Below are 57,671 nucleotides of genomic sequence, written 5' to 3'. Positions count from 1 at the left end.
GGGTACCCTTCAAAACAAACTTTTCCGGCATGTCCTGTAAATCCTTGGTTTCAGGATTGTCATAAACATCTACCAAATCTATCAAGTATTCCTTGCCAACTTTTTCCTCTACATACTTTCTAACCTCATATTTATCCACAAAATTCCCGTAAGATTCGTCATAGAGGTTGAACTTTAACCACTGAAGTTTCTCAACAAATTCCTTAGGATTATGCAGGTCAAGCTCCTTATTGTTTTTCAACTTATAGGAGGCTTTTGCAAAGCCAACTTCATTTCCTGTTGACTTGTGATAATTTGTTAGTAGGCGATAGTATTTTTTTCTAAAAAAGTTCATGTTTGAAATTTTAGGGCGGACAAAAATAGTAATTCAAATAGGATTATCTTTGCTTTTTAAGTTCTTATTATGAATAGTATAACAAAAGAAGCCATTGAAGCTTCCAAAATTCTTCAACAAGGCGGAACCATCCTATACCCCACCGATACGGTTTGGGGCATTGGTTGTGACGCCTCCAACCCTGAGGCCGTCCAAAAAGTGTATGAGCTAAAACAACGCAGCGATTCCAAAGCCTTAATTTGCTTGGTCGCCGATGAGCGCATGCTCAAAAAATACGTCAAAGACATCCCTGCTGCGGCCCCTGACTTCTTTGACATTCCAGGGCAGCCTATCACCATAATTTATGAAGGACCACAAAACTTGGCTCCCAATCTCGTGGGCAGTGACGATACCATTGCTATCAGGATTCCAGACAACGACTTCTGTTTTCAGTTGCTGAGAAAGTTTAACGGTGCCATTGTTTCCACCTCAGCCAATATCAGTGGGCAACCTACGCCAACTTCCTTCGAAGAAATCTCTGAGGAGATTTTAAAAGGTGTGGACTATGTTGTAAATTTGCCCAGCGAAAAATCAAAAACAAAACCGTCCTCCATTATTAAACTAGGTAAGGATGGTGAGGTTAAAATTATAAGGAAGTAATCTCCTAAATTTCAATCTATCAATTTCAAAATAAAACCTAGAAATTGAGGTTTTGAAAACTGGCATTTCATTGATGAATTACAAAGAAGCACTCAAGCACCCTCTGTTCAAAATTGTATCTCAAGCGGCACAAGAATTAAAAATTGACGCCTATGTTATTGGTGGCTTTGTGAGAGACCATATTCTGCAAAGAGACTCTAAAAAAGACATCGATATCGTAGCCGTTGGCAGCGGTATTGCATTGGCAAAACAAGTGTCCCAATTATTGTCCAACAAGCCAAAGGTACAGGTTTTTAAAACCTATGGCACAGCCATGTTGCGTTATGAGGATATTGAAGTTGAATTTGTTGGTGCCCGTAAGGAAAGCTACCAAGAGCACAGCCGCAACCCTATTGTAGAAGATGGCACTTTGGAAGACGATCAAAACCGAAGAGATTTCACCATTAATGCCTTGGCTCTAAATTTGTCTGAAGATTGTTTTGGAGATTTGTTAGACCCTTTTAATGGACTGAAGGACATGGAAGCCAAAATTATCCGCACACCTTTAGATCCAGACATCACCTATAGCGACGATCCGTTACGTATGATGCGGGCCATTAGGTTTGCAACGCAATTAGGCTTTAAAATTGAAAAAGAGTCTTTGGAAGCCATCAGCCGAAACAATGAACGGATTAACATCATAACCAAAGAGCGCATTGTAACAGAACTGAATAAAATTCTAGAAAGCGAAAAACCTTCCATTGGATTCCTTCTTTTGGAAAAAACAGGGTTGCTTCATTATATCCTTCCGGAACTCACGGCTCTAAAAGGCATTGATGAAGTGGAAGGCCAAAGACACAAGGACAACTTTTACCACACCTTGGAAGTGGTCGACAACATTTCTTTAAACACAGATAATGTTTGGTTGCGTTGGGCAGCCTTGCTGCACGATATAGGTAAGGCACCTACCAAACGCTTTAGCAAAAAGGTAGGTTGGACCTTCCATGGCCATGAATTTGAAGGCTCCAAAATGGTATTCCATTTATTCAAAAGGCTCAAAATGCCATTGAATGATAAAATGAAATTTGTTCAAAAGATGGTGCTTATGAGCTCCCGCCCTATAATTTTGGCCAGCGATATGGTAACCGATTCCGCGGTAAGACGCTTGGTGTTTGATGCAGGCGATTATGTGGAAGATTTGATGACACTTTGTGAAGCCGACATCACCACCAAAAACCCAAAGCGCTTTAAAAAATACCATAACAACTTTAAGATTGTAAGACAGAAAATGGTGGAAGTTGAAGAACGCGACCATGTAAGAAACTTCCAACCGCCCGTTTCGGGAGAAGAAATCATGGCCACCTTCAACCTAAAACCTTCTAAAGAAATTGGTATCATAAAAGAAACTATCAAAGAAGCCATTTTGGAAGGAGACATTCCAAACGAACACGAAGCAGCTTACCAATTGATGCTAAAAGAAGGGGAACGCTTGGGCCTTAAAGCAGTTGTTAGCAAAGACCAAATTTCCAAAAAACAATAAACACTCATACCGTGGCAAACGCAACTAAAGACAACAAAAAGGTCATCTATTGGTTACTCACAGGATGCTTTCTTATTTTCATCATGGTAATTGTTGGAGGTATCACCCGACTTACAGACTCTGGACTTTCAATTTCCAACTATAAATTAATCACCGGAACCATTCCTCCCATTGGCGAAGCAGAATGGCAGGAAGCTTTTGAGCTTTACCAACAGCATCCAGAATTTAAACATTACAATTCGCATTTCACTTTAGACGATTTTAAAAGTATTTACTTCTGGGAATGGCTACATCGCCTGATCGGTAGAGTGATTGGTTTGGTATTTTTCTTCCCGTTTGCGTATTTTTTAGTGACCAAACAACTTACCAAATCCACAATAAAAAAGAGTATTGTTCTTATGGGACTAGGCGCTTTTCAAGGATTTTTGGGCTGGTACATGGTAAAAAGCGGATTGGTAGATATGCCGGATGTTAGCCATTTTAGATTGGCCGCTCACCTTACAACCGCATTTTTAACTTTTGCAGCCACACTATGGGTGGCACTGGATTTAATTTACCCAGAACGCAAACCTGCCAACATTAAATTTAGAAATATCACGATTGTCGCATACATCGCTTTAATAGTTCAAATAATTTACGGGGCCTTTGTTGCTGGACTAAAAGCAGGTTTAGTACATAATCACTGGCCTTTAATGAATGAAGGCAAATTTATCCACCAGTCGGCTTATATTGTAGAACCCTTTTATAAAAACTGGACAGAAAACCCTAGCGGCATACAGTTTATACATCGCACATTTGCCTATATCGTGGTTGTTTTAATTGTGATACTTTGGAATAAAGCCAGAAAAACTACTCTAAAAGTACAACAAAAACAAGGCGTTAACTTACTTGTAATATTGGTTGGAGTGCAGTTTTTACTTGGAGTTTTAACCTTACTATTTTACGTTCCTATTTGGTTAGGTGTACTACACCAAGTAGGCGCATTTTTCCTGTTAAGCACCATGACTTTTACGCTACACAGATTCACCAAATAACCGAAAATAGATTACATTTGTAATATGATTTACAGATTTAGAATAATACTCGACAACGATACAGAAGATGATGTATTTCGCGATTTGGAGATTCGCGAAACAGATACTTTAGAAGACCTTCACAATGCCATTACCCAATCTTTTGGGTTTGATGGAAATGAAATGGCTTCCTTTTATTTAAGCGATGATACTTGGGAACAAGGAGAAGAAATTTCATTGTTCGATATGAGTGATGGGATGAACTCTGTACGGTTGATGAACGAAACCAGTATCAACGATATTGCCAATGAAAAACAAACGAAGTTGATCTACGTGTATGACTTTTTGAGCATGTGGACCTTTTTTGTGGAATTGGCCGAGATTGTTGAAGAAGCCGAAGGCATGGATTATCCTAATTTAATGTTTGTTCATGGGCAAATCCCTGACCAAGCTCCTGAAAAAGCCTTTGAAGCCGATGACATGATGGACGACTTCAATGAGTTTGATGATGATCTGGATCTAGAGGACTTTGACAGTTTGGACTTCGACGAAAACTGGAACTAAAAAACGCTAAAAGAAATTTTTCATATTCATGCCTTGGTAATTTCGCCTTACGAAATCCAAGGCATTTTTCATGATGGCCCCCATCGTTTCACTACGTCTAAATTCCACATCTAAGGTATATTTATAAATAGCTTCCCCCAACTGTTGGACGTGCGCAGGAATGGAAATGGTGTCTGCCTCCATGCACTCCAAGAGCTCCGAAATCCTATCATGATAACTAATCATACGTCGAGCCACAATTGAGCGTTCTTCAACTTTGTACTGTTCTATAGATTCGTTTTGGATTTTCTCCCGTACCAATTCCACCATTTTAAAATTCTCCTTAAAAAACTGTGGCCTGTAAACATTAAATTTCCCTTCGTAACACTGCTGGTCAAAATCTATCGCCCGAATTCTGTACACTACATGGTCAAAATCGTGGGTGGGCACAATAACATAATTATAGGAGCGCATATCTCCCAACAATCTAATCATACAGCGCTCATTGAACTTGACGAACTCTTTAGCAATCTGTGATTTCTCGGAATGGGAACACTCGGGCAGCATGTTTTTGATGAATTCGTCCCCAGGAATCCCCGCAATATGCTCTTCAATGAGGGTATTCTTATACACCAAAAAGTTCAGGCTGTAAGGCGATAGCATATGCTCAAATTCCAAACCGTACACTCTGGAAGCATCGGCCTTTTTCACATAGAAATGGGTATAATTATCATTAAGTACATTTCTAACCTTCACCCTAAATGGCTTGGAATTCCCGAACGTACAATAATCAATAGCATCTATGTTAAGGTACTTGAAGATGTTTTCATTTCCATCGGAAATAAGAATGGAATACACCCGCTTTAGACTTAAATCTATTTCTTCCCGTTCATAGTCGTTGTAGTAAACACGTACCCAAAGGGTGTCTTCGCCATGGGTATCATACACCACTATTGAACCTTGAAACCGAAGCAAATCCTCATAAAAAATAGGCAAGCGAATATTGCGGTTATACTCTTGCAAATAATTGTGTAACTTACTGCCTATTGGGAAGGAAGGCTTTTTTTTGGATATTTTTAAATCGTCCATAATGATAAAAGTAGTCTAATTTAAGGCTTTTATAAATACCTTGTAACAAAAGCCAACAATGCTCGTCATATTTTTAACCATTCAATTTCAAAAACTTTGGAACCAATCCTTACGATCACCAATCTCACCAAAAAATTTGGCTATTTAACAGCTGTACAAGATTTAAGTTTTACTATCAATAAAGGAAATGTTTATGGCATTTTGGGCCCAAACGGAAGTGGAAAATCTACTACTTTGGGCATTGTTTTAAACGTAGTCAACAAAACCTCGGGAAACTTTCATTGGTTTGACGGCAACATTAGCACACATAATGCCCTAAAAAAAGTGGGCGCCATCATTGAACGCCCAAATTTCTACCCTTATATGACTGCTTACCAAAATTTGAAATTGGTCTGTAAAATAAAAGAGGTTCCTTTTGAAAAAATTGAGGAAAAACTGGAAATTGTAGGCATGTTGGACCGAAAGGACCATAAGTTCCGGACCTATTCCTTAGGAATGAAACAGCGTTTGGCCATTGCCTCTGCATTGTTGAACGATCCTGAAATTCTCATCTTGGACGAGCCAACCAATGGTCTCGATCCACAGGGAATCCATCAAATTAGGGAAATCATCAAAAGTATTGCCGCTAATGGCACTACCATCTTATTGGCCTCCCACCTGTTGGATGAAGTTGAAAAAGTATGTTCCCATGTAGTTGTGCTTAGAAAAGGTGTCAAACTATATTCTGGGCGTGTGGATGAGATGATCAATAGTTATGGTTTCTTTCAACTAAAAGCCACAGAGCAATCACAGCTATTGAACATTTTGGAAACCAATCCCAGCTTCGGAAAAATTACCACCGAAAATGATTTGATCACGGCTTTTTTAAACGAGCCTATGGATGCCTCCGCTCTCAATAAACTCATGTTTGAAAAAGGCATCACCCTATCGCATTTGGTAAAACGTAAGGAAAGCCTAGAAGAACAGTTCCTACAACTTACCGACAACAAATAAATCAGCAACCAATACCCTCCCTATGTTACGTCTTTTAAATCTGGAACTACAAAAATTATTGTTGAACAACGTAAGTAAAGTTCTGATATTTATTTCCTTTATTTTACCCTTTACCGTATTGATTTTGTCATCGATTAAAATCAATTTTTTCAACTTGTTCACTTTAGAATTGGGAGAGCTTGGCGTTTTTAACTTCCCTATTATTTGGCATATTACCACGTTTTTTGCATCCCAATTCAAGTTTTTCTTTGCTATTGTGGTAGTTAGCATGATTGGCAACGAATACAGCAACAAAACCCTCAAACAAAACCTGATTGACGGATTGAGCAAAAAGGAGTTCATTCTATCCAAGTTTTATACCATTGTATTTTTCTCTTTGCTTGCAACTATTTTAATTGGGGTTGCAGCCTTTTGTATAGGAATGTATTACTCCAGTTACAAAGAAGCGTCCATAATTTTTAGAGAAACTAACTTTTTATTGGCCTATTTTGTAAAATTGGTTGGCTTCTTTAGTTTATGTCTCTTATTTGGAATGCTTGTAAAACGATCCGCTTTCGCCCTGGCTTTTCTATTCGTTCTATATATTCTAGAATGGATTGTGTTTGGTTTATTAGTATGGCAAACCAATATGGAACTAGCCGAAAAGATTCAAAATTTCTTTCCCTTAAAGTCCATGTACAAACTCATCGACCAGCCTTTTCAGCGCATCATGATGACCAAGTTTCCTGAGAAAATGGATTTGGCTTACGACTACGCAGTACATTGGCATGAAATTGCGATTGTATTGGGTTGGACAGCCATATTCGTCATTTTATCCTACAAATTATTAAAAAATCGAGATTTATAATATATTTGATAGCCAGCGCTATCTAAATGAAATATAAATTAATTTTTCCAATACTTTCCCTCCTCTGTATTGTTCAAGTGTTCTCGCAAAACGAAGCTTCCAATTGGTATTTTGGACAGAATGCAGGCTTGCACTTTAATGGAGCTACGGGAGCCGTCACCCCAGTAACCGATGGGCAACTGAACACTTTGGAAGGTTGCACGTCTATTTCAGATTCCGATGGCAACCTTTTGTTTTATTCAGATGGAAGAACAATTTGGAATGCCATACACCAGCCTATGGACAATGCCAATGAACTATTTGGAACAGGGCTAAAAGGGGATGATTCTAGTACTTCTTCTGGGTTGATAGTCCCCAAACCACAAGATCCCAATTACTATTATATTTTTACTGTAGATGAACCTCATCATTTCAATTCAGCAGCCTATCCAAACAATGAAGACGGGGATGGTGTAAATGACGGCCTGATGTATTCACTGGTAGACATGTCCCTAAATGGAGGGCTTGGAGATGTGGACCCTCTTGAAAAAAACATCCAATTGATTACCTATGATGTCAACGACGAAGATGAAGTTGATTTTAAATGTTCTGAAAAAATTACCGCCGTAAAAGCTGATGACTGTTCTTCCTTTTGGGTAATCACGCATTTTACAGATAGCTTTTATGCCTTTAAGGTAGATATCAATGGAGTCAATACCACACCAGTAGTGTCGGTCGTTGGTCCAGAAGTGCCTGTTGCCGGTTATCGAAGAAACGCTTTGGGTTACCTAAAAGCTTCACCTGATGGCACTAAATTGGCTGCTGCCCATCATGGTTTTGCAACAGAATTGGCTGGTGAATCTGGAGGAGGCGTTTATTTATTCGATTTCAACAACGAAACTGGTGAAGTATCTAATTCCCAAGAACTATATTCTCCAAACAACAATAATAGTCCCTACGGTTTGGAATTCTCGTCTCAAAACAAAAAGCTATACGCAACCGTAAGTCAAGGTATTGACGGAGCTGGGACAAGTCAGGTTATTCAATGGAATTTGGAAGCTACAAACATCCCAAGTTCACAAGTGGTCATTCATACTTCTAGCCAAATGGCTTCGGGCGCCTTACAATTGGGCATTGACAAAAAAATCTACAGGGCCCAAGTAAACTTTTCAAATATTAATGGCTCAGGCCAATATCTAGGAATCATCCACAACCCTGAAGCTACCGGAGCTGCTGCCAATTATGATGAGACTGGTATTTTTTTGGATATCAATGGTGGGTTTCAAAATATAAGTCGCATTGGGCTACCTCCTTTCATTCAATCATTGTTCAATACAGAAATTGATATCATCCAAAACGGAATTAGCACCACACAACTATTACTCTGCGAAGGAGACTCCTATACTCTAACGGCCGAGGATATTTCTGAAGCTACTTATAATTGGACTAAGGACGGACAAGGGCTAACAGAAAGCACCTTTCAATTGTTGGTTGAGGCTCCTGGATTCTATGAAGTATTTATAGAACCCAACAATGGCGAATGCCCTATAGTTGGTGAGGCTATTGTTAGCTATCACCCCATCCCGGAAGCTCACCAACCAGACAATATGATTGTTTGTGAACTCACAACTACCTCAAGCTTTGATTTTACGGAGCAAAACAGCCAAATTTTGGATGGTCAAAACCCTAACAATTTTGGCGTTCAATATTATACCTCCATAGAAGATGTCGAAACCGACATGGATGAAATTCAGTTTCCATTCAACAATACCACAAATCCACAGGAAATTTTCGCAAGGGTATACAATATAGCGAACCCAAACTGTTACAATATCACGTCATTTTTTGTAGAGGTTAATATTGCTCCAACCATAGAGCTTCTTGAGGACATTGTTGTTTGCGATGAGGATTTTAGTACTGACCCCTTGGACGGAATTACCTCCATAAACTTATCAAATCTATATGATGCTATTTACGGTAATCAAGACCAATCCTTATATAGCATTTCATTTCATGGATCCCAACAAGATGCTGACGGTAATACCTCTCCATTCCCTTCTACTTTTGCCAATGCAATTGCTTTTGAACAAGAAATTTTTGTCAGAATACAAAACAACCTGACTCCTGAATGTTACAGTACCGATTCTTTTCTTTTCACCGTCAATCCTGCTCCAGAGGCCAATGAAACAACTCTATTACAATGTGATGAAGATGGGATTCCGGAAGGATATACAATTTTCAACTTGACCGAAGCAGAAGAAGCCATTACAGGAAACGTCTCCAATAGAAATGTAATATATTTCCTTACTCAAGAAGATGCCGCTTCAGGAAATAGCATCCCTAATCCGGATGAATTTCACAATTTCCATAACCCCCAAAACCTTTTTGTTGAGGTCAGTAACCTGAATACGGGCTGTATCAACACTACAACCTTGACATTGGAAGTGAGTACAACCTCTGCGAATGATACTATATTAGAGGCCTGTGATGATGATGGTTTGGAAGATGGTTTTTACGACTTCACTTTAAACGAAGCCTCGGCAGCTGTTTTAAACGCATTACCTCCGAATTTGAATTTGGACTATTATCCAACTTACCAAGATGCACTTTTGGAAACGAATCCATTACCTAATAATTACACCAATACAATACCCTATTCACAAACCATTTATGCCCGTGTTGAGGACAATAACGCCTGCTATGGAATTTCAGAAGTATTATTAAAGGTTTTGGAACTTCCCAATGTAGAAACCGAATCTGAAGCTTATTACTGCACCAACCTATTTCCTGAAACTCTTACCTTAACTGGTGAAATTATTGATGATTTACCAAACAATTATTATTACAACTGGTCAACAGGTGAAACCACATCAAGCATCGAAGTAGACGCTCCCGGAACCTACACTGTAAGAGTCACTAACACTTGGGGATGTTTTAAAGATAGAAGTATAACAGTGCTCCCTTCCACGGATGCCACAATAGAATCTATTGAAGTGATGGATGCTTCAGAGAACAATCTTATCACAGTGTTTGTAAGTGGTGATGGCGATTACGAATATGCTTTGGACAATATTAATGGTCCGTACCAAGATAGTCCAACCTTTACAGATGTGGAAGCAGGTCTTCATACCGTCTATGTTAGAGATAAAAATGGTTGTGGTATTACGGAGAAAATAGTTTCAGTAATTGGATTCCCAAAATTCTTTACACCAAATGGTGACACTTATAACGATTTTTGGCAGGTCAGAGGCATTAGCAAACAGTTCCAACCCAACAGTATCATCTACATTTTTGACCGGTATGGCAAACTCATTAAAGAGCTTGATCCTCTAAGTCCAGGTTGGGATGGAACCCTGAACGGAAAACCACTACCAGCCAGTGATTATTGGTTTTCGGTAACTCTAGAAGATGGAAGAACCTTTACCAGTCATTTTTCATTAAAACGATAAATCTACTTTATGAATAACCCCGAAAAACACTTTGTGTTTAGCCTAGCCGCAATTCTAACCTTTATAAATATTTTTTCCCAAGAACCTACAGACTGCGTCAATTCGGTTACTATCTGCGGGAATTCCAATTTAAATTTCAATGTAAATGGAATTGGTACTCAAGAATTAAGTCCCTTAAATAATGGTTGTAGCGCCCAAGAAAATAATAGTATTTGGCTAAAAGTTAACGTCATTACAAGCGGCACATTAGGTTTTACTCTAACACCTAACAGCACGAGTATCTCAGAAGACTATGATTTTTTTGTGTTTGGACCAAATGTTCCATGCAACAATTTAGGGCAAGCAATTAGATGCTCTACAACCAACCCTGGACAAGCCAATTTGAGTAATAATCTAACTGGTATGAATGGTTCAGAAACAGAAACCTCTGAAGGACCTGGACCTAGCGGAAATAGCTTTGTAAAATGGCTTGATGTAACTGCGGGAGATACCTTCTTTATCGCTATTGACAGACCTGTTGGCAACAGTCCTTTTAGTCTGGAATGGACAGGGACAGCCGAATTTTCAGAACCTCCTACGAACGAAGTGGTCTCAGGAATAGCTTTAAACCTTGAAACCTGTGACACCCTATCTCCTTTTGATAATGGGCTTTCTCCTTTCGATTTGGAAATCAACTCTGCCTCAATTATTGGCAACCAAACCAATACTACGGTTACCTATTACGAAACCGAAAGCGATGCCAATATTGGGGATGACCCAATCAATGGAATGTATACAAACACTATTAACCCCCAAACCATTTATTTTAGAATTACCAACGATATTACAGGATGTTACACCATAGGTGAGTTTAATTTAAACGTTAATCTAGGGCCTGATTTCAACCCTCCTTCAGATTTGGAAATCTGTGATAATATGGAAGATGGTGACAGCATGAATGGACAAACAAGTTTTGATTTAGAAATAATTACAGAGGAAATCACAAATGGCTTTGAAAACCAAAATTTATATGTTTCCTACCATGAAACACTTTTCCAAGCTGAAAATGGTACCGATAACCTTTCAGAACAATACTATAACTTAAACCCAAACTCTCAAGAAATTTTTATAAGAATTGAAGACCCTTTTAATCCTGATTGTAGAACAATTACATCATGTAATCTTATTGTAAACCCAAGTCCTATAGCCAACCCTACTTCAATATTTCAGTGTGCCGAAAATACTATATCAGATGATTTTACCACCTTTAATTTAATGCAAGTAGAACAAACCATCACCGATGGAGCACCCAATACTTCAGTAGCCTATTTCCTTTCTGAAGATGATATCCTCTCTGGAATTAATATTCAAAATCCTGGTGAATTTCATAATTCCCAAAATCCTCAAACGATATTTGTGCAAGTGACAGATATAGTTACCGGTTGTACCAATAGCACCACATTAACTTTGGTAGTTAATACCACTTCAGGTTCTAACGTTACCCTAGAGGTATGCGATAATGATGGTACAGAAGATGGAATTTACAACTTTACACTGAGTGATGCTTCCGAAGAAATTTTAAATGGACTTCCCGAAAATTTGGATTTAGAATATTACCAATCCTATGAAGACGCTCTTTTGGAATTGAATTCTCTAGACGACAATTTTAGCAACTCATCTCCCTATTCCCAAACTATCTATGCTCGTGTTGAGGACAACAATGCCTGTTACGGCATTTCGGAAGTGGTACTGAAAGTTTTAGAACTTCCTAATATTGAAACCGAAGCAGAAGCCTATTATTGTACCCATCTGTTCCCTGAAACGCTTACGCTTTCAGGAGGTATTATCGATGACACTCCCAACAATTATTATTACAATTGGTCAACAGGTGAAACCACTACCACTATTGAAGTGAATACTCCTGGAACCTATACCGTAAGGGTCACCAATACCCTTGGCTGTTATAAAGACCGAACAATTACTGTACTACCTGCTACCGATGCAACCATAGAATCTGTTGAAGTTATGGATGCTTCAGATAACAACCTTATTACAGTTTTTGTTAGTGGTCAAGGCGAGTATGAATATGCCTTGGATAATATCGACGGCCCTTATCAGGACAGCCCAACCTTCACAAATGTTCCTGCGGGACTTTACACAGTTTACGTAAGATCGAAACATGGTTGTGATATTACAGAAAAATTGGTTTCTGTTATTGGATTTCCAAAATTCTTTACACCGAACGGGGATGGTCACAATGACTTTTGGCAAGTCCAGGGCTTAACTCAAAAAAATCAATTTAATACTACTATTTACATCTTTAACCAATATGGAAAAATTTTGAAAGAACTGAACCCTAGAAGTCCAGGATGGGATGGTACTCTAAATGGAAAATTATTACCTGCAAGTGATTATTGGTTCTCGGTAACTTTGGAAGACGGAAGAACATTTACCAACCATTTCACCTTAAAACGATAAGATTTCCATAGATAATTTCTTAAATTGCTAACATATAATTACCAGATGAAAAGCAACCAACCACTCAGTTATTTCTTATTCTTCTGCTTTACCATATATGCCTTTGGACAGGATATTTCCTTGTACCAGCAATTTAATGGACGTTATGACTATACGGCTATTGGAAATACTATGAATCTCATGGAAAATGGAGAAGACCTGCCCTGTGAAATCCTTACCGCTTCTTCTGCTACTTTAAATTTAAACTCGAATCAAAATATTGTAGCCGCATATTTGTACTGGGCAGGAAGTGGACCTGGTGATTTTGAGATAAAATTGAATGATATTGATGTTAGCTCTGAACGGGAATTTTCAGATACTTTAGATGAAAACCGAGTTTTCTTTGCGGCCTTTGCTGATGTTACTTCTGTTGTTCAAAACATTAGTTCTGGAATTTATACCATATCGGAACTTGATGTCTCAGCAGAAATCCCAACATACTGTCCTTCAAGCACAAACTTTGCCGGTTGGGCAATTACAATTATTTATCAAGATGAAAATCTACCTCTCAACCAACTCAATGTATATGATGGACTCCAAAGTGTCCCAGAAATGCTTACCATAACTTTAGACAACCTGAATGTTTTAGATAATGAAGATGCCAAAATAGGGTTTATCGCTTGGGAAGGCGATTCCTCGATAGCCGTAAATGAACAGTTAACTATCAACGGTAACGTTATTGGAAATCCACCACTCAACCCTACCAACAATGCCTTTAATGGCACCAATAGTTTTACAGGCTCTTCCACCCTTTATAACATGGACATAGATTTCTATAATATTCAGAATAACATTGCTATAGGAGATACTACCGCCACCATTCAATTGACCTCTGGACAAGATTATGTAATGATCAACAATGTTATTACAGTTTTAAACAGTCAGCTTCCCGATGCTACAATTTCTTTGGACACCTATACCTTGGAATGTAATGACAGAGCTGTTGACATAAGCTACACGGTTTTTAATACCAATAGTACCGACTTCCTCCCTGCTAATACCCCCATAGCTTTTTATGCCAATTCCGTTTTAGTTGGTCAAAGTGCAACTTTAAACGACATTCCTATCGATGGTTCAGAATCGAATACAATTACCGTAATGATTCCCGAAAGTGTTGGAGATGATTTTACCCTAACCTTATCTGTTGATGATACAGGCTCAGGCACGGGAATTGTCACGGAAATTAATGAAGACAACAACTCTGAGGATACAGCTATCGAATTACTGATTACACCTCCCATGGAAGTATTGGATGAAACCCTAGCATGCGACCAAGGCTTTGATACCGCAATGTTTGATTTGGACAATATTTTCGAAAGCTTACTTCCTAATTCTGGGGCACCTTTATTTTACATCTCTTTAGAAGATTTGGAAAATGATGAAAATGAAATTTTTAACCCAACTGACTATGCCAATACTAGCAGTCCCCAAACTATTTTTGTAAAAGTTGAATCTGATCCATGTTATGAAATCTACAGCTTTGATGTTTTGGTTGAAAACTGCCCTCCTTTTGTTCCCGATGGATTTTCTCCAAATACCGATGGCCTGAACGATTGGTTTAATATCCAAGGACTCTATGATATTTTTGAGGACCATAAACTCAAAATATTCAACAGGTATGGAGAATTAATCTTTGAAGGCGACAATGCTACACCTTGGAAAGGCAAATCTAACAGAGGGATAAATAATATAGGAAAACTCATGCCCGTTGGCACTTACTACTATATTTTGGAGTTGAAGGACCCTAATTATAAGGATATTGTTGGGTGGGTTTATGTTAATTATTGATCATTTCACCTAGCATTTAGTCGCATTTTTTTGCCGTTCATCCAATTTTACGTAATTTTGCACACTAAATAACTAGCTTGTTTTGTTATACATGCCCCAATTAGCATGCAGTAGTATGGAAAGCTATAACCTCTTGTCATGAAAGCATTCAAAATATCCTTCATCATATTAGTCTGTTTTTTATGCAATCCTATATTTTCCCAACAAATTTCAGTAGACAACTCATATTCTGCACAGGAACTCATTGAGGACATATTGGTACAGGGCTGTGTGGAGATTTCCAACGTAACTTCACAAGTAAATGGCTCCGTAAATGGTTTTGGAAGTTTTGGGTATTTTGAGAAGGCTGCCTCTAATTTTCCATTCCAAAATGGGGTTATATTATCCACCGGTAATGCAGCTTCGGCTGGAAATACTCCCAATCCAGATATCTTAAATGAAGGAGAGCCAGATTGGGGAGCAGATACCGATTTAGAAAATGCTTTAGGTATCAGCGGAACCGTCAATGCCACTTCCATTGAATTTGACATCGTATCCATTTCCAATCAAATACAGTTCAATTATATTTTGGCATCTGAAGAGTACTTCGGGAATTACCCATGTAATTATTCCGATGCATTTGCATTTCTTATTAAAGAAACTGGCAATTCTGGACCCTATTCCAATATTGCGGTAATCCCTGGAACCTCCACCCCTGTAAATACAAATACTATACACGATGAAATTGCAGGCTTTTGTCCCCCAGAGAACGAAGAGTATTTTGAAGGCTATAGCTTGGGAGATACTAATTTTAATGGTCGTACCACTGTCCTGTCTGCTACAGCTGCTATCACACCCAATGTGCAATATCACATTAAACTCGTAATTGCTGACCAAGGTGATCAAAATTATGACTCCGCTGTTTTTATTGAGGGAAACAGTTTTAACACTACCGTGGATTTAGGTGATGACCTTACCACTTGTGCCTCTTCGGTAACCTTAGATGCCGATATTCAAAATCCCATAGCCGTCTACTCTTGGTATTTAGATAATGCCCTTATTTCTGGCGAAACGCAACCCACACTTAATGTTACAGAATCTGGAACCTATAAAGTCGTTATTGAAATCCCCATTGCCAACAGCACCTGTATCATTGAGGACTCGGTAATTATCAATCTTAGTTCTACACAAACAGCAAACCCCATAGCTGATTATGAAATTTGTGACGATGCCAGTAACAATGGCACCGAAACATTTGACTTGAGCACTATGGATAGTGAGGTTTTGGCGTCAGTCCCACAATCAAACTACAACCTATCATACCATAATTCACAAGCCGATGCTAATAATAATGCCTCGCCAATTACTGCTCCAATTCAAAACACCTCAAGTCCTCAAACTATCTATGTTAGAATTGAAGATATTGATAATGGATGTTTGGCCTATAGCAGCTTTAATTTAGTTGTCAATCCATTACCGGTAATTGTAGACCCTACAGATCTTTTGGTTTGTGATGATACGAGTCCTGATGGTTTTACTAATATTGATTTGACTGAAAAAAATGACGAAATTACCTCTGGACAAAGTAATTTGATTGTTAGCTACCATTACACTCAGGCGGATGCAAATACAGGGGCCAACCCGATTCCTTCGCCATATACAAATACAAATTCCTCAGAACAACTGTTTGTAAGGGTTATCGATTCCCAAACAGGCTGTGCCAGCACTACCTCCTTGAACCTTTTGGTACAAAGTAATCCTATAATCAACTCGGAAGATTTATATATAGACGCATGCGACACCGAACACGATGGGTTTGCTACTTTCGACCTTAACACGATTATTGACGAAGTCCTAAATGGGCTTACCGGAGTTTCCACAACATTTCATGAGACTTATGAAGATGCACTTTTAGGAGATAACCCTATTCCAAACCCTTCCAATTACGCCAACGAAGAATTTGAAGTGCAAACCGTTTATATTCGGGTTGTAGACGACATCACTGGTTGTGCCTCTGTTGCCTCTTTTGAAATTCATCCAAACCTATTGTTGACCGGAACCAATATTCAAGATTTTTCGGTATGTGACATTGATAATGATGGTAATGAAAATTTTGATTTGGAGAATATGGCTGTAACCATTGCTAACGATATTCCAGATGTAACCATTGCCTTCTACCTTTCCGAAGGGGATAGAGCGAGTCAAATTAACGAACTAGACCAAAGTATCCCATTTACCCCTACAGAATACCCACAAACCCTCTATTTAATTATCAGTAGTCCTACCTGTGATGAATACGCCGAAATAGAAATCTTTCTGATTGGAATCAACAATTTTGATTCTCCAGGAAACGTAGAATATTGTGACAACGACCAAGATGGATTCACTGAAATAAACCTCACTTCTTTTGACAGTTTGGTTACTGGTGGACAAACAGGATATTCAGTAAGCTACTTTGCTTCAGAGGCTGATGCAGAATCTAATATCAACGTTCTTCCAGATCAGTATACCAATACGTCAAATCCTCAAACATTCTATACTAGAATCCGATTTGATGAAACAGGCTGTGCCTCCATCAATTCATTTCAAGTAACCATATTAACGGCGCCAACTACCAATACACCTTCACCTATCAAAATCTGTGACGATGATGACGATGGCATCTATGTTGTTGATCTGACTTCAAAAATCCCTGAAATTCTTCCTGGTACCAACAACCAGACAATTACTTTCCATAGTAGTTTTGAAGATGCTGATATGGGTGCCAATCCAATTTCAGGAACTACCAACTATTCCACGGCTACACAAACCTTATATGTAAGAGTTGAAAACGGGGGTAGCGAATGTTATTCGGTTGAACCTTTGGAAATCTTCATCAATACACTTCCGCAAGTTTCAGCTCAAATAAGCGATTACAAAATCTGCGAGCAAGATAGCGACAACATTGGTGACTTTACGTTTATTACAAGAGATGAAGAAATTTTGAATGGACAAACTGATAAGCAGGTATTGTATTTCACGTCGCAATCTGATGCCGAAAACAGGACCAACATTATCGATAAAACGGTTCCTTTTCAAAACACAGTCAACCCACAGACTATTTATATTCGAATCGAAAATATTACGGATGAAGATTGTTATATTACCTCTTCATTTTCTATAGAAATAGGGACCAACCCACAATTCAACAAACCTTTGGACTGGTTTCTATGCGACGATATTGCAAATGATGGTTATGAAGAATTTGACCTTAACATAAAGGCTCAGGAAATGACTGAAGGCATTAATGAAGACATTGATGTCACTTTCTACCTGAGTATGACTGATGCTGAAAATGAGGAAAACCCAATTCCAGCTAACTTTACCAACACAACCAATCCTCAAACCATTTTTGTAAGCCTGAGCAACGGTTCATTCTGTAATTCAACAACTAGTTTCGAAATAAATGTCATCCAAGCCCCAGAAGCCAATCCAGCTGAACCATTAATCGCATGTGATACGGACTTTGATGGCATTGTCACTTTCGATTTAACCCAAGCAGAAGTCGATATTTTAGACGTGAGGCAAGAAGATATTGTCATTTCTTATTACGAAACCCTTGACGAGTTGGAAATTCAGGTTAATGAAATACCTGATCCGACGTCTTACGACAATATCACCAATCCCCAAACGGTTTACTTTAGAATTACAAACACAACCTCGGGTTGTTACTTAGCGATTCCGATTGAATTAATAGTTAACCTTCCCCCTCCAATAAACCAAATAGGCAATATCGAAATCTGTGAAAATGAGGATAATTATTACGACCTCAATGAAGCAAGCAATTTACTCTTGGATGATTTGAATGGCGTGATCATAAATTACTTTGAAACTGCTGCAGATGCAGAAGCCAACACTAATGCAATTTCTACAGATTACACCTATCAATCGTATAACGACATCATTCATGTTCGTGCCGAATATGAAGATACTGGCTGTTTTGCCACGTACTTTTTCGTGTTGAGAGTCAAATTATTACCCAATGCACTTACACCACCCGATTTGATAGATTGCGACGATGATTATGATGGCTTTTTAATGTTTGACCTTTCACAACAGGACGCCGCCATTTTGGGCAATCAAAACACTTCGGAATTCACTGTTACTTACTATACAAATGAAGCTTCCGCAAATTCAGGTTCTGATGCCCTTCCTTTACCTTCTAATTTACAAGATCAACAGACTGTCTATGCGCGAGTAGAAAATAACGATACTGGCTGCTATAGCCTAACGCAATTTATGGTTTTCATCAATCCAAAACCTATTGTTGACATCCCCGATCAAGCCATTTGTTTGGATAACTTGCCATTAGTTGTTGACGCCAATACATTAATAGAAGGAGACACCTATCTTTGGTCTACGGGAGCAACAACACCTGAAATTGAAATAGACGAAATAGGTATTTACTCTGTTACTGTAACCACACTGGATGGATGTAGCACTACAAGTGATTTTACAATTACCGAGTCTGAACAGGCTAATATAGAATTCACAGAAGTTTTGGACTTCTCGGATCCAAATAATGTGACTGTAACCGTAAGCGGAATTGGAAATTATTTGTATCAATGGGACGATGAGGAACCTCAGGAATCCAATGTATTTGAAAATGTCACCTACGGCTACCATACCATTACTGTGATTGATTTGAATGGATGTTCAGAAGTGACCAAAGAAATTGTGGTAGTAGACGCTCCAAAGTTCATGACACCGAACAACGATGGCTTTACAGACACATGGCACATTGCTGGAGTGGAAACACTTCCAGGAACCGTTGTGTATATTTTTGACCGATTTGGAAAACTTCTCAAGCAACTCTCTTCGGACTCTGAAGGTTGGGATGGTACTTACAATGGCCATTTAATGCCCGCGTCAGATTATTGGTTTGTGGCCAATGTAAAACGCGGAGATATCGAATTTGAAGTCCGTGGGCATTTTGCGCTTCGTCGATAGGTTTTTCTGAAATCCACCCTGTTAAATTTATGCCAATCATCGCTTTATAGCCCTAATTTCTTTTTGTTCACGCAATGCAAACATGTAAATTTGCGCTATGCGTTTCAAAATAAAATCAGAATTTGGTCCAACCGGGGATCAACCTCAAGCCATTAAACAACTGGTTGCGGGTATTGAAGGAAGTGACAGATACCAAACTCTTTTGGGAGTAACGGGCTCTGGTAAAACTTTTACTGTTGCCAACGTTATTGAAGAAGTTCAACGACCTACCCTGGTGTTGGCCCATAACAAAACTTTAGCCGCTCAATTGTATTCGGAATTCAAGCAGTTTTTTCCTGACAATGCCGTAGAATATTTTGTTTCGTATTACGATTATTACCAACCCGAAGCCTATATCCCAGTAACGGGAGTTTATATAGAAAAAGATCTTTCCATTAACGAGGAAATCGAAAAAATGCGTTTGAGCGCTACCTCTTCCCTGCTTTCAGGAAGACGGGACGTATTAGTGGTTGCCTCGGTTTCGTGTTTGTATGGTATTGGAAACCCTGTGGAGTTTCAAAAGAATGTCATTTCATTGGAAAGGGACCAAATTATTTCTCGAACCAAATTACTTCATATGTTAGTTCAAAGTTTGTACTCACGTACCGAAGCTGAGTTCAACCATGGAAATTTCAGAATAAAAGGAGATACTGTTGATATCTTCCCTAGTTATGACGATCATGCTTTTAGAATCCATTTTTTTGGAGATGAAATTGAAGATATCGAAGCTTTTAATGTTCAGACGAATGAGGTAATTGAAAGATATGACCGACTCAATATTTACCCCGCCAATATGTTCGTGACATCACCCGATGTTTTGCAGGGAGCTATTAAAAATATCCAAGACGATCTGGTAAAACAGTATGATTACTTTACAGAAATTGGCAAACATTTAGAAGCTAAACGCCTTAAGGAACGTACGGAATTTGACCTTGAAATGATTAGGGAATTGGGGTATTGTTCTGGAATTGAAAACTATTCAAGGTATTTGGATGGTCGAGAGCCCGGAACACGTCCGTTCTGCCTTTTGGATTATTTCCCAGACGACTATTTGATGGTTGTGGATGAGAGTCACGTGACCATTTCCCAAGTACATGCCATGTATGGAGGTGACCGAAGCCGGAAAGAGAATTTGGTAGAATACGGATTTAGATTGCCCGCTGCCATGGACAACCGTCCTTTGAAATTTGAAGAATTTGAAGCGCTTCAAAACCAAGTCATCTATGTAAGTGCTACGCCTGCAGACTATGAATTGGAAAAATCAGGAGGTGCTTATGTAGAACAGGTAATTCGTCCAACAGGATTGTTGGATCCTATTATTGAGGTTCGTCCAAGTTTAAATCAAATTGATGATTTGATAGAGGAAATCCAACAACGGGTTGAAAAGGACGAACGTACTTTGGTAACGACCCTTACCAAACGTATGGCTGAAGAGTTGACCAAATATTTAGACCGTATCCAAATCCGTTGCCGTTATATCCATAGTGATGTGGACACCTTGGAACGCGTTGAAATCATGCAAGATTTAAGAAAGGGGTTATTTGATGTATTAGTGGGTGTCAATCTTCTTCGTGAGGGTCTTGACCTTCCAGAAGTTTCCTTGGTAGCCATTTTGGATGCGGACAAGGAAGGTTTCTTAAGATCCAACCGCTCTCTAACCCAAACCGTTGGTAGAGCGGCTAGGAATGTCAATGGTAAAGCTATTATGTACGCCGATAAAATAACGGGAAGCATGCAAAAAACCATTGACGAAACCAACTATCGTCGGGAAAAGCAAATTGACTACAACACCAAACATAATCTTACTCCAAAACCACTTAATAAAAGCTTAGACAATGTACTCACCAAAAATTCTGTGAGCACATACAGCTACGAGCTCAAAGCTGCCAAGGCTGCCGAACCTGAAAGCGAATACTTGTCCAAAGTAGAACTGGAGAAGAAAATTCGAGATAAAAGAAAGCTTATGGAAGACGCTGCAAAAGCTTTAGACTTTATGCTAGCTGCGCAGTTTAGGGATGAAATTAAGGCCTATCAAACCAAATTGGATGCCTTAAAAGTATAATACCATTAATTATACTGAATCTTAAATATATCTATTAAGAAATCTGGAGGAACAATTTTATTGGGGAAACTTTCCATCAAGTCCAACACTTTATTAATGGACTCATGGCTTAAACCCATTCGTAATCCAAAATTGTGGAGTTTTCTCAATTCTTTTCTGGATATTTCATTGTCCAAATTCATCAAAAGTACCAATCGGTGGAATTGAACAATACGTTCGCTATGCGACTTTAAATGTACATAGGTAACGGGGTGCTTAAAAAGATAATCGAAATCTTCCCTAGAAATATCCAATTGCTTGGCTACACCCAAAAGGAATTTATATTCAATAATCTTCATATTGTCATCTGCTTGAGCAAAGGCAATCATCTCCGAAAGTAAGCTCAATTTTTCAACACGGTTTATCATACCTAAGGGATCTAATATTTTACTTCATTTTAAAATTAGAAAGATATTATTTTTGATCATCGTTGATTTATAGTCTGTTATCGAAAAAAAAAATACCGTTCGTCCTCCTTTTTTTACGTTGGTATGCTATTAATCTTTTAATATGTTGGAAATCAGCAATTTACATAATTTATCCCGAAACGACGAATAATAAATTGTAAAAATCAAAGTTCGATAAACGGCACTGTAGTTATTTGCCTAAATTTGTAAAGTTCTTTTTCCAGAAGTTTCTAATGAAGGTCATTTTCGCCATCCATGTTTATATTTTAATCGCCGTTTGCTCCTCAACTGCCAAGGCTCAGAGCACTGCTTCTAAAAATGTCTCTCATTTCACAATAGAAGCTCCGCAATTGAATATGACAAAAAAAATATGGATTTACCTTCCTAGCTCCTATAACAGCTCAAAAGAAACCTATCCAGTAATTTATATGGCTGATGGCCAAAATCTGTTTGATAATGAAACGTCTTATGTTGGCGAATGGGGTGTTGATGAATTTATGGATAGCCTTAAAACCAAACAATCCATTGTTGTAGGTATTGAACATGGCAATGCCAAACGCCTCGACGAACTCACTCCTTATGCAAATTCAGAATACGGCGGAGGAAACGGAGATAACTACCTCGATTTTGTTATCAACACACTTAAACCCTATATAGACCAACATTACAAAACCAAGTCCGAAGCCCAATGTACTACCTTCTGGGGATCTTCTCTTGGAGGGCTTATGGCTTTTTACGCAGTAGTAAAGTATCCTGAGGTCTTTGGAAATGCAGGTGTTTTTTCTCCTTCATTTTGGTATAGTGAAAAGATTTACGATTTTGCAAGAGCAGTACAAATTCCAAACAGCTCAAGGTTTTACTTTTTAATAGGAACCGAAGAAAGTGACACTGGGGTAGCTGATCAAAACAAAATGGTAACTCTCCTTAAATCACAGGGTGTTACAGAAGAAAACATAGTAAATAAAATAATTGATGGTGGCCAGCATAATGAAGCTTTTTGGAAATCACAATTTGCAGAAGCCTACAATTGGCTAATTAAAAATTAAAGAATTATGACTAATAACGATATATTCAAAAAATTGAGAGTAGCCCTAAAACTAAGGGATGAAGAAATTGTAAAAATTCTGGAGTTGGTAGACTTTAGAATTTCAAAAAGCGAATTGGGCGCTTTTTTCAGAAAAGAAGACCATCCTAAATACATGGAATGCGGCGATCAAATTCTGCGCAACTTTTTAAATGGATTGATTATTCATATGCGTGGACCAATGCCTGACAAACCTAATAAGCAACAAAATAACCCTACAAAAAACTCCTAAGCAAAAGTTACTTAGGAGTTTTCAAACATTCGGTAAAATTATTTACTCTTCTACATCCAGTTTTATTGGTACTAAAAAGGTTTGTTTTTTGTTGTAGATATTAAAAGGTAACTTTTTATAATTTAAACGTTCCTTTACAAATTCTTCTACAGCCTCATTTGGGCTGTCTACAGAAAGTACAACAATTTCGTTATCATGGTTAAACGTAATTGTAGCGTAAGCCATTACATCTTCTTCCAACACAAAATTTGGTTCTACCAAAAATTGGTTAATTTCATTTGAAATTGCAGTTGCTTCAGCACTTTTCGTTGTGGCAGTTGTTTTTGGCGATGTACTTGCCATAAGTACACTACTGGAGATAATTGCTACCGCCAATAAAAGCCCTTTAATTGTTTTCATAAATGTTCGATTTTAAATGATTGATACCTAATAGACTATAAGTAAGCAAAAATGTTACACTTAAATCGAGTTATTAACGCCACCTTAACGACTTTTAACATTATTAACAAAAAAAGACTGAAACCAATAAGGCTTCAGTCTTCTTAATATATAGTTTTGTAAGTATTTTGTCTTACGCTAATACTTGCTGTACTTTATCGGCTGCTTCTTGGAATTCAGTTGCACTTAACACATCCAATCCTGAGTTGTCGATCAATTCCTTAGCGATATCTGCATTGGTTCCTTGAAGGCGTACAATAATTGGCACATTGATAGTTCCCATGTTCTTGTAAGCATCAATAACTCCTTGAGCAACTCTATCACAACGTACAATACCTCCAAAGATATTGATTAAGATAGCTTTTACATTAGGATCTTTCAAGATGATTTTAAAAGCAGCTTCAACACGAGCAGCATCAGCAGTACCACCTACGTCCAAGAAGTTTGCAGGCTCACCTCCCGCTTGCTTGATCAAATCCATAGTTGCCATGGCCAATCCAGCTCCGTTTACCATACATCCCACGTTTCCATCCAAATCAACGTAATTCAAACCAACTTCCTTAGCTTCAACTTCAATTGGATTTTCCTCACGTAAGTCTCTTAAGTTTACATAATCCTTATGTCTGTAAAGTGCATTGTCATCGATAGTCACCTTAGCATCCACAGCCATGATTTTGTCATCACTTGTTTTCAACACAGGGTTGATCTCAAATAAGGAAGCATCAGATTTCACATAAGCAGTATACAAACTTGCAACGAACTTCGTCATTTCTTTAAAAGCGTTTCCAGACAATCCCAAGTTGAAAGCAATACGTCTCGCTTGGAATGGCATAAGTCCAACGGCTGGATCTACTTCTTCAGTAAAAATTAAGTGTGGAGTTTCTTCAGCAACAGTTTCAATATCCATACCTCCTTCGGTAGAGTACATGATCATGTTACGACCAGTACCACGGTTTAACAACACAGAGATGTAGAATTCTTCCGGTTCGCTAGCTCCTGGATAGTAAACATCCTCAGCAACCAACACTTGGTGCACTTTTTTACCTTCGGCAGAAGTTTGTGGAGTGATCAAATTCATTCCAATGATTTGACCTGCCAACTGCTCAACTTCCTGAAGGTTTTTGGCCAATTTTACACCACCACCTTTTCCACGTCCACCTGCATGGATCTGTGCTTTAATCACATGCCATCCGGTTCCAGTTTCAGCGGTTAGTTGTTTTGCTGCAGCAACAGCCTCTTGAGCGTTTTGGGCTACGATACCTCTTTGGACACGCACTCCAAAACTGCTTAATATTTCTTTTCCTTGATACTCGTGTAAATTCATCTGTTATAATCTATTTGTTATCTCCTAAAAGAGAATCACTTTTTAAATTTATGGTGAACAAAAGTAAACAACCTATAACTTTTTACCAATAATTTTTAAAGGAAGTATTCCTAGGTTAAAAAAGTTGCATAAAGAAGCGTTAATACGCCTTGGTTTATGGTCTTAATAAGAAATTCTTTTGTTAGTTTTGCGGCGTCTTAAAAAATTTTAAAATGAAAACAAACACCTTACTTGAAATCGCTGAGAATTTTGGGAGTCCAGTTTATGTTTATGATGCTGAAAAAATTGCTTCCCAGTATAAACGTTTAACATCTGCGTTTAGTAAGGTGAAACAGTTGAAAATCAACTATGCTGCTAAAGCACTTTCCAACATTTCCGTTTTAAAGTTGTTGAACAGCTTAGGCTCTGGCTTGGATACTGTTTCCATTCAAGAAGTTAAATTAGGATTGGCTGCTGGATTTACTCCAGAGCGTATCATTTTCACTCCAAATGGGGTATCCTTGGAAGAAATTGAGGAAGCTGCTAAATTGGGAGTACAAATCAATATTGACAACCTTTCAATTTTGGAGCAATTTGGGACCATTCACCCAAAAACGCCAGTTTGTATCAGAATCAATCCTCATGTGATGGCCGGTGGAAACACCAACATTTCTGTAGGGCATATTGATAGTAAATTCGGAATTTCAATTCATCAAATCCCGCACATCCTACGCATTGTTGAGAACACCCAAATGACCATTAACGGTATCCACATGCACACAGGAAGTGACATTTTGGACATTGATGTGTTCCTATATGCAAGTGAAATATTATTTGATACCGCTAAGCATTTTAAAAACTTGGATTTCCTTGATTTTGGTTCAGGATTCAAGGTTCCTTATAAAGAAGGAGACATAGAAACCAATATAGAAGAGTTTGGAAAAAAATTGACCAAGCGCTTTACCGAATTCTGTAAAGACTATGGAAAAGAATTAACCTTAGCCTTCGAACCTGGGAAGTTTCTGGTGAGCGAATCTGGATTTTTCTTAACCAAAGTAAACGCTATCAAGCAAACCACCTCAACGGTATTTGCTCAAGTAGATACTGGATTCAACCACTTGATTCGTCCAATGCTTTACGGGGCACAACACGAAATTGTCAACCTTTCCAACCCTAGAGGAAAAGAACGTTTTTATTCGGTTGTAGGTTACATCTGCGAAACGGATACATTTGCCAATAACAGACGTATCAAGGAAATTACCGAAGGTGATATCTTGGCATTTAAAAATGCCGGGGCCTACTGTTATTCGATGGCCTCTAACTACAATTCACGTTTCCGTCCAGCCGAAGTCCTTTGGTACAAGGACGCCGCCCATTTAATTAGAAAAAGGGAAACCTTTGAGGACATTATCAAAAATCAAATAGAGATTGAATTATAAAATCAAAAAGCGCTAATTAACAAATTAGCGCTTTTTTTTATATATTTATTGTACTCAAACTCATCTTATTGAGGTTAGTTTTTGCTTTTAAACCATTTCTATGACGCACAAGTTTACTATCAATAAGAATATCCACGAGGCTGAAACCCTACCCGCACATTTTTACAGAAGTCAAGACGTTTTCGACAAGATTAAAGAAGACATCTTTTTAAGGTCTTGGCAATGGGTAGGTGACACGCAACTATTACCCTTTGCCGAAACGGTTTATCCGTTTTACCTTTTAGACAACTATCTTTCTGAACCGTTGGTGTTGGTAAGAACTTCCGACCAAAGCATCAAGTGCTTTAGCAATGTTTGCACCCATCGAGGAAACATTGTAGTCTTAAACCCAGGGAAACAAAAAACCTTGCAGTGCATGTACCATGGCCGAAGGTTCAATCTGGATGGAACTTTCAAATCCATGCCCGAGTTCGATACTGCCGAAAATTTTCCTAGGCCTTGCGACAACCTTCAAGAATTCCCAGTTGCCACTTTGGATCCCTTCATTTTTGTAAGTCTCGATCCTTTGTTTGACTTCAATTCCGTGTTGAATACGATGAAAGAACGCATCTGGTTTTTACCATTGCACCAATTTAAATTGAGAAACGACCTCAGCAAGGATTACCTTGTCAATTGTCATTGGGCTTTGTACTGCGACAACTATTTGGAAGGCTTTCACATTCCTTTCGTACACGATGACTTAAACAGTGTTTTGGACTATGGAGATTACACCACAATTTTATATGACCACTGCAACCTCCAAATTGGATACACCAATTCAAGTGAAGAAGTTTTTGACCTTCCTAAAGAACATATAGATTTCGGCAAAGAGGTAGCTGCTTATTATTATTGGATATTTCCAAACATGATGTTCAATTTTTATCCTTGGGGCTTATCTATCAATATCGTAAAACCATTAGGTTTAAACAAAACCAAAGTATCCTTTATCACCTATGTTTATGACGAAACTAAATTGGATAAAGGTGCAGGCGCACTTTTAGACAAAGTAGAACGTGAAGATGAATTTGTAGTAGAACTTGTCAACAAAGGTGTGCAATCTAGATTTTATAACACAGGAAGATTTTCTCCAACAAGGGAACAAGGGGTCCACCACTTCCATTCCCTACTCGCGAAATACTTAAATTAATCCAACACAATATGAAACAAATTCCGCCCTCCGTTATCCGACAGGTTTTTCTTCTTATCCTAATTACTTTTATAGCGTACCTCATTTGTTTGGAAATGCTTCCTTATTTAACAGGTGTTTTGGGAGCCATAACCATTTACTTTTTGTTTCAAAAATGGATGACCTATTTGGTAAAGGTAAAACGATGGGGCGTAAACGCGGCTGCCATATTCCTAATGTTTTTGTCATTTCTAATCATTCTGGTACCTGTAGCAGGTATTATTTGGATGCTGGGAAATAAGATAGGACATGCCGTGGACAACAGTACCGAAGTAATCAATGCGTTTAAGGAACAATTTGGCAAGGTAGAAAGCTATGTGGGCTTTGATATCAACTCCCAAATAGACACAACAAAAATAACTAGCTGGTTATCTGAAAATTTGCAGGCTTTTGCAGGAGGCACCTTTAATGCGGTCATTGCAGTTGGAATCATGTACTTCATGCTGTACTATATGCTCACCAACCGTAGAGAATTGGGAACTTCCATGAACAAATATGTCCCAATGAATAAAGAAGGTTTGGTTGAAATTGGCCATGAAATTAAAGCCATGGTACGATCTAATGCCTTGGGAATTCCTTTGGTAGCCATAGCTCAAGGTATTGTGGCCTTGATTGGCTTCCTCATTTTTGGAGTGGAATCGCCGTTTTTTTGGTTTGTCATTACCATTATAGGTTCCATGATTCCGTTTGTGGGGACTTTGGTTGGAATTCTCCCTGTATTTTTAATAACACTATCCGCAGGCCATACCGTCCAAGCTTGGGGGATTCTTATTTATGGTTTTGTGGTTGTTGGATCAACAGATAATATCATCCGTTTGTTTATTCTAAAAAAACTGGATAATGTTCACCCTTTAATAACTCTGGTCGGTGTGATTGTTGGTGTGCCTTTATTTGGATTTATTGGATTAATATTTGGACCATTGCTCATCAGTTTGTTCTTAATTCTAATAAAAACTTACAAAGCGCAATACGGCGCCAAAGACCCAATGGAATGGCATCCTTTACCCAATGATGAAAATAAATTATAAGCCTATTTCTTTAGGTTCTTAAAAACAATTCAAACAAAACACGAAGTATGTTGTAATTTTTCTTACCTTTAAAATACCCTAAAGTCTTTTTAAATAGTTAATTAAGACTTGTATGACTAAACGACCAACACTTTTTTTTTCCGCCTCAGGAGTAACCATTCCTTTTATTAATCGGCTTCTTATATTAAAAAGGCTGCTTGATTTAAAACTGAATGTGTTTTTGATACCCGCCTTCTCATTAGTTGCAACATTTAAGGGCTCCCCTTCCCTTTTTGATTTTCCCTGTCTTTTAAAACATATACCCCTTAATCTTATTAGACAAAATTAGGCTTAGGAACTTTTGCCTTAGATAACCTATAGCTCCAGCTACCCTGTTTTCAGTGCACGACAATACGTACGCTTGTTATGTAATGCTATTAATCTAAATAGACTGGAATATTACAAATCCCTAGTCCATTTTAAAACCAATGAATTATGAAAACAAAGTATCAATTCCCCAAACGTTTCCTACAGCTCCAAAATCTTGCCATTATGCTGCTTTTGGTTGCATTTTGCCTACCCCTATCGTCCCTGTCCCAATCATCTAACCGAAGAATGCTCAACATGACTGAATTTACAGTAAAAATGGGGCATAATTCACAATTTAAAGAGGGTGTTAAAATGTGGAAAAAATGCTACAATGATAACAACGGAACCTTTAAATGGAACATGTGGCAGCGGTTTCAAGGTGAAGGGAATGTATATGTGCTAACCAGCACCATGAACAATTGGGCTGAATTGGACAAAGACGACGAGGATACGGCCAGCAACAATTGCCGTTCAAAAGCGATGGATTTTATTTGGCCTCATGTTGATAAAGTGCAATACAATCTGGCAGAATCCATTCCCGAAATTAGTAGACCAAGTCCTTTGGAAGGTACCAAGGTTGTTTGGGTGTACAATGTAAAAATTGCCAATTCCTCAGACTTTAAAGAGGTCACCAAAGAAATCGCTTCTACTATGCGGACTTCTGGAGGAGGCATAAGAGGCACCTGGTACAATGTGATGGGTGGCGGCCCCGATGTAGCCGATTACTTTATCGCTATACCCTTTTTAAACTTTGCAGATTTAGACAAGGATACCGATGGTGTTTGGACGATCTACGAAAAAGCACATGGCAAAAAGAAAGCTGACGAGCTAAGAGCAAAATTCAGATCTGCTTTAATTTCCGATTGGGCCTATCTGTACTCTTATATGGAAGACCTTTCATCCAACTAAGGGTTTCCCATGTTTTCAAAAACGGAAAAAATTGCTTTGAAACCTTCTAAAAATAGATGGGTATTATCTGAAAGTGCACTGACAAGATATATCACCTTTTCTATTTTATATGCAGCTCAAGGAATTCCTGAAGGCATTACTTTTTTTGCAATACCCGCTTGGTTAGCCATGAATGGTAAATCACCAAGCTATATTGCAAGCTATGTGGCCGTAATAGGAATTCCATGGAGCTTCAAAATTCTTATTGCTCCAATTATGGATCGTTTTACATTTTTACCCATGGGAAGAAAACGTCCCTGGGTTATTCTAGGCCAAATGGGACTTATTATTAGTTTTTTATCCATCGGTTTTGTAAATAATCCTCTTAACAATCTCCAAGGACTAATGATTGCCGGATTCTGCATCAGCTTCTTTGGAGCCTTTCAAGATGTAGCTACCGACGGTATGGCTGTAGATTTAGTTCCATCCAAACAACAAGCTAGGGCCAATGGCCTCATGTGGGGAACAAAAATTATTGGCACATCTGCATCCTTAGCCATTGGCACTAGTTTGCTCAACAGTATTGGGTTCCATAAAACTATCAACTCGCTTGCTATAGTAGTGTTCTTAATCATGTTGGTTCCTATATATTGCAGAGAACGTCCTGGAGAAAAATGGATGCCATGGTCCTTAGGAGAGGCTAGTAAAGCTACTAAATCCATTCAGCTATCCAATTGGAAAACTATCTTTAAAAACCTCTCAAAAGTTGTCATACTACCCTCTAGTCTAATCTTGAGTATTTCCTCTTTTATTATTGGAATCATGTATGGCTTGATAGACACATTACTTCCCATATTTACCGTTCAGGAATTGGGCTGGACCAACACGAAATTCTCTCAAGTTTTTTCTGTCATGACCATTCTAGGAGGCTTATTGGGAATGTTTGTTGGAGGTGCTATGGTAGATTTCTTTGGAAAACTTAAAATGATGTCTTTTTATCTAATATTTCTTACAATTTTAATAATAGGTTTTGGCTTATTTCCAAGCCTATGGCATCATAAAGTAATGATTTACGGGTTTATACTGAGCTATTACACTGGATACACGTTTTTATGTATTTCCATTTTTGCCACGGCCATGCATCTCTGCTGGAAAACAGTAGCAGCTACTCAATTTACTCTTTATATGGCTCTTAGCAATATGGGCCGCGCTTCTGGATCTGGACTATTGGGGCCTTTAAAAAACAATTTGAGTTGGGAACAAGTGTTTTTTGTAACGGCACTAGCGCCTTTAATTATGCTATTCATGATTAGGTATATCAATTTTTTGAAACATAAAAAATCCATCAAAGCTTTTATAAAAATATCCCCTGTAACACTTGATTCCAATTAAACAATACTCACAAAACCATATGAAAATCAAACTAGACCTTCCTTACCAATCAATACTCATCAACAACAACTTTCAAAAAGAGTGTAATCCAATTTTAAAACTTTTATCCAAAAAATTTCTTCGAATAAACCATAACCATATTAAAATGTATATCTAAAGCCTATCAGAGTGAGAAGCAATGACTGAACCCATCAAAAATCTCTAACACAATGGAAACAACTAATCAAACAATATTACAGCCGACGAAATCCAAAGAGCGAATCAATTCTTTGGATGTCATTCGAGGGGTTGCCCTTTTGGGGATTCTCTTAATGAATATCAATGGCATGGGGCTTCCCTTTGCCTATATGGACCCTACTATATCCGGTGGAGCCGAAGGCTTAAACCTAAAAGCTTGGATCATGACCAACATGCTGTTTGAAGGGACCATGAGAGGCTTGTTCACCTTACTTTTTGGAGCAGGAGTGATTTTACTAACCTCTCGTTTGGAACGCAGCGGTGCAGGAATAAAAACTGCCGACATTTATTATAGACGTCTTTTATGGCTATTAATTTTTGGAATTATTAACGCCTACGTCTTTTTATGGCATGGAGATATTCTGTTCCATTATGCTGTGTTTGGACTCATGTTGTTTCCATTTAGAAATACACCGTCAAAAAAATTAATTATAGGCGGTTTGGTCCTTATAAGTTTAGGAGTTGTATGGACTTACAGTGAATATAGGGACACTCTTAAAATCAAAAAAGAAGGGCTTGAAGCCGCTGCCTTAAAAAAAGCCAACGATTCCTTGACCTCAAAACAGACAGCCGCTTTGGGAAAATGGGAAAAATTGAACACTAAAATGCCACAAGAAAAAATTGACGAACAAGTTGCAGAAATGCGCAATCCCAGCTATTGGTCCATTTTTAGTTACAAAGCTAAACACTATTCTGAACGCCAAGGCTGGTTTCTATATCGGTTCGACTTATGGGATGTTTTCAGTTATATGCTGCTAGGGATGGCATTTTTCAACCTAAGAATCTTTCACGGTGAAAAATCTTTTAAATATTATGGGCTTATGGCACTCATTGGTTATGGTATTGGCCTTTCGGTTAATTATTATGAAACCTCCCAACTTATCAAAAGCAGCTTTGATCCCATTGTAACTTCCAAAACCTTTATCACCTATGATTTGGGAAGACTATTCACAACCTTGGGCCATGTAGGGTTTATCATGCTTTTCATTAAATCCGGAATATTGGGCTTCCTTCAAAAATCTTTAGCTGCGGTAGGAAGAATGGCCCTAACCAACTATTTAGTACATAGTATTATTGTGGCCTTTATTTTTCTAGGATTTGGATTTTCACTTTATGGACAATTGGAACGCCATCAATTATATTACATTGTTTTTGCCATTTGGATTGCTCAATTAATCTACAGTCCCATTTGGCTCAAATATTTTAGATATGGTCCTTTTGAATGGCTATGGCGCTCCTTGACTTATAAACAAAAACAGCCTTTTAGAATTGAAGCCAAACAACCCTATACGGTTAAAGCGACCGAATCCTGAATTTGCATTTTCGAATGTTTCTAACAATCAATGGATTATTATGTCTATATTTATGACAGTCCCCCAAGTCTTCGGTTTAATTTTTGATAGTAGCCTATGCTCATAAAAACCAACCGAATTGAAACGATTGACCTCTTGCGGGGCGTGGTCATGGTACTTATGGCACTGGACCATACCAGGGATTATTTCCATATAGGAAATTCCATTAGCGATCCAACCGATTTGGAAACCACTACTCCATTTCTATTCTTTACGAGATTCATAACGCACTATTGTGCGCCTGTTTTTATTTTTTTGGCGGGAACTTCAGCTTTTCTTTATGGAAGCAGAAAAACAAAACCTCAACTGTTCAAATTCCTTTTTACAAGAGGCCTATGGTTGATTTTCCTGGAAATTGCTCTGAACAATCTTATTTGGCAATTCGATCCAGAATACAATTTGATTGTCCTCCAAGTTATTTGGGCCATTGGACTTTGTATGGTAGGACTATCTTTTTTGATATTCCTCCCCAAAAAGATTCTCTTGGTTATTGGAGCGATATTGATAGCCGCCCATAATACTTTCGACAGCTTTACTTTTGAAGGGTCTAATATTCGCTCCATACTTTGGTACATATTCCATCAACGCCAAAGGATTCCTCTTGGAGAAGACCACTTTATCATTTTTGCCTACCCTATTGCCCCATGGTTGGGCGTCATGGTTTTGGGTTATTGTTTTGGGGTGCTTTACAGTAAGGATTTTAATGCCGTTACCAGAAAAAAATGGTTACTACAATTTGGACTTTTTGCCATTGCGGCCTTTTTCATTATTCGAGGTATCAATATTTATGGTGATATGGTACCGTGGACTAAACAAAAGAACTTTGTATTTACGGTATTGTCCTTTTTCAACGTCACCAAATACCCACCGTCCTTACTGTACGTATTGATTACCCTAGGGCCTGCTATGCTGTTTCTTTATGCCTTTGAAGGTATCAAAACCAAAATCACGGACTTTTTTATTGTATTTGGAAGAGTGCCATTGTTCTATTATTTCCTGCATGTGTTGCTAATACATGCCTTGGCAATTCTGGCCATCTTGGTTTTGGGAGGCAGCTGGAGCGACTTAATTTCATCAAAAGGAGGACTGTCTCCTTGGAGTATTGCAGCCCATGGCTATCCCCTATTTGTGGTGTATATAGTATGGATCATCATTATTACCATTCTTTACCCTATCTGCAAAAAGTACATGAGATACAAGGCTAAAAACAAAGCGAAATGGTGGCTTAGCTACCTTTAAAGTCCCAAATAATATGACTGTAAAACAAGACAAAGGCCTTAAACGATCAATTGGACTATTAGGGCTATCAGCTAATATTGTCAATATTATTGTCGGGGCAGGAATTTTTGCCCTTCCAGCACTTATTGCTCAAAATATGGGAGCCTCCAGTATTATTGCCTATGCCTTTTGCGGAATTCTTATGGCCTTGATTATGCTTTGCTATGCAGAAGTTGGCAGTAAAATAACTAATACCGGTGGCTCATATACGTTTATTGAATCGGCTTTTGGAGATTATGCTGGCTTTTTAGCAGGTATTTTCACCATTAGCAGTTGCCTTTTGGCAGACGCAGCAGTCTCCAATGCTCTTGTGGATGTTTTAGGCTCTGCCCTCCCTTTATTTGAAATCGAGTCTATACGGATTATGACCCTTTTCATCATCTTCTTCGGATTGGCTTATGTTAATGTAATTGGCATCAAACAAGGTATTGGGCTTGTCATGTTCAATACCTTTGCCAAACTCATTCCCTTAATACTGTTGATACTGTTGGCGTGGAAAGATGTTTCACTTTCCAATTTATGGTGGACAGATACTCCCACAATCAAACAATTAGGAGAAACCTCTTTAATTCTATTTTTCGCCTTTCAAGGAGGTGAAGTTGGCTTAACCGTTGGAGGTGAGGTGATCAATCCACAAAAAACCGTGCCTAAAGCTATTTTTATAAGTATTTCAACTGTAGTCATCCTTTACATCTTGATACAAATGGTATCTCAAGGTGTTTTGGGAGATGCTTTACCAGAATACCAAGCAGCTCCTTTGGCTGAAACCGCAAAAGTGGTAATGGGCAAATTTGGATACCTTCTGCTGTTAGCCGGAGCAGTGATTTCCATGTTTGGAAATTTAAGTGGTGAAGTTCTCAATAATCCAAGAGTTATCTATGCTTTAGCAAGAGATCGAGTACTGCCATCCAAACAATTGGCAAGCATACATAACACCTTTGCCACACCTCATATCGCCATTATTTCCTATGCAAGTATTGGTTTTATCTTAGCTGCCACAGGCACTTTTGAGCAATTGGTCCCTATTGCTACGGGAAGCCTGTTGATTGTCTATTTGGGTGTGGTACTATCTGTCATTAAATTGCGTCGTGCTCAAAAAACAAACTTGGAAGGTTTTAAAATTCCGGGAGGTCTCACTGTTCCTCTCCTGTCATCTGTCATTATACTTTATTTTTTATCCTATTTATCCTTTCCAGAAAAAGTGGGCACTCTAATCTTTGTGATACTACTTAGTGTTTTATATGCGACCATTAAGGTTTTTAACAAATCATAACATTAACGCATTATGATAAAACCAATAAAAATTACACACAACAAAATGAAAATCAAATGTTTTAACATAAAAAACCTAATTCTTTAGTATATTTAATACAATATCACAAACCAATTATTCTCCCCATTCATAAGAACATTTTTTGTGAAACTTAAAATTTGACATTATGAAACCCGAGGCAAACACTTGGACCAAAACCGAATTGCAAGTCTATATTCTACTGCTTTGTGCCAATGCAGATTCTCATGAATCGGAGGCTGAAATCAACCTTATAAAGTCCAAATCTTCTCCTGAGATCTTCGAGAAAATGTACCAGGAATTTTCCAGGGACACAGAAGAACAGCGTTTTGAAAAAATTGATGACACGGTACAATTGCACCACTATTCCAACATAGAATTGGCTCAGCTAAGAAGAGAAATGTACGAAGTATTTTTCTCCGACTGCAATTTTGCCATGATGGAACGCAATTTGGACAAGATTATGGATAATATTCTTTATTAAACATGGATGTTCAAGAAACATCCATGTATTTCAGAAGCCTTGACATTTGGAAATCTCCTTACTTGAGTTACTGGCCACTAAGCCCTTGTGCCCTACTAACAAACACCTATTACATACTTTCTTTTTCACCATACTTCCTTCTCTTTTTTCTCTCGCTATTTTCACTCCATTATAAATTTCCTTTTATAATCTCCTTTCAAATCCTTTACCTGATATGAAAACATTGACCAGCCTCGTTCTTTTTCTTTTGGTTTCTTGGTCTAGTTTATCTCAGGAAATGGAATTGAAACGCTATTCTTATTCCCAATTGTTTCAAATGATTGAAGAAGAACAGGATACTATTTTTAGACTTAAAAATGCTGAAATTGTCTACAATGAAGCTACAGACTCTCTCTTTCAGGCAAAAGCAAATAATTCGATAGATTCTATTATTAACACTCGCAAACAAAAAATAATTAATAAGGTACTATTTCTCGATAATGTCCAATTCTTGACATCAAAAGACACTAAAGATGAATCCATTAATAACGGTATCATACAGCACATCACCTTCTTAAAAGAAGTAACATTTAGCCAATGCACTTCAATAGCTCTTTTTAATTGCCACTTTAAAGGAAGGTTATATTTATTCCTCGACAATAAGGACAATCAAATAAAGAAAAGGATTGAGTATATCCAAAGTACTTGGAATCAAGATCTGTTTAATTCAACAACAATTGGATTGATTATAATAAAATGCCATTTTTATAATGAAACTGTCATTTCATCCAGTTTGGCTCCTTATAAACTAGACGCTCCCCACAGTTACACTATCGTTATTGATAATTGTTCATTTTATGGGTACCAACCTCTTCACAACGTTTACAATAGTAATTTTTTCTTAATATTTAGAAACATTAACAATTTACACTTAGCAAACAATCAAATTTTTGGAGAATCAACCCTCATACATTTTGTTTCAGACAAGGTGGATTATACCAGAATAGAAGCAAATGAATTTTTAGAGTCCTCTATTTTGCTTCGTGTTACTGAAATGCAAGGCATAAACCTTTTAAATATTTCAAAAAATTCTTTTGGAAATCATGTGGGACTTGCTATTGATACTTTTGACCCAAAACATATTGTTGATTGGGAATCTCTGAAAGGAAAGCTCTTCTCCACCCAAACCTATGATAATTATTTTTATAAGACAAACCCTCCATACATTAACATATCAACTAAAGACTTAAAAAGCTATTTAGAACAAAGATTACAAGACAAAGACATTTTTAAAGGAGAATTAGCTCTTCGGGGCAAATTGCTCAACCACTATAATAATATTCTGGACACCGAAAGTAAAAACTCAGTCTATATAGAATTAAAGGATTTAGAAACACAAAAGCTCGCCTATGAATATGAAACGGCTCCATCTTTTGACACTTTCTTTCAATGGAAAGTAAATCAATTTTTAAAGCTGTTTTCCAATTATGGCACTAAACCTTCCAAAGCCATCATCTTTTCACTGTATGTCATTATTTTCTTTGCGATCATCTATCTATTTTTTCCAAATAGTTGGGATTCTCATGGCAGAAAACGCATCATGGACCGTTTTACCTTTTTTATAAAATATATGAAAAAAGACGCGGGAATACATGAAGTGTACTTGGAAGATAAACAACCCGATTTAATGGAATATGAAGCTTTTAAAAACTTATTAATCCAAGCTAGCCCGCAAGTTCCAAAATTTTTCATTAAGACCGGATTGCCCCTTTACAAATGGACTATTGCAAGAACCAATTTACACGCCTCAATTTTAAGCAAATTCGATATCATGAAAGGTACATGGCAAGATTTACCTTTAAAAAAACGGTTCTGGAAATCTATTTTATTGATAAGCGCTTTTTTGGTTGCCATTATATATGATCTTTTCATCAAAATACTGAATGCTTTAATGCTCTCCATAAACACCTTTACCACCCTTGGTTTTGGAGAAATACCCATTAAAGGCTTCCCTCGTTACCTTGCTATTTTACAAGGGTTTATTGGCTGGTTTATGTTGACCATTTTCAGTGTTTCACTTATATCTCAATTACTCAACTAGCATGTACACTTTCTTCAGTTCCATTCGCAAACAATTAGCCGCACAAAACAAAGTAGCCGCCTACATGCGCTATGCCATTGGAGAAATTGTGCTGGTCGTGATTGGGATTTTAATTGCACTTCAAATCAACAATTGGAATTCCTATAGGAAGGACAGACTTCTTGAAAAACAATATTTAGAGAACTTTTTACTAGACCTTAAAAGCGATTCCATTAGTTTAACCTATTTCTCAAATTCCTCTCCTAAAAAAATCGAAGTACTGCTCATGGCCAGAAATCATGTACTTCATCAAACATCTATAAAAGACACTCTAGACTTCATCAATAAAATGGGATATGGAGGGGTTGGCAGTAGAGGAACCATGGTAGAATCCAAAAGCACCTATGATGACATTATAAGTACAGGAAATCTCCTTCTATTGAAGAATGAAAATCTCAAACAACATTTGCTTTTTTATTATCAATTCTCAGAACATACTAAACGGTATCTAGGAAACCTGCAAACAGAATACGCCACATTTATGAATTCCTACTTCCCTTTTGATAGCGAAGGAACTTTTAAAACAGTCCCTAAAGAGATCCCGCAAATTCTTGAGGCTCTTAAATCTGAAGAGTTTTTACGACTGGCGAATTCCGAATTAACCTATGCCTATGCCCTAAGAACTCGGGTAGAAATAATTTCAAAACTAAATGAAACAACCAAGGCACTCATTAAAACCGAACTAAATCTCCACAGCAAATGATGCACTTTTTCTCAAAAATTCGCTACCAACTAGCTGCAGAAAACAAAACGGCAAAATACCTACGCTATGCCATAGGAGAAATCATTTTGGTGGTTATTGGGATTTTGATTGCACTTCAAATAAATAACTGGAATCAAAATAGATTAGAAAACCGTGAAGAAATGGAAACACTAAAATCCCTAAAAGATGATTTCCTTAAAAGTCAAAACAATGTCTCAGAAACTATATCAAGACAAAACTTAGTAGTGGATTTTAGCAACAAGTTAATAATGACAATGCGGGAAAAAAATCGAACTATTGATTTTGACACTTTGGGAGCATACTTGTACATAGGTGCTTTTTCCTATTGGAAAATAGAACCTGTCAATGGCACCTATGACGCCCTTATTGGATCTGGAAAACTAAATGTTATTAAGAACAAACACCTGAAAGATGAATTGGCCGAATTCTCTGCACTCATAAAATATGGTTTCGAAGACGAGGTAATGTCTCTTGATTTAACAGGCAAACTCCTAGAAAAATCTAGTCCCTACAGCCCTTACCTAATGCCCCCTTTTATGGTTTCAGATTTTGGATGGAAGGATATGAATATAGACACAGACAAAAAATCAACCATCGTAAACAAACACTTGAACAACAATTCATTTTTAGGGAGCCTAATCATAAAATTTGTACTAGAATTAAATAGACTCAATTATCAAAAAGACATACTCAAACACATTGAGGACATCCTTTCAATCATAGATGAAGAACTGAGCAATAAAGCAAAGAATACATGATGCACCTCTTTTCCAAAATTCGCTACCAACTAGCTGCAGAAAATAAGGCTTCCAAATACATGCGTTATGCCATTGGAGAAATCGTTCTGGTGGTGATTGGTATTTTGATAGCGCTTCAAATCAATAATTGGAATGAAAACAGAAAGCTGCAAATTGAAGAACAGCAAATCTTAAGCAGTTTATTGGAAGATTTAAAAGCAGCAAAAAAACAATCAGAAGAATCCATAATCAAAGAAAAGTTGGCGATAGACGAAATGGAAGCAGCTTTGGGCAACCAAGAAAAACGAACAAACTTCTTTAACAAAGAAAACAACACCCCCCTTTACCATAATATCTTTTGGGGTTTTGAAATTGATATTCCGGTCATAAACGCCTACGAAGAAATTAAAACCTCCGGAAAAACAGACCTCATCAGCAACAAAACTATCCGAAGTCATTTTACCAATCTAGAACGTAGCATCAACAACCTCAACAACCTCATGGACGACCGAATAAGAGTACATCAGTTGCGAATAGATGAAATTGTAGTAGAATACCTCAACTTTTTACCCCTCCTTAAAGCGGAATTTCCCAAACTCTCCATTGAAACGGGACCTCCAATTGATTTTGAGGCTATTATGAAGCAACCTAAAATAAGGAATTTGATAGGCATAAAACTGGAGCTCAGTACCAGTGTTTACTTTTACAGAAAACAACTATCCGATGAAATCCAACTGCTTATCGAACTCCTCGAGAAAGAAATTGAGAAACCATGATTAAATTCTTTAGAAACATCCGCAAACAACTAGCTGCACAAAACAAAACTGCCGCCTATATGCGCTATGCCATTGGCGAAATTATATTGGTTGTCATTGGCATATTGATAGCCTTACAGATCAACAATTGGAATGAAAACAGACTTGAGAAACGTTCCGAAAATAAAATTCTTGGAAACCTCCATTCAGAATTTGCAGAAAACCTAAAGAACCTTGAAAACATCAATGTTCAACTTCAGAAAACCATCAAATCCATGGAAAAGATCTTTGGAGTATTCCGAATGGAAACCCACCCATACACTCCATATCAAATTGACAGTCTGCTTTCCGAATCCCTAAACAGTCCTACCTGGAAGCCCAGCGATTTTGTACTTAACGAGCTCAAAAATTCTGGAGGACTCTCTAAATTGGGTAATGAAGATTTAAAACGCTTATTGTTTGAATGGTCCCGCTCCTTTGCCGAATTACAGGAAATACAAACCCAAACAGAAAACACCAACATCGCACTGATTCATTACATCAAACAAAATGGTTCACTTAGAAACATTGATCACCTTGGGAAGTATTTCAGCTACCCCAGGTCAAACATTCATCAAGGCAACCAAATTCTTTTAAAGGAATTCCAGTTTGAAAACTATATTGATGATAAATTATATATTTTAAAGCAACAGGTGGAGTTTTACAAAACAACCAAATCCTTAATTTCAAAAATCCTTAAGCTCACCGAACCAACTTAAACCACTCAATTCCAAACGTTAAATTCAACATAAAGAGACCATAAACCCTTACACAAAACAGTAACTTTGTAATATAATTAATAGCACATGGACAATTTTAATATTGTTGTTTTATTCGCAGTACTCCTTTTTGCTCGTTTGGGAATTAGACTTTATACCAAATATCAAGAACTCAAAAAAGAAACAGACAAGGACACTTCCAAATAGAAAGCACTACATCCTTTCGGAAATATTCCGTTCTCTTTGAACTTTATTTTAGATATCTAAAAGAATTTATTGTTTTACCGTTCCGTTGAATTGACTAATGTTGGAATTGATAGGATTACCCGAACTCCTTCTGAAAGAAGCAATCTGCCCAGCATGCCAAATGGCATCTGCTAAAGGACCGTTAATGGCATTCCAAAATGGAAATTCGCGTTCTCCAAACACGATCTTATAATCAGACAAATCATCACTGATACGTAGAGTATCCGCAATTTGTTTTAAATTCAAAAGCGTTTGTTTGCGCTTTTCTTCAAAACTTGAATTGGAAAAATCCCGCTTTGTATTGGGTTGTTTTAGAGTAGCATCCAAAACCACATAACTCAAGTTCAAAATATGGTCAATAGTCTCACCTGTCGAACGCACTTCAGAGCTTGGACTATAAGCCAAATCAGTTTCGGTTAAACCTTCGGTTGCCCAATAATACCGAAATCCCAATCCATCAACCATTCTAGCCGCCACAGTTCCTGCCGTGTAGATTTCGGATGCTTGAGGTATTTCATAATAGGGTAGTGTCGTGTCCATATCCTTTTGGGCAAAAATAAAGGATGCCATCAATAGCATCCCTCCTGTTAAAACTATCTTCATGTACTAATCGTTTAATTCTGATATATCCGAAATGGTTCCTGTCCCATACTTGTCAAATAAATACACTAGAGCCGTCATCGTAGCGGCTCCTAGTTCCAATTCTCGTTTGTTAACATGCTCGAAGGTATCGTTGGATGCATGGTGATGGTCAAAATAACGCTGTGAGTCCGGGTGCAATCCAGCCAACACCATATCACCACCTTTCAACGGACCAATATCTGCTCCACTACCTCCTTTTTCAAAATAGTGAATTAAGTAGGGCTTGAACAAAGCCTGCCATTGCTGTACTTTATTAAACACAGCATCACTGCAATCAAATGAAAAACCTCTTGGTGTAAAACCTCCCGAATCACTTTCCAAAGCAAACACATGATGTTCGCCGTTGGCCTTAGCAACTTCTGCATATTTTTTTCCACCGCGCATTCCATTTTCTTCATTCATAAACAACACCACTCTAATACTTCTCTTAGGTTGGATTCCACTCTCCTTCAATAAACGCAATACATCCATTGACTGAACAACGCCTGCTCCGTCATCATGAGAACCGTCTCCTAAATCCCAAGAATCCAAATGACCTCCAACCACAATATATTCATCAGGGAATTCACTTCCTGTAATTTCTCCAATCACATTATAGGATTGTACATCCTTTAATTGCTTACAATGCTGACTGAAATAGAATTTCAGCTTACTATTTAAAGCTAACATAGAGCTTAAAATTTCGGCATCATTGGTACTAATGGCCGCCGAAGGAATGCGTTGGTCATTTGGCAAATCGCCATAACTCATGGCTCCCGTATGTGGAAAATCGTCCAAGCGCAAGTTCACAGAACGTACGATAACGCCCAAAGCTCCATACTTAGCAGCTTCCTTTGCCCCTGAATAACGTTGGTCTACACAGCCTCCATAAGCTTGGAATGTATTTATCAAATCGGCTTGCATTGGGCGATTAAAAAACACAATCTTCCCTTTGATTTTTTCACTTCCTAACTCTTTCAATTCATCGATGCCCTTTACCTCCACAACTTCAGCCTTCAAGCCTCCATTTGGAGTTGCAATAGAGCCTCCCAAAGCACAAATATTTACATTGGTTGTAATTCCCGGAGAGGTTTCTACATAAGCAAATTCAGGAGCGCCTCTTACCCATCTTGGTACCATAACAGGTTGCAACCATACTTTATCCAAACCTAATTGCTCCAATTCTTCTTTGGTATATTCTACTGCACGTTCAGCATTTAAGGAACCTGACAAGCGTCCACCAATTTGATTGGACAGATAGTCCAGCCATTCGTAGCTCTTGCCATTGGTTAAAGATGTAGTGTAAATGTTTTTGATGACTTCGGCATCTTCTTGGGCTTGTATTTGAAAAGAAAACAAAACAACCACTAGGGCAATAATGTGCTTCATAAAAAATAATTTTGGCTCTAAAGATAATAGTTCTTATTAGGCAACTTCTAAAAGAAACCTTAAAATTAATAATGGTATTAAATGGAGTTACTCATTCTCTAATTGTTGTTTGTAAGATTCCAAATGAGCCTTGATTTCATCATCCAACTCCGGTTCCTCAATATCATGATAGGTTTGCAAGGTATCCAACAAAACTCTAGCCACAATATATCTAGCAGTTGCCTTATCATCGGCAGGGATGATATACCATGGCGCATGTGGTTTGCTGGTGTTGTTTATAGCATCCTCATAACAATGTTGATAGGCATCCCACAATTCACGCTCCTTAAGATCACCTGGAGAAAACTTCCAATTTTTCTCTTTTTTTTCCAAACGACGTAACAACCTATCTTTTTGCTCACTTTTGGAAAGGTGCAGAAAAAACTTAAATACAATGGTACCATTATCTGCAATATGCTGTTCAAAATTGTTGATTTCCTTAAAGCGCCTCTCCCAAAACCTTTCATCGATATCTTCCAACGAGGTAACATTTGGCAAATTTTCACCCAAAACATATTGCGGATGCACACGGGTTACCAAAACATTTTCATAATGGGTCCTATTGAAAATCCCGAATTTTCCTCGAGCGGGAAGCCTTAGGTAATGACGCCATAAATAATCGTGCTTCAATTCAAGTGGTGTAGGTGTTTTAAAACTGTGCACCACGATTCCACGAGTATTAAAATCCTTGAACACTTCCCTGATCATACTGTCCTTTCCAGCGGTATCCATGCCCTGAATACATACCAAAACGGCATATTTGCCATGAGCATACATGGTATCCTGCAGTTTTCCCAAAGTAACACGCACCTCTTCCAACTCTTTTTCAATCTTGTCTTCGGAAGCATTTAAATCGTAAGTAGTTTTGTTTTCTTCCAAAACTACAGGTCCTGAGGCTTTAAAATGGTCAATTTTTATATTTTTCATCAACTTGATATTTATGGTCTTACTTCTACTTAAATATAGGAAAATTATGATTTCACTAAAAAAAACATACGCTTTACCGATTTTTTGCTACTTTTATCGAGCCTACTTAAATTATTAAACCCAAATCACTATGAAAAAAATCTACATTTTCTCATTAGTCTTATTAACCAGTGCCCTAACATTTGGGCAATCCTTATGCTCGGACGCACAACCAGATGCCGTGTATGCCTACTCTCATGTGAAGACGGCCTACGACTCTAACAATTTAACCCACCTGAAGCAATATTCCAAACGTTCTTTGGAAGCTTTTGAGCGTGTTAAAACAACCTTGGAAAATTGCGGAGGTTGTAAAACCGCCTATAACAAAGCCTATGATGGTGCCGAGTTATTAGCTAAAGTGGCTTCGGCAGAGACCTTTGAGGACGGAAGATATTATGTAAAAAAAGCCAAAGAAATTGCACAGGAAACCATCACAGAGTTAGACATGTGCACCAAAGGAACTGGTACTTCAGGTAATCAAGACCTAGCCGATTTGGAAAGCGCACAGTTTGAATTGGAACAACAACAACTGGAATTACAACGCAAGCAAGAGGAAATCAAACAAAGACTTGTGGAGCAGCAACAAAAGGAAATAGCCATTAAAAAGGAACTGTTGATTAGCGAAGCTGGATCTTCTATTACTGAAAACATTAAATCCTACAACAAAGTTTTATCCTCTTGTGGCTGCCAATCAGAGAACATTAATTTTGCAGAAAACAAAACCGAATTGATGGATAAGTCCTTAGAAGAAATTAGATCTTTCTATATTAATACTATGGCCGCTATTACCAATACCTATCTAGAACGCTTAAACTCTTGTAAAATGTAATTTTACAGGATCGCTTATAAAAAAAGAGCAACCAAATGGTTGCTCTTTTTTTTATCTAAATAGTCTGTTCTTTTATTTGGCAGCAAAGAGCTTTACATCATCCTCACTCACTTCCTTACCTCCCAAAATAATCAAACGCTCCACAACATTTCTAAGTTCACGGATATTCCCAGTCCAATCATAATGCTGCAACAATTTCACAGCATTATCTGAAAATGACTTCACCCCTGTTCCTTGTTCAGATGCGATTTTTTTAGCAAAAAAGTCTATCAATAATGGAATATCATCACGTCTGTCATTTAAAGAGGGAACTTTAATTAGAATCACCGCCAAACGGTGGTAAAGATCTTCTCGGAATCTTCCCTCGTCAATTTCCTTTTTTAAATCCTTATTGGTAGCAGCCACGACACGAACATCTACTTTAATGTCCTTATCACTTCCCACACGTTGTATTTTATTCTCCTGTAGCGCCCTTAACACTTTTGCCTGAGCAGACAAACTCATGTCTCCAATTTCATCCAAGAAAATGGTTCCGGCATTGGCTGCTTCAAACTTACCGGCCCTGTCTTTAACCGCACTTGTAAAGGCACCTTTAATATGTCCGAACAATTCACTCTCTATCAACTCTGACGGAATTGCCGCACAATTCACCTCAATTAACGGACCTTTGGAACGCTCACTCTTTTCATGTAACCAGTGCGCCACCAATTCCTTTCCTGTACCATTGGGTCCAGTGATAAGCACTCGCGCATCGGTTGGCGCCACCTTTTCAATCATGTCCTTGATTTGTTCAATAGCTCCACTTTCACCCACCATTTCATAATTCCTGCTGACTTTCTTTTTCAGCAGTTTATTTTGCACCACCAATTCCTTTCTGTCCAAGGCAATCCTAACGGTATTGAGCAAACGATTTAAATCTGGCGGCTTGGAAATATAGTCGAAAGCTCCAAGGCGCATGGTGTTTACGGCCGTATCCAAATCGCCGTGACCGGAAATCATCACCATTGGAATTTCTGGTTTCAACTTTTTAACTGCTTCCAAAACTTCCACACCATCCATCTTTGGCATTTTGATATCGCAAAGGATTAAATCGTAATCGTCCTGTTTTACCTTTTCAACTCCGGCCAAGCCATCTTCGGCTTCTTCCACAACATAGGTATCATTTTCTTCGGAAAGGATTTTCACCAAAACTCTTCTAATGGCGGCTTCGTCTTCAATGACTAATATTTTGGGCATAGTATTTTGTTTCGGTTATTGTTTTTTGGGTTCTATAATATGAATGTCCCTTTGAGGGAATGGGATAGAAATGTTGTTCTCCCTAAATAAACGATCGATTTCAAAACGAATATCACTCTTTGGAAAGGCTGCTTTGAAACTATCATTAAGGGTAAAAATCAATTTAAAGTCCAACGAACTATCTCCAAAATTGATAAACTGTACCGCTGGCTCCGGATCCGGCAATACCTGTGGATGTGAACTAGCCGCTTCCAACAACAATTTTTTAACCAAATTCACATCGCTTCCATAGGCCACGCCCACCTGAACGCTTTCCCTGGTTGTAGTTCCATTTTGCGTCCAGTTATACAAACTATTGGTAAGATATAAATGATTGGGAATTACCAATACCTTATTATCGGCGGTAACGGCACGAGTGGTTCTTAATTTAATTTCTTCCACACGGCCTACTTTACCTTCAATTTCAATAATATCGTTAACAGATACGGTTTGATCTACCAAAATGAAGATTCCGGAGATGATATCCTGAAACAAGGTCTGCAAGGCCAAACCAACACCAATCAATAAGGCTGCAGATGCCGCAAAAATGGCTGTGACATTTACTCCCACCGAATCGAATACTACAAGGAGTACTATAAGGTAAATAAGCCATCTAGAGAATGAAAAGACCGTATCAAACTTCACCCTATTTTCTTCGGGCATGCGCTTGGACACTAATTTTTTTAAAAAAGTCAACACTACAGAAGTAATCCCATAGATGATAAACACCAATAAGATCAATCCTATGGTGATTTTTATACTACTGTCTTCGTTGGCATAAATAACCTTTCCCAAAAAACTGGTGATGGTATCCCAAACACTACTTTCTGTAACGATGGTTTCAATTTTGTCAATAGGATCTTGCATACCTTAGTATTTTAACCACTTATATAACTCTTTATAACTTGGCTTCTTGCCGTACATCAAGATACCTACGCGATAAATTTTGGCAGCAAACCAAACTGTAAACACAAAGGTACCTATCAATAATGCTAAAGATAATAATTGCTGCCAAATAGGAACTCCAAACGGAATTCTCATAAGCATTACTACTGGCGAAGTGAATGGAATAAATGAGAATACCGTAGATACCGTTCCATGTGGATCTTCTATAACTGTGAATACCCCAACGTATACTGCCAAAATAAGCGGCATCAAGATAGGCATCATGAATTGTTGGGTATCGGTTTCGTTGTCCACTGCAGCACCAATGGCCGCATAAAGGGAACTATATAACAAATAACCTCCAACAAAGAAGAACATAAAAGCCACAATTAGATTGGCAATCGGTAAATTTTGAAACGCCATAAAGCCCAACTTCAACTTGGATTCAAATTCTGGCGATTGTACAGCCTGTTGCATAATTTCTTGCTGCGGGGTATGCATATCCATGATACTGATCCCGAAAATAGCAGACACCACACTCATAAGCACCCCTCCCAAAATAATCCAGATGATGAATTGAGTAATCCCTGCTAAGGAAGTACCAATAATTTTCCCCATCATCAATTGGATAGGCTTTACGGAAGAAATAATGACTTCAATAATTCTACTGGTTTTTTCTTCAATAACGCTTCGCATGATCATGTTCCCGTAAATAATGATGAACATAAATAGCAAATATCCCGCCATACCGCCAAAAGCCAGTTTTAGAACATTGTCAATCTTGGAGGTCGTTTCTCCGGAAAATGTTTCCTGCTCAATATCAATATTAATACTGGAAGCCTTAATCATATTCAAGTCAACTCCCTTATTTTCCAATTGTAAATCGGTTAGTTTCTTTTCCAATTTACGCTCCAAAGTATTCAATACTGATAATGAAGCAGATTCTTCGGAATAAAAAACAATCCCCTTTGAAGCCGAAGTAGAATCTACCTGCTTTGGAATATACAGCAATCCATAGTCTTCCTGCGCTTTGACCAAAATCTTAGCTTCTTCCAAAGAGGTATTGCTTAAGTAATTATAGGTGGTATTATCGGTATTTTGGAACACCTCTTCCAACAGGCCTGTTTGATCCAATACCGATATACTGCGTTTTTTATTATTGTTCAGTTGGGTTAAATAAGCGACTACCGCAATAAGAGCTATCATGATTAACGGGCTCAAGACCGTCATGATGATGAACGATTTATTTTTGACTTTCGTCAAATATTCTCGTTTTATGATAAGAGGTAAATGGTTCATGCTTAATTATTTTTCACGGTTTCAATAAAAATATCACTGGCACTTGGAATCACTTCCACAAAATGATGTACTTCTGCCTTTGAGGTCAGAAAGGTCAACAAATCGTTGGACGTAGCGCTCCCATTAAGCTTGACATTCAACTTCAAATCGTCATTTAGATTCTTAAAGGTTGCCGGCAGCACTTCAAATTTATCACGAATGGCTCTTGTTACCCCATCCACATCTGCTGTTTGTAAACCAACTTCAAATGTGTTGGTTTTGTACTGTCGTTGGATATCTGTCAACTTACCATCCAAAATTTTATTGGATTTATTGATCAAGGCAATATGGTCACACAATTCCTCGACAGATTCCATACGGTGTGTAGAAAAAATAACCGTAGCACCTTCGTCCCGTAACTGAAGGATTTCATCTTTGATCAAATTGGCATTAATAGGGTCGAAACCTGAAAAAGGCTCGTCAAAAATCAACAACTTTGGACGGTGCAGTACCGTTACCACAAATTGGATTTTTTGGGCCTGCCCCTTACTTAGCTCTTGGATTTTTTTATTCCACCAATCACCTATTTCCAATTTATCGAACCAATATTTCAAGCGTTGCTTGGCTTCAGCCTTACTCATCCCTTTCAACTGGGCCAAGTAAAGCGCCTGCTCTCCTACCTTCATCGATTTGTACAAACCTCGCTCTTCTGGCAAATAACCAATGTCCTTGATATGATCTTGATGTAGCGCCTTACCGTCAAGCATCACGCTACCGGTATCGGGCATCGTAATTTGATTGATGATTCGGATTAAAGTGGTCTTTCCTGCACCGTTAGGTCCCAAAAGTCCAAAAATACTTCCCTTGGGAACGGCTATTGAAACGTCATTTAGTGCTTTAAAGTCTCCAAACTTTTTAGAAACAGCCTCAGCCACTAATAAATTGTCCATAGATTGATTTCTGCTAATATGTTGTTTGAGCTGTAAAGATATTAAATGTATACCAAGAACATCTAAAATGGCAAAAAAACTCGCCTTCCCAATCCTGAAAAAAACATGAATTTACTGTCAAAATATATGAAGGCACCAAAAAAAATTTTAGAAAGAAAATTCAAACATTGAATGGACTTTAGAAAAAGAAGAGGCCTGATTAAACAAATGCCATAAAAAAGGCGCTTCTAGAAAAACAAAACCCACCCTTAAAAGAATTAAGGATGGGAAAAAATTGCTATGAAAAAGAAAAATTACCACTAATATTTAATTAGTGACAATCAAATATAGTGTTTTTTATCAAATTAACAGATTATTAAGAAAACATATCTTTTACTTTTTCAAAAAAAGATTTATCTCCACTCTCTGGCTTTGGTGAAAAATGGTCGTCATTTCTCATCTTTTCGAAGAATTCACGCTGTTGTTTGTTCAAGGTTTTTGGTGTCCAAACATTCACGTGAACCAATAAATCTCCAGTTCCATAACCGTTAATACTTGGAATTCCCTTGCCTCTTAAGCGCAAAATCTTACCAGATTGTACCCCTGCGTCAATTTTGATCCTAACTTTTCCTGTTACCGTATCTATTTCTGTAGTATTACCCAAAACTGCATCTGGCATACTTACATACAAATCATAGTGCAGATTATCGCCTTCTCTTTTTAGGGTTGGATGATCTTCCTCTTGAATGGCTACCAATAAATCTCCAGCAATACCATTACCAGGTGCATCGTTACCTTTTCCGGTTACTTTAAGCTGCATGCCATCTACCACACCTGCTGGAATTTTTACGGATACAGTTTCCTCTACAACCTTCATACCTTGTGCATCAGCATCAGATGGTTTTTGGTCGATAGTCTGTCCTGCACCACCACAAGCCGTACAAGGCGAAGCCGTTTGCATACGTCCTAAAATAGTATTGGTTATCCTAGTTACCTGCCCGGTACCATTACAAGTACCACAAGTTTTATAGGTAGTTCCTGGCGCTTGAACTTTACGCTTTACTTTGATTTTTTTCTCAACCCCATTGGCAACCTCTTCCAAGGTCAAGGTTACCCTAATGCGCAGGTTACTTCCCTTCACGCGTCTTTGGCCACCGCCAAATCCTCCGCCAAAACCTGAGAAGCCACCGCCACCAAAAGCACCGCCAAAAATGTCACCAAACTGACTGAAAATGTCATCCATGTTCATGCCACCTCCGCCAAATCCGCCACTGCCATCAAAGGCTTGGTGACCAAATTGGTCGTAACGTGCACGTTTGTCTGGGTTACTCAATACTTCATAAGCTTCTGCCGCTTCCTTAAACTTAGCCTCCGCTTCGTGGTCACCTGGATTTTTATCAGGGTGGTACTTCAATGCCAGTTTTCGGTATGATTTTTTAATTTCTGCTGCAGTAGCCGTTCTCTCTACTTCTAAAATCTCGTAATAATCAGTCTTTGCCATGTATTCAGTTTATTGTCCTATTACTACTTTTGGGAAACGAATTACCTTATCGCCCAGTTTATAACCTTTTTCGATAACATCGATAATTTTCCCCTTCAAATCTTCGTTTGGTGCCGGAATTTGTGTCACAGCTTCATGATCGTCGGCATTAAAAGCATCTCCTGCTGCAACCTCAATCTCGCTCAAGCCTTTTTGTTGCAAGGTCGATTTCAATTTTTGTCTGATCAATTCCACACCTTTCAACAAATCTTCCGCATCGCTTTTGGAAATTTCTGAATAGGCTCTATCAAAATCGTCCAATACAGGCAACATCGCTTTCATGACATCCTCACTTGCCGTTTTAAACAATTCTACACGCTCCTTAGAGGTTCGCCTTTTGTAATTTTCAAACTCTGCAAACAAGCGCATAAACTTGTCCTTTTCCTTGGCCAAGTCTTCATTAAGTTTGTCTTCAATAGATACTTCTGTTTCTGGAGTTCCTTCCGCTTGTGTATCTTCTGCCACAGGCTGCTCTACCTGTTGGTCTTCTATGGGTTGTTCGTTCTGTTCTTTTTTACTCATGCTAAACCTATTTTTAACTTCAATAACAGTTGGCAAAAGTACTGCCATTATTATTAAAATGTCAAAATGTCACCAAATAATTTTCACCCTAAATGCTATCTTATGGAACATTTTATATTTTTGTTGCTTAACAATTCATTAAAAACACTAATTACCATGAAAAAAAGAATTTTTAACGTATTTACGGTACTGGCTTTAACCATGGCGGTTGTTAGCTGTCAAGACAAAGGCAAGAAGGCTACAACTACAGAAGCGGAACCAGTTGCTGAAAGTACTACGGTTACAGAAAAATTTGTTATCGACTCTACAGAGTCTACTATTTACTGGAAAGGTTTTAAACCAACAGGTTCACATCACGGAATTGTAAAATTGGAAAAAGGAGTATTCAAGTCTAACGGAACAGAGTTGATAAGTGGCTCGTTTTTAATTGACATGACCTCTATTGAGGATCAGGACATGGAGCCTGGTGACATGAAGAACAACTTGGAAGCCCACTTAAAAGGAACCGTAGAAGGAAAGGAAGGTGATTTCTTTGACACCACAAAATTTCCAACAGCGGCTTTTGAAGTAACAGGATCACAACCTACTACTGAAAACAAAAGTCTTATCTCTGGTAACCTAACAATTAAAGGTATCAAACAAAACATTACTTTCCCTATTTCTATCGTCAACGAAGGAGGCAGCCTTTCTATCATGAGTGATACGTTTACAATTGATAGAACTAAATGGGGGGTTAACTTTGGTTCTAAATCAATTTTTGATGATCTTGGCGATAAATTCATCAACGACGAAATCCAATTGAAGTTTGTATTGAAAGCTACAAAAGCTTAATCCAAAATTTTGGAATCTTAAAAAAGGCCGTTCAATTTGAATGGCCTTTCGTTTTTTAATAAATATAGGTATACTAGTTTAAAAGGTATTGAAACTGCAGGACAGCCATCCATTTACTACTAGACCGAAATGTATGCCCATCCACCTCTGAAAATACAGGACGATTTTGCCCATCTAAGGTAAACTTCATTCGCTGTCCATCCACATACCAATTAAGTCCAAATCGATAACAAAAAGCCGCCTCGTCCAAGGCTTCGTATTGCCCCCACTGGCCAGCAGTATACAACTGTAAATTATCCCATAATCTCTTACTTTCCTTATTCCCCAACATAAGCCCCGTTTGGTAATACACCGCACTACCAGTTCCAACTGCAGGAAATCCATTTCCTTTTCCATTAATTTCTACAACATCATCTAAACTTCCGAAAGCAGGATTGTTAACGCCTAACATTCGCAAATAATCAGGTCCCATATCATAATTATAATAGGCCACATATCCCGTTAACGCTTTGGCAAAAGAAAGACTCACAGGCTCCTCATAAAATAAATCTACCGACCATAAATTTAAGTCGTGGTAGTGTATGATATCATTCTTAAGGGAAGCCATAGCTTCTTGCTGAAATTTAGCTCCTGCACCCAAAGCCAAAATATGCTTCTTCCCCAAATAGGTTCCCTTAAAATTAGGCCCCAACACCGATTCCTTCTCTAGAAAATCATACTTAACATATCCCGTATACTGTAATTGCAAATCGTCATATGAAAAGTCGGCAGTTCCTTCAACCAATTTTGGAACTGCAGCTCCGGTATGGGTATGATCATAAGGAATGATGACCCCAATCCTGTAATTAAAGCGCTGCAAGTCCCCAAACAGAAAACAACCTAGGTTACGGGTGATGTCATCTGTTCTATTTAGGGTTGGTTGTGCCATTAAAGGCAAATCCAAGGCAAGCATTTCCGTTGTGGAAGGAGCCGTATAACGGGAAAGCCCGTCCCAAGTAGATTTCCCCATTGCAATATGCAGTTGATCAACAACCTTAAAGGAGCCATTTAGATCCAAAAATTCAGGATCAGGCCAACCTTCACTCATATTATTATAGTTGTTTTGCCCAATAAGTGCATAAAACTTAAAGCGCTCCCCTACCTTCCAACTCGTTCCTATTCGGTAACGTCGTAATGACATATCTATACTATAGGAACTAAGGTCTCCATTCTCAACCGTACTTCCAGGATTCCATTGTGTATAGCGCAGCCAAGTTTGGGCCGAGGCTGAAAATTTTAATTGCACATTGGGAGACTCTGCTAAGGTCCACTCCAAAGGTGCATGTTTCCCTTGGGCAAAAATTTCCAAATTTGCCAAGACAATAAATAATAATACGGTTAATCTTAAACCATTTTTTTGAAGAGATCCCGAAGAGGTTTCCGTAAGAAATTTCACAGTAATGATGCTTTATAATTTTGAAGTTTTTACGAAATCGTTTGAAATGCTTTTTCCAGACAAAAGCCTGTGTTTCAAAACGAAAACTGCACGAAACTAAATCATAAAATGTTCTTTTTTTATGATATTTCTCATAGTTTTTGAGGCTATTTGAATCTACATTTGAAATATCAAATTCCAAGAATCATGAAAACTATTTCAACAATTTTAGTCCCGTTCGATTTTTCCGAGGTTGCTCAAAATGCTCTGAAATATGCAACCCATTTTGTGGAAAACAATCCAAAGGCAAAAATTATACTTGCCCATGTGGTGGAGAACGAACAAACTGCTGAACTAGAGGCAAAGCTAAATGATATCGTTAAGCTGTTCGGCAAAAACCTTAAACATCCCATAACACCTATAGTAGTAAAAGGCAAAATGATAGACGCTTTGTTAGATATTGAACATACAAACCCTATCGATTTGGTAATTATGGGGACCTGCCCTAAAGGAACCGACTGCAACTTACAGACCAAAACTTCCGAATTTGTCCTGGTATCTAAGAGCCCTGTAATTGTGATTCCAGATGGCTACAAAAAAATTACACCTAAAAAGATATCACTTATTATTGATAAAGAGGAAATTCACAATAAAAAAATATTTGAAGTCCTCTTGGATGTGGCAAGACGCTTCAACTCCACGGTAGATGTTTTGACCGTTGTCAATAAAGATGAGGAACATTTTGGATATTCTGAAAACGATGAAAACAACGAGAATGCCATTATCTACTATCTGGAAAACTTCTATTCCCACCATGCTTTTATAGAAGACGAAAACATTGTGGACGGCATCTTTTCCTATGTAGACCATAACAATATTGACCTCATCGCCATTTTGTCCAAAAACCATGCAATACAATCCATAGCATCTGAAGGGAAATTAACCAAGGCTCTTAGCCAACAATCTAAAGTTCCCTTATTGGCTATAGATCTATAATAATTCAAAATCATACCCAAGGGTATGGCCATTTCAAAAACATTTAACAAACAAAATTAACCTAAAACGTAAAAAAGTCATGGAAGCAGTAGTAAATCAAGACCAAACACTGGATTTAAGCCAATATGGTTTAAAAGATGTTACAGCTCACTGGAACCTAGCTCCTGAAGAACTTCAGAGAATTACTCTTGAACAGGGAATGGGAACGGAAACCGAAAATGGAACACTTTGTGTAAACACAGGTAAGTTTACCGGAAGATCTCCAAAAGATCGCTTTTTGGTAAAAGATGCCTACACCAAAGATAAAGTATGGTGGGGACGAATCAATAAGCCTATTGAGCCGGAACAATTTGATGCTCTATATGACGAAGTGACCAATTACCTTTCTGGAAAAGACGTGTACGTGCGTGATGGCTATGTATGTGCTCACCCAGAATACCAAATGAACGTAAGAACCATTACAGAATACCCATGGTCCAACTACTTTGTAAAAAACATGTTCCTTCGTTTTAACGAAGAGGAGCTTGAAAACTTTGAAGAAGAATGGTTGGTAGTGTGTGCTCCGGGATATTCGGCTCCAAATCCAAAAGAAGTAGGTTTGCTTGACGGTAACTTCTCGATTTTGAATTTCACCAAGAAAATTGCCTTGGTTGGAGGTTCTGCCTATACAGGAGAAATGAAAAAAGGAATTTTCTCTGCCCTAAACCTTATTCTACCTATTGAAAAAGACGTATTGCCAATGCACTGTTCTGCCAATGTTGGAGAAGATGGCGACACTGCCATATTCTTCGGACTTTCCGGAACAGGAAAAACTACCCTATCTGCCGATCCTGATAGAAAATTAATTGGAGACGATGAACACGGATGGACCAAAGAAAATATCATTTTCAACTTTGAAGGAGGTTGCTACGCTAAAGTAATTGACCTTACCGAAGAAAAAGAACCGGACATCTTTAGAGCAATTCGCCCTGGTGCATTGTTGGAAAACATTGTCTTTAAACCAGGTACTAAAGAAGTAGATTTTGCGGATAGCTCTATTACACAAAACACTCGTGTGAGCTACCCAATAGATCATATTGACAACATCCAACAACCGTCATTTGCCACCAACCCTAAAAACATCTTTTTCTTAACCTGTGATGCCTTTGGTGTATTGCCTCCAGTTTCCAAATTAACTCCGGGACAGGCTGCATACCACTTCATCTCTGGTTATACCGCAAAAGTTGCGGGAACAGAAGCAGGAATTACTGAGCCAGTACCATCCTTCTCTGCTTGTTTTGGTGAACCATTTATGCCATTACACCCAGCTGTATATGCAGAAATGTTGAGCGACAAAATGCAAGAAGCCGGCGTAAATGTTTGGTTGATCAACACAGGTTGGAGCGGCGGCCCTTACGGTGTTGGTTCCAGAATAAAACTAAAATATACACGTGCTATGATTTCAGCCATCTTGAAAGGTGAATTGGAAAATGTACCTTTCAAACCACACCCAATCTTCGGATTGTTCATGCCAGAATATTGCCCAGGTGTGCCAACCGAAATTTTGGATCCAATCAATACTTGGCTACAAAAAGGCGTGTATATCAGTAAATCTATTCAATTAGCGCATTCCTTCCATATTAACTTCGATAAGTTCGCTAACCAGGCTTCCGAAGAGATTATTCAAGGAGGACCACTAATTGATACTCATCACACTTTAGGTGATACTTTTTAAGTTTATTTGATTGTTTAACTTGAAAAAGGTTGTCTGTAACGGACAACCTTTTTTGATTTTATGGGCAGAGAATTATAACAAATCCCTTAAAGCCATCTCCAGTTTAGGGTATTTAAATGAAAATCCCATAGTTTCCACTTTTTTACTGCATACCAATTGGCTCTCAAACAACAGTTGGTGCATATCACCCAGGACCAATTTCATAATACTTTTAGGAATATTTGGCATGATTAAAGGCTTATGTAAATCTTTGGCGATAATATGAAGCATTTCCTTATTGGTTACAGGATTAGGTGCTACGCCATTAAAAATACCAGATTCTTTATTGATTAATACAAAAAGAAACAATCTGGCTAAATCCTTTACATGAATCCAAGATTGCCATTGACTGCCATCACCAAAGGTAGCTCCCATTCCGTAGCGAACAGGTTGCACCAATTTTGGTAAGGCCCCTTCTTTTTTATCCAAAACCAAACCAATTCTAATTTTGGCAACCTCCATTCCCAATTCTGAAAAGGCATCGGCTGCGGCTTCCCATTGCTCTGTCACCGTTCCTAAAAAAGAAGGAGATACTTCCTTCACATCTTCATCATAATATCGGGTAAGGGAATCAGGGTAAATCCCAATAGCACTGGCACTTATAAGGTGTTTGATAGTGAAATTATTTTCAGAAATACACTCTCGCAATAGATTTAAAGAAGAAATTCGGCTTTCCAAAATGGTCTTTTTGTAACTGCTAGTCCAACGTTTGGAAATTGATGCTCCCGCCAAATTGATAATGGCATCGACACCTTCAAAACAAGCAATATCAATCTCTCCCTTTGAGGGGTTCCAATAAAATCCTTTATAATGAGTCCGATTTTCGAGCTTGTTCTGGGAAG

The 57,671-nt window shown here is 38.1% G+C and carries 47 protein-coding genes (2 of these 47 cut by a window edge); 31 read left to right on the top strand and 16 right to left on the bottom strand.

The features are described from left to right. Positions 1-334, bottom strand: partial view of an ATP-grasp fold amidoligase family protein gene (locus AC6I5C_RS10095; protein WP_497905049.1) — the start only. Its footprint begins 557 nt before the window's first position; 334 of the gene's 891 nt are visible here — the first part of the coding sequence; it begins with the start codon at positions 332-334; its stop codon lies beyond the left edge, outside the window. Between the two features lie 69 nt (positions 335-403). Here AC6I5C_RS10095 and AC6I5C_RS10090 point away from each other — a divergent pair, with 69 nt between their 5' ends. From AC6I5C_RS10090 to AC6I5C_RS10075, 4 genes are all read left to right on the top strand, one after another. Continuing rightward, positions 404-973 carry an L-threonylcarbamoyladenylate synthase gene (locus AC6I5C_RS10090; protein ID WP_497905048.1) on the top strand — a complete coding sequence of 190 codons (570 nt, stop codon included), beginning with the start codon at positions 404-406 and terminating at the stop codon, positions 971-973. A 73-nt stretch (positions 974-1,046) separates the two neighbouring features. Beyond that, positions 1,047-2,492, top strand: a complete 1,446-nt coding sequence (locus AC6I5C_RS10085; RefSeq protein ID WP_497905206.1) for a CCA tRNA nucleotidyltransferase — start codon at positions 1,047-1,049, stop codon at positions 2,490-2,492. Between the two features lie 11 nt (positions 2,493-2,503). Further along, on the top strand, positions 2,504-3,526 hold the full coding sequence (locus AC6I5C_RS10080) for a COX15/CtaA family protein (protein ID WP_497905047.1): 1,023 nt from the start codon (positions 2,504-2,506) through the stop codon (positions 3,524-3,526). Between the two features lie 24 nt (positions 3,527-3,550). After that, on the top strand, positions 3,551-4,069 hold the full coding sequence (locus tag AC6I5C_RS10075; RefSeq protein ID WP_497905046.1) for an IS1096 element passenger TnpR family protein: 519 nt from the start codon (positions 3,551-3,553) through the stop codon (positions 4,067-4,069). A gap of 6 nt (positions 4,070-4,075) precedes the next feature. Here AC6I5C_RS10075 and AC6I5C_RS10070 read toward each other — a convergent pair whose 3' ends face one another. Next, on the bottom strand, positions 4,076-5,140 hold the full coding sequence (locus tag AC6I5C_RS10070; protein ID WP_497905205.1) for a hypothetical protein: 1,065 nt from the start codon (positions 5,138-5,140) through the stop codon (positions 4,076-4,078). 93 nt (positions 5,141-5,233) lie between these two features. On the opposite strand from AC6I5C_RS10070, the gene AC6I5C_RS10065 reads away from it, so the two are divergent. The 7 genes from AC6I5C_RS10065 (at position 5,234) to uvrB (ending at position 21,758) form a co-directional block, all read left to right on the top strand. Continuing rightward, positions 5,234-6,130, top strand: a complete 897-nt coding sequence (locus AC6I5C_RS10065) for an ABC transporter ATP-binding protein (protein ID WP_497905045.1) — start codon at positions 5,234-5,236, stop codon at positions 6,128-6,130. Between the two features lie 22 nt (positions 6,131-6,152). Next, positions 6,153-6,977 carry an ABC transporter permease subunit gene (locus AC6I5C_RS10060; RefSeq protein ID WP_497905044.1) on the top strand — a complete coding sequence of 275 codons (825 nt, stop codon included), beginning with the start codon at positions 6,153-6,155 and terminating at the stop codon, positions 6,975-6,977. A 26-nt stretch (positions 6,978-7,003) separates the two neighbouring features. Further along, positions 7,004-10,405, top strand: a complete 3,402-nt coding sequence (locus AC6I5C_RS10055; protein WP_497905043.1) for a T9SS type B sorting domain-containing protein — start codon at positions 7,004-7,006, stop codon at positions 10,403-10,405. Between the two features lie 9 nt (positions 10,406-10,414). Next, entirely contained in the window at positions 10,415-12,862 is a 2,448-nt protein-coding gene (locus tag AC6I5C_RS10050; RefSeq protein ID WP_497905042.1) for a T9SS type B sorting domain-containing protein, read from the top strand. A 45-nt stretch (positions 12,863-12,907) separates the two neighbouring features. After that, entirely contained in the window at positions 12,908-14,689 is a 1,782-nt protein-coding gene (locus AC6I5C_RS10045) for a T9SS type B sorting domain-containing protein (protein ID WP_497905041.1), read from the top strand. A 138-nt stretch (positions 14,690-14,827) separates the two neighbouring features. Then, on the top strand, positions 14,828-19,657 hold the full coding sequence (locus AC6I5C_RS10040; RefSeq protein ID WP_497905040.1) for a T9SS type B sorting domain-containing protein: 4,830 nt from the start codon (positions 14,828-14,830) through the stop codon (positions 19,655-19,657). 97 nt (positions 19,658-19,754) lie between these two features. After that, complete coding sequence (gene uvrB, locus AC6I5C_RS10035) at positions 19,755-21,758, top strand: excinuclease ABC subunit UvrB (protein WP_497905039.1); 2,004 nt, start codon at positions 19,755-19,757, stop codon at positions 21,756-21,758. A 5-nt stretch (positions 21,759-21,763) separates the two neighbouring features. Here the strand turns inward: uvrB and AC6I5C_RS10030 are convergent, their stop codons facing one another. Then, entirely contained in the window at positions 21,764-22,165 is a 402-nt protein-coding gene (locus AC6I5C_RS10030) for a hypothetical protein (RefSeq protein ID WP_053975610.1), read from the bottom strand. 272 nt (positions 22,166-22,437) lie between these two features. Between AC6I5C_RS10030 and AC6I5C_RS10025 the strand changes: the two genes are divergently transcribed. Together AC6I5C_RS10025 and AC6I5C_RS10020 are read left to right on the top strand one after the other, a co-directional pair. Further along, positions 22,438-23,250, top strand: a complete 813-nt coding sequence (locus AC6I5C_RS10025; protein WP_497905038.1) for an alpha/beta hydrolase — start codon at positions 22,438-22,440, stop codon at positions 23,248-23,250. Between the two features lie 6 nt (positions 23,251-23,256). Further along, complete coding sequence (locus tag AC6I5C_RS10020) at positions 23,257-23,520, top strand: DUF1456 family protein (protein WP_497905037.1); 264 nt, start codon at positions 23,257-23,259, stop codon at positions 23,518-23,520. A gap of 42 nt (positions 23,521-23,562) precedes the next feature. Here AC6I5C_RS10020 and AC6I5C_RS10015 read toward each other — a convergent pair whose 3' ends face one another. Together AC6I5C_RS10015 and sucC are read right to left on the bottom strand one after the other, a co-directional pair. Then, positions 23,563-23,919 carry a hypothetical protein gene (locus AC6I5C_RS10015; protein ID WP_497905036.1) on the bottom strand — a complete coding sequence of 119 codons (357 nt, stop codon included), beginning with the start codon at positions 23,917-23,919 and terminating at the stop codon, positions 23,563-23,565. Positions 23,920-24,091: 172 nt separating this feature from the next. Then, entirely contained in the window at positions 24,092-25,282 is a 1,191-nt protein-coding gene (gene sucC, locus AC6I5C_RS10010; RefSeq protein WP_497905035.1) for an ADP-forming succinate--CoA ligase subunit beta, read from the bottom strand. A gap of 212 nt (positions 25,283-25,494) precedes the next feature. Here sucC and lysA point away from each other — a divergent pair, with 212 nt between their 5' ends. The 14 genes from lysA to AC6I5C_RS09940 all read left to right on the top strand — a co-directional run bounded on the left by lysA (position 25,495) and on the right by AC6I5C_RS09940 (position 41,316). Further along, positions 25,495-26,700 (top strand): diaminopimelate decarboxylase, encoded by a 1,206-nt coding sequence (gene lysA, locus AC6I5C_RS10005; RefSeq protein WP_497905034.1) that lies wholly within the window; start codon positions 25,495-25,497, stop codon positions 26,698-26,700. Between the two features lie 100 nt (positions 26,701-26,800). After that, a complete protein-coding gene (locus AC6I5C_RS10000; protein WP_497905033.1) occupies positions 26,801-27,886 on the top strand; it encodes an SRPBCC family protein in 1,086 nt (361 codons plus the stop codon). A gap of 11 nt (positions 27,887-27,897) precedes the next feature. Next, a complete protein-coding gene (locus AC6I5C_RS09995; protein ID WP_497905032.1) occupies positions 27,898-28,953 on the top strand; it encodes an AI-2E family transporter in 1,056 nt (351 codons plus the stop codon). 474 nt (positions 28,954-29,427) lie between these two features. Continuing rightward, positions 29,428-30,210: a hypothetical protein gene (locus AC6I5C_RS09990; protein WP_497905031.1), complete on the top strand. Its 783-nt coding sequence runs from the start codon at positions 29,428-29,430 to the stop codon at positions 30,208-30,210. Positions 30,211-30,246: 36 nt separating this feature from the next. Next, positions 30,247-31,581, top strand: coding sequence for an MFS transporter (locus AC6I5C_RS09985; RefSeq protein WP_497905030.1), 1,335 nt, complete (start codon positions 30,247-30,249; stop codon positions 31,579-31,581). A 209-nt stretch (positions 31,582-31,790) separates the two neighbouring features. Continuing rightward, on the top strand, positions 31,791-33,131 hold the full coding sequence (locus tag AC6I5C_RS09980; protein WP_497905029.1) for a DUF418 domain-containing protein: 1,341 nt from the start codon (positions 31,791-31,793) through the stop codon (positions 33,129-33,131). A 96-nt stretch (positions 33,132-33,227) separates the two neighbouring features. Continuing rightward, positions 33,228-34,409 carry an acetyltransferase domain-containing protein gene (locus AC6I5C_RS09975; protein WP_497905028.1) on the top strand — a complete coding sequence of 394 codons (1,182 nt, stop codon included), beginning with the start codon at positions 33,228-33,230 and terminating at the stop codon, positions 34,407-34,409. A gap of 13 nt (positions 34,410-34,422) precedes the next feature. Further along, positions 34,423-35,721, top strand: a complete 1,299-nt coding sequence (locus tag AC6I5C_RS09970) for an APC family permease (RefSeq protein ID WP_497905027.1) — start codon at positions 34,423-34,425, stop codon at positions 35,719-35,721. 166 nt (positions 35,722-35,887) lie between these two features. Further along, positions 35,888-36,223 carry a hypothetical protein gene (locus AC6I5C_RS09965; RefSeq protein WP_497905026.1) on the top strand — a complete coding sequence of 112 codons (336 nt, stop codon included), beginning with the start codon at positions 35,888-35,890 and terminating at the stop codon, positions 36,221-36,223. 316 nt (positions 36,224-36,539) lie between these two features. Beyond that, positions 36,540-38,303, top strand: a complete 1,764-nt coding sequence (locus AC6I5C_RS09960; RefSeq protein ID WP_497905025.1) for an ion channel — start codon at positions 36,540-36,542, stop codon at positions 38,301-38,303. Position 38,304: 1 nt separating this feature from the next. Further along, a complete protein-coding gene (locus AC6I5C_RS09955; RefSeq protein WP_497905024.1) occupies positions 38,305-39,045 on the top strand; it encodes a DUF6090 family protein in 741 nt (246 codons plus the stop codon). After that, a complete protein-coding gene (locus AC6I5C_RS09950) occupies positions 39,042-39,824 on the top strand; it encodes a DUF6090 family protein (protein ID WP_497905023.1) in 783 nt (260 codons plus the stop codon). The genes AC6I5C_RS09955 and AC6I5C_RS09950 overlap by 4 nt, the downstream gene beginning before the upstream one ends. Beyond that, entirely contained in the window at positions 39,821-40,579 is a 759-nt protein-coding gene (locus tag AC6I5C_RS09945; protein ID WP_497905022.1) for a DUF6090 family protein, read from the top strand. Before AC6I5C_RS09950 ends, AC6I5C_RS09945 begins: the two co-directional genes overlap by 4 nt. After that, on the top strand, positions 40,576-41,316 hold the full coding sequence (locus tag AC6I5C_RS09940; protein ID WP_497905021.1) for a DUF6090 family protein: 741 nt from the start codon (positions 40,576-40,578) through the stop codon (positions 41,314-41,316). The genes AC6I5C_RS09945 and AC6I5C_RS09940 overlap by 4 nt, the downstream gene beginning before the upstream one ends. A 273-nt stretch (positions 41,317-41,589) precedes the next feature. On the opposite strand, the gene AC6I5C_RS09935 is transcribed toward AC6I5C_RS09940, so the two are convergent. The 3 genes from AC6I5C_RS09935 to AC6I5C_RS09925 form a co-directional block, all read right to left on the bottom strand. Then, positions 41,590-42,165: a DinB family protein gene (locus AC6I5C_RS09935; protein WP_497905020.1), complete on the bottom strand. Its 576-nt coding sequence runs from the start codon at positions 42,163-42,165 to the stop codon at positions 41,590-41,592. A 3-nt stretch (positions 42,166-42,168) separates the two neighbouring features. Then, positions 42,169-43,572 (bottom strand): M20/M25/M40 family metallo-hydrolase, encoded by a 1,404-nt coding sequence (locus AC6I5C_RS09930; RefSeq protein WP_497905019.1) that lies wholly within the window; start codon positions 43,570-43,572, stop codon positions 42,169-42,171. A gap of 87 nt (positions 43,573-43,659) precedes the next feature. After that, positions 43,660-44,538 carry a PPK2 family polyphosphate kinase gene (locus AC6I5C_RS09925; protein ID WP_497905018.1) on the bottom strand — a complete coding sequence of 293 codons (879 nt, stop codon included), beginning with the start codon at positions 44,536-44,538 and terminating at the stop codon, positions 43,660-43,662. Positions 44,539-44,668: 130 nt separating this feature from the next. Between AC6I5C_RS09925 and AC6I5C_RS09920 the strand changes: the two genes are divergently transcribed. Further along, on the top strand, positions 44,669-45,406 hold the full coding sequence (locus tag AC6I5C_RS09920; protein ID WP_497905017.1) for a hypothetical protein: 738 nt from the start codon (positions 44,669-44,671) through the stop codon (positions 45,404-45,406). Between the two features lie 72 nt (positions 45,407-45,478). On the opposite strand, the gene AC6I5C_RS09915 is transcribed toward AC6I5C_RS09920, so the two are convergent. From AC6I5C_RS09915 to AC6I5C_RS09890, 6 genes are all read right to left on the bottom strand, one after another. Further along, positions 45,479-46,642 (bottom strand): sigma-54-dependent transcriptional regulator, encoded by a 1,164-nt coding sequence (locus tag AC6I5C_RS09915; RefSeq protein ID WP_053975631.1) that lies wholly within the window; start codon positions 46,640-46,642, stop codon positions 45,479-45,481. 15 nt (positions 46,643-46,657) lie between these two features. Then, entirely contained in the window at positions 46,658-47,548 is an 891-nt protein-coding gene (locus tag AC6I5C_RS09910) for a mechanosensitive ion channel family protein (protein ID WP_497905016.1), read from the bottom strand. Between the two features lie 3 nt (positions 47,549-47,551). Continuing rightward, positions 47,552-48,865, bottom strand: a complete 1,314-nt coding sequence (locus AC6I5C_RS09905) for an ABC transporter permease (RefSeq protein ID WP_497905015.1) — start codon at positions 48,863-48,865, stop codon at positions 47,552-47,554. A gap of 2 nt (positions 48,866-48,867) precedes the next feature. Beyond that, positions 48,868-49,794, bottom strand: a complete 927-nt coding sequence (locus tag AC6I5C_RS09900) for an ABC transporter ATP-binding protein (protein ID WP_497905014.1) — start codon at positions 49,792-49,794, stop codon at positions 48,868-48,870. A 355-nt stretch (positions 49,795-50,149) separates the two neighbouring features. After that, the gene (gene dnaJ / locus AC6I5C_RS09895) at positions 50,150-51,274 is read right to left on the bottom strand and encodes a molecular chaperone DnaJ (protein WP_497905013.1); all 1,125 of its coding nucleotides are present in this window, start codon (positions 51,272-51,274) and stop codon (positions 50,150-50,152) included. Between the two features lie 9 nt (positions 51,275-51,283). Further along, positions 51,284-51,835 (bottom strand): nucleotide exchange factor GrpE, encoded by a 552-nt coding sequence (locus AC6I5C_RS09890; RefSeq protein WP_497905012.1) that lies wholly within the window; start codon positions 51,833-51,835, stop codon positions 51,284-51,286. Positions 51,836-51,991: 156 nt separating this feature from the next. On the opposite strand from AC6I5C_RS09890, the gene AC6I5C_RS09885 reads away from it, so the two are divergent. After that, positions 51,992-52,666 carry a YceI family protein gene (locus AC6I5C_RS09885; protein WP_497905011.1) on the top strand — a complete coding sequence of 225 codons (675 nt, stop codon included), beginning with the start codon at positions 51,992-51,994 and terminating at the stop codon, positions 52,664-52,666. 73 nt (positions 52,667-52,739) lie between these two features. On the opposite strand, the gene AC6I5C_RS09880 is transcribed toward AC6I5C_RS09885, so the two are convergent. Next, complete coding sequence (locus AC6I5C_RS09880) at positions 52,740-54,101, bottom strand: hypothetical protein (protein WP_497905010.1); 1,362 nt, start codon at positions 54,099-54,101, stop codon at positions 52,740-52,742. A gap of 186 nt (positions 54,102-54,287) precedes the next feature. On the opposite strand from AC6I5C_RS09880, the gene AC6I5C_RS09875 reads away from it, so the two are divergent. Next, positions 54,288-55,076 (top strand): universal stress protein, encoded by a 789-nt coding sequence (locus tag AC6I5C_RS09875; RefSeq protein ID WP_497905009.1) that lies wholly within the window; start codon positions 54,288-54,290, stop codon positions 55,074-55,076. 79 nt (positions 55,077-55,155) lie between these two features. Further along, positions 55,156-56,790, top strand: a complete 1,635-nt coding sequence (pckA, locus tag AC6I5C_RS09870) for a phosphoenolpyruvate carboxykinase (ATP) (protein ID WP_497905008.1) — start codon at positions 55,156-55,158, stop codon at positions 56,788-56,790. A 72-nt stretch (positions 56,791-56,862) separates the two neighbouring features. Here the strand turns inward: pckA and AC6I5C_RS09865 are convergent, their stop codons facing one another. After that, on the bottom strand, positions 56,863-57,671 hold the 3' portion of the coding sequence (locus AC6I5C_RS09865; RefSeq protein ID WP_497905007.1) for a TIGR01777 family oxidoreductase. The gene runs 94 nt beyond the window's last position; the window shows 809 of its 903 coding nt (coding positions 95-903); the start codon falls outside the window, past its right edge; its stop codon occupies positions 56,863-56,865.

Source organism: Mangrovimonas sp. sgz306409 (assembly GCF_059735265.1).
The sequence above is the reverse complement of the archived record's forward strand: the minus strand, read 5'-3'. Positions and strand labels throughout refer to the sequence as shown.

Bases quoted from the DNA above. Each gene is read 5' to 3' on its own strand.
- AC6I5C_RS10090 (WP_497905048.1), top strand. From the start codon at position 404: ATGAATAGTATAACAAAAGAAGCCATTGAAGCTTCCAAAATTCTTCAA.
- AC6I5C_RS10085 (WP_497905206.1), top strand. From the start codon at position 1,047: ATGAATTACAAAGAAGCACTCAAGCACCCTCTGTTCAAAATTGTATCT.
- AC6I5C_RS10075 (WP_497905046.1), top strand. From the start codon at position 3,551: ATGATTTACAGATTTAGAATAATACTCGACAACGATACAGAAGATGAT.
- AC6I5C_RS10060 (WP_497905044.1), top strand. From the start codon at position 6,153: ATGTTACGTCTTTTAAATCTGGAACTACAAAAATTATTGTTGAACAAC.
- AC6I5C_RS10055 (WP_497905043.1), top strand. From the start codon at position 7,004: ATGAAATATAAATTAATTTTTCCAATACTTTCCCTCCTCTGTATTGTT.
- AC6I5C_RS10050 (WP_497905042.1), top strand. From the start codon at position 10,415: ATGAATAACCCCGAAAAACACTTTGTGTTTAGCCTAGCCGCAATTCTA.
- AC6I5C_RS10045 (WP_497905041.1), top strand. From the start codon at position 12,908: ATGAAAAGCAACCAACCACTCAGTTATTTCTTATTCTTCTGCTTTACC.
- AC6I5C_RS10040 (WP_497905040.1), top strand. From the start codon at position 14,828: ATGAAAGCATTCAAAATATCCTTCATCATATTAGTCTGTTTTTTATGC.
- uvrB (WP_497905039.1), top strand. From the start codon at position 19,755: ATGCGTTTCAAAATAAAATCAGAATTTGGTCCAACCGGGGATCAACCT.
- AC6I5C_RS10030 (WP_053975610.1), bottom strand. From the start codon at position 22,165: ATGATAAACCGTGTTGAAAAATTGAGCTTACTTTCGGAGATGATTGCC.
- AC6I5C_RS10025 (WP_497905038.1), top strand. From the start codon at position 22,438: ATGAAGGTCATTTTCGCCATCCATGTTTATATTTTAATCGCCGTTTGC.
- AC6I5C_RS10020 (WP_497905037.1), top strand. From the start codon at position 23,257: ATGACTAATAACGATATATTCAAAAAATTGAGAGTAGCCCTAAAACTA.
- AC6I5C_RS10015 (WP_497905036.1), bottom strand. From the start codon at position 23,919: ATGAAAACAATTAAAGGGCTTTTATTGGCGGTAGCAATTATCTCCAGT.
- sucC (WP_497905035.1), bottom strand. From the start codon at position 25,282: ATGAATTTACACGAGTATCAAGGAAAAGAAATATTAAGCAGTTTTGGA.
- lysA (WP_497905034.1), top strand. From the start codon at position 25,495: ATGAAAACAAACACCTTACTTGAAATCGCTGAGAATTTTGGGAGTCCA.
- AC6I5C_RS10000 (WP_497905033.1), top strand. From the start codon at position 26,801: ATGACGCACAAGTTTACTATCAATAAGAATATCCACGAGGCTGAAACC.
- AC6I5C_RS09995 (WP_497905032.1), top strand. From the start codon at position 27,898: ATGAAACAAATTCCGCCCTCCGTTATCCGACAGGTTTTTCTTCTTATC.
- AC6I5C_RS09990 (WP_497905031.1), top strand. From the start codon at position 29,428: ATGAAAACAAAGTATCAATTCCCCAAACGTTTCCTACAGCTCCAAAAT.
- AC6I5C_RS09980 (WP_497905029.1), top strand. From the start codon at position 31,791: ATGGAAACAACTAATCAAACAATATTACAGCCGACGAAATCCAAAGAG.
- AC6I5C_RS09975 (WP_497905028.1), top strand. From the start codon at position 33,228: ATGCTCATAAAAACCAACCGAATTGAAACGATTGACCTCTTGCGGGGC.
- AC6I5C_RS09970 (WP_497905027.1), top strand. From the start codon at position 34,423: ATGACTGTAAAACAAGACAAAGGCCTTAAACGATCAATTGGACTATTA.
- AC6I5C_RS09965 (WP_497905026.1), top strand. From the start codon at position 35,888: ATGAAACCCGAGGCAAACACTTGGACCAAAACCGAATTGCAAGTCTAT.
- AC6I5C_RS09960 (WP_497905025.1), top strand. From the start codon at position 36,540: ATGATTGAAGAAGAACAGGATACTATTTTTAGACTTAAAAATGCTGAA.
- AC6I5C_RS09955 (WP_497905024.1), top strand. From the start codon at position 38,305: ATGTACACTTTCTTCAGTTCCATTCGCAAACAATTAGCCGCACAAAAC.
- AC6I5C_RS09950 (WP_497905023.1), top strand. From the start codon at position 39,042: ATGATGCACTTTTTCTCAAAAATTCGCTACCAACTAGCTGCAGAAAAC.
- AC6I5C_RS09945 (WP_497905022.1), top strand. From the start codon at position 39,821: ATGATGCACCTCTTTTCCAAAATTCGCTACCAACTAGCTGCAGAAAAT.
- AC6I5C_RS09940 (WP_497905021.1), top strand. From the start codon at position 40,576: ATGATTAAATTCTTTAGAAACATCCGCAAACAACTAGCTGCACAAAAC.
- AC6I5C_RS09935 (WP_497905020.1), bottom strand. From the start codon at position 42,165: ATGAAGATAGTTTTAACAGGAGGGATGCTATTGATGGCATCCTTTATT.
- AC6I5C_RS09930 (WP_497905019.1), bottom strand. From the start codon at position 43,572: ATGAAGCACATTATTGCCCTAGTGGTTGTTTTGTTTTCTTTTCAAATA.
- AC6I5C_RS09925 (WP_497905018.1), bottom strand. From the start codon at position 44,538: ATGAAAAATATAAAAATTGACCATTTTAAAGCCTCAGGACCTGTAGTT.
- AC6I5C_RS09920 (WP_497905017.1), top strand. From the start codon at position 44,669: ATGAAAAAAATCTACATTTTCTCATTAGTCTTATTAACCAGTGCCCTA.
- AC6I5C_RS09915 (WP_053975631.1), bottom strand. From the start codon at position 46,642: ATGCCCAAAATATTAGTCATTGAAGACGAAGCCGCCATTAGAAGAGTT.
- AC6I5C_RS09910 (WP_497905016.1), bottom strand. From the start codon at position 47,548: ATGCAAGATCCTATTGACAAAATTGAAACCATCGTTACAGAAAGTAGT.
- AC6I5C_RS09905 (WP_497905015.1), bottom strand. From the start codon at position 48,865: ATGAACCATTTACCTCTTATCATAAAACGAGAATATTTGACGAAAGTC.
- AC6I5C_RS09900 (WP_497905014.1), bottom strand. From the start codon at position 49,794: ATGGACAATTTATTAGTGGCTGAGGCTGTTTCTAAAAAGTTTGGAGAC.
- dnaJ (WP_497905013.1), bottom strand. From the start codon at position 51,274: ATGGCAAAGACTGATTATTACGAGATTTTAGAAGTAGAGAGAACGGCT.
- AC6I5C_RS09890 (WP_497905012.1), bottom strand. From the start codon at position 51,835: ATGAGTAAAAAAGAACAGAACGAACAACCCATAGAAGACCAACAGGTA.
- AC6I5C_RS09885 (WP_497905011.1), top strand. From the start codon at position 51,992: ATGAAAAAAAGAATTTTTAACGTATTTACGGTACTGGCTTTAACCATG.
- AC6I5C_RS09875 (WP_497905009.1), top strand. From the start codon at position 54,288: ATGAAAACTATTTCAACAATTTTAGTCCCGTTCGATTTTTCCGAGGTT.
- pckA (WP_497905008.1), top strand. From the start codon at position 55,156: ATGGAAGCAGTAGTAAATCAAGACCAAACACTGGATTTAAGCCAATAT.